We start from the raw sequence: 52,777 nt of genomic DNA, 5'->3' as shown, positions 1-52,777 counted from the left end.
ACACCTTCACGATTGCGGCGGCGGCGAACAACCCGCCTCCGGCGCCGTCGGGTTCGTTCAACGTGAACGAGCATTCGGCAGCGAACACCGTGGTGGCGACGCTGGCGGCGACGGACGTGGACGGCCAGACGATCATCTACACCTTCCAGGGGGGACTGAACGGCGGCACGACCAGCGCCGACGGCCGGTTCAAGATCGTCGGCAACACGATCCAGGTGGCCGACGGCAACATCGACGTGACGGCCAACGACACTAAGAGCTACGCCCTGCAGGCCTCTGACGGCTCGCTGACGGCGAACGGCAACGTGTCGATCACGGTCAACAACGTGAACACGGCGCCATCGACACCGGTGGTGAACGGCGGCACGGCGGTGACGATCAACGAGGGCGCGGCGTTCTCGGGCACGCTGAGCGCCACCGACGACGCGACGCCGGCGGCGAACCTGACCTACTCGTTCGACACGACGCAGGCGGGTGGCGGTAATGCGGGTGGCCTGTTCACGATTGTCAACAACCAGCTGCAGGTGGCGGCGAATGCGCTGAACTACGAGACCCAGCAGACCTACACGGTCTATGTCCGGGCCAATGACGGCAGCCTGACGGGTGCCACCCAGGCGATCACGGTCACGGTCGGCGACGTGAACGAGGCGGCGACGGATCTCACCTTTACCGGCCAGCAGACGGTGCAAGCGGGCGCGACGGGAGCCGGCGCCAACGTGGTCCTGGCCACGGCGGTGGATCCGGACACGCTGAATGCGGGGTTCCGCAACAACCTCTACAAGTTCGCCAACGGCACGCTGACGGACGGCAAGTTTACGATCGATGCCACGACGGGTCAGATCAAGACGAATGCGGCAATCACGGCGGCGGATGTGGGCACGAAGACGCTCAGTGTTGTGGCCTATGACGCCGGCAACGGAACGCTGACCTACACCGAGAACTACACCTTCACGATTGCGGCGGCGGCGAACAACCCGCCTCCGGCGCCGTCGGGTTCGTTCAACGTGAACGAGCATTCGGCAGCGAACACCGTGGTGGCGACGCTGGCGGCGACGGACGTGGACGGCCAGACGATCATCTACACCTTCCAGGGGGGACTGAACGGCGGCACGACCAGCGCCGACGGCCGGTTCAAGATCGTCGGCAACACGATCCAGGTGGCCGACGGCAACATCGACGTGACGGCCAACGACACTAAGAGCTACGCCCTGCAGGCCTCTGACGGCTCGCTGACGGCGAACGGCAACGTGTCGATCACGGTCAACAACGTGAACCAGCTTCCGGTGTCTGACGGCGTGATGGCGACGAACCACGGCACGAAGGATGCTCAGGGCAACATCCTGCTCAACGAGGATGCCGGGCTAGGCTCTATCGCGACGGTGTCTGCGCACGATACCGATGGCGGGGTGATCAGCTTTGCACTGGCGGACACCAAGAACGGGCTGTTCTCTATCGACAGCGCGACGGGTGTGATCAGCATCGCAGATGCCAGCAAGCTGCCAGTAACAACGGACACGCCTTTTAACCTAGTGGTCAACATCTCGGACGGCCAGGGCGGCACGACCGCTCAGGCGGTCAACGTGATCGTTAAGAACGTAGAACACGCTCCTGTCATCGACGGCCTCTCCAATGCGCAGGTCAATGAGGATGCTGGTCTCACTACCCAAGTCGGCGTCTTCTCTGCCCACGACCCGGAGGACGGGCAGGCAGGCCTCGTCTTCGAACTCAAGGACGCGCTAGGGAACGCGGCCGATGCCGGTGGTCTGTTTGCTGTCGATGCGACCGGCCATCTGACCGTCGCAAAGGCACTTCCAGACGGAGTCGGGGACCAGCCTTTCACTGTCACCCTGAAAGTCTCGGACAAGAATGGCGGTCCGGGCTCTCTGTCGACCTTCCAAACCTTCACCATCACCGTGAAGGACGTCGTGCAAGGCAATCACGCGCCTGATAATCTTAAGTTGAACGGCGGGACGTCGGTCGACATCAACGAGAACGCCGCTTTCACCGGCAACCTCTCGGCGCATGACAGCGATCCAGGCGATACCACCTTCACCTGGACCTTCGACAATACGGTTGCCGGCAATGCCAACAACCTGTTCGAGATCGTCGACGACGGCAACGGCAACAAGCAGCTCAAGCTGAAGGCCGGCATCGATTTCGAGACGCTCCCTGCAAACCAGAAGTTTGTCATGGTCTATATGAAGGCCGATGACGGCAAGCCGGGCGGTGTCAGCGCGACGCAGGCCTTCAAGATCAACATCGCCGATGTCAACGAGGGGCCGGACAACATCCGTCTCAATGCCGCCACGGCTGTCACCATTGCCGAGAACACACCTACGAATACGGAAGTGGGAACTCTGACGGCGCATGATCCGGAAGGGCAAGCCGTAACCTACTCGCTAAGCGACAGCGCGGGTGGGCGCTTCATGCTCGACGCGACCATGACAAAAATCCTGGTCGCTGATGGCACAAAGCTTGATTGGGAAGCTCTCCCGAATGGAGCCAAGTACTACGACATCAAAGTCGTTGCTACGGATACAAGCCCCGATCACAAATCGTCGGAGCAGACAATCCGCATCAACCTGAGCGACGTTGATGAAACGCCGACGACGAACCATGCGCCGTCTGGTCTGTCTTTTGCCGCAACGGGACTGACCAAGGAATATGCGGCCGCCGGCACGCTCGCCGGTACGCTCTCGGCGTCCGATGCGGATCACGATGCCTTGTCCTATACCCTGCTCGACAATGCCGGCGGCCGCTTCATGCTCTCCGGCACCCAGATCCTGGTCGCCGATGGCTTTAGGCTCGACTTCGAACAGGCGAAATCCCACAACGTCACCGTCCAGGTCACCGACGGCCATGGCGGCGTCGCCAACCAGACCTTTGCGATTGCCGTCAACGACGTCAATCCCGAGGTCACGGCGGGCACCGCCGGCAACGATGTGTTCAAGGGTGGCGCCAAGAACGACAGGCTCGGCGGTGGGGCCGGCAACGACAAGCTGTGGGGTGGCTTGGGTAACGATCAGCTCACCGGCGGCAAGGGCAAGGACACCTTCGTGTTCGACACCAAGCTGAACAAGTCCAAGAATAAGGACCTGATCAAGGACTACTCGGTCAAGGACGACACGATCTGGCTCGACAATGCGCTGTTCAAGGCGAACAAGACGCTTTATGCGGCGATCAAGAAGGGCACCGAGGCCAAGCCGGTGAAGATGGCGGCGAAGTTCTTCAGCCTCGACAAGGCCAAGGACAAGGACGACTTCTTCGTCTACGACAGCCACAAGCACGTGCTGTACTATGATGCCGACGGCTCGGGGTCGAAGGCCGGGGTGGCGATTGCCACGTTTACCAACAACAAGGCGCTCAAGGGCTTCTCCTACAAGGAAATGCTCTTCATCTAAACCGTGCTTGGATGAACGAAGGCCCCGGTGTGGAGCACACCGGGGCCTTTCTTGTTGTATGGCGTCGATTCGAGGGCGAAGCTCGCTTTTAGGTATATAGTCTCATGACATTCGTTCCTTGGGGTGAAGCGGTCCTGCGGGACTAGAGCCCGTCTTTCAGAGCGGCAGCGCCTCATCTTTGCTGTTGACCGGGGCCGTCTGTAAATTGGCTTGAAGGTGTCTCGGTTGATCTCGATAACGCCTCTCTCGACAGCGCCTCCAATCCAAGTCCCCACGGCCGAGGCTGAGCGCCAGACGCTGAACCTGTGATGCTCCACCGGGCGCATGCCGCAGCGTGAATGAGTCTTATTGCATGCTACCCTGATTTTGGTCAGTCTTCCCCAGGTCAGAGCCATTCCAGGGGAGAAGATGCTCAAGCCGGTCCAATGGGATGATTCCCGCGCCTCCGAGATCATCGCGATGCATGCGTCGCTCGATGGCGCCGCGTTGCCTGTCCTGCATGCCCTTCAGGATGAGTTCGGTTTTATACCGGATCAGGCGATTCCCCTGGTTGCTTCAGCCCTCAACCTCTCCAAGGCAGAAATCCATGGCATCGTAACTTTCTATCACGATTTCCGCCGCACGCCGCCCGGCCGACATGTCCTCAAATTGTGCCGGGCAGAGGCCTGCCAGTCCATGAACAGCTCAGGACTCGCGATCGACTTCCTTTCCAAGTTGGGAATCAGCTGGGGCGAGACGACCCGGGATGGAACTCTTACGGTAGAGGGTGTCTATTGCCTTGGGCTTTGTGCGTGCTCGCCCTCTGCTCTTTTCGACGGTGAGCCCATCGGGCGGCTCGACATGGCCAGGCTCGACGCCGTAGTCCAGCAGGCGAGGGATTCATGATGCGGGTCTTTCTCTCCCAGGATGCTGCCTCCTTGGCGCTAGGCGCCGGGCGGATCGGCCACATGCTGTCCGATGAAGCGACCCGACGTGGCATTGTTCTCGATCTTGTCCGGACGGGTTCGCGCGGATTGTTCTGGCTTGAACCACTGGTCGAGATCGAAACGCCTGAGGGGCGCATCGCCTATGGGCCATTGAGCCCTGCAGACATTCCAAGTCTCTTCGAGGCCGGCTTCCTGCAAGGGGCACCTCATGCGCGCCGGATTGGGCGAATGGAGGAGCATTCTTATCTTGCCCGTCAGCGCCGCCTGACCTTCGCACGATGCGGTATCGTCGATCCGCTGTCACTGCAGGATTATCGCGCTCATGATGGGTTCAAAGCACTTGAATGCGCTTTGAGACTTGCACCCGCCGCTGTCGTCGACGAGGTGAGGGAGTCGGGCCTGCGTGGGCGCGGTGGTGCCGGATTTCCGACGGCAATCAAGTGGGACACGGTCCTGCATCGCGACGCGGGTCAGAAATATGTCGTCTGTAATGCGGATGAGGGAGACAGCGGCACTTTCGCCGACCGTATGCTCATGGAAGGGGACCCCTTTTGCCTCATCGAAGGGATGCTGATTGCGGGCCTCGCCGTCGGCGCAACAAAGGGGTTCATTTATATCCGGTCCGAGTATCTGCACGCGTTCCGAGTGATGAGCCGCGCCATCGAGATTGCGACAGAGGCCGGATATCTCGGACCGTCCGTTCTGGGATCTGGGCGATCCTTCGAGCTGGAAACCCGGCTGGGAGCAGGCGCCTATATCTGCGGCGAGGAAACTTCGTTACTTGAGAGTCTTGAGGGAAAGCGCGGGGTCGTGCGGGCGAAGCCACCGGTGCCGGCCATCGAGGGTCTCTTCGGGAAGCCGACTGTCGTTAACAATGCCCTGTCCTTCGCGGTGATCCCCTGGATTCTCGCGCATGGAGCGAAGGCCTATGCGGATTATGGCATGGGCCGCTCCCGCGGGACGATGCCCGTCCAGCTCGCCGGCAATGTGAGACAGGGCGGGCTGATCGAGCTGGGATTTGGCGTCACGCTTCGCGAACTTGTTTACGATTTCGGCGGCGGTACAATGACAGGACGGTCGGTGAAGGCTGTCCAGGTTGGTGGTCCCCTGGGAGCGTATTTTCCGGAATCGATGCTGGACCTTCCCTTCGACTACGAAACATTGGCCGCGGCGAAAGGCATGCTGGGCCATGGCGGGATCGTGGTTTTCGACGATACCGTCGATCTTGCCCAGCAGGCTCGATTTGCCTTCGAATTCTGTGCCGCGGAGAGCTGCGGAAAGTGCACGCCGTGCCGGATCGGTGCGGTTCGTGGCGTGGAAGTGCTCGATCGCATCATCGCGGGAGTGGAGCGGGAAAGAAACTTCGCGCTTCTCGATGATTTGTGTCAGCTCATGACCGATGCGTCCCTCTGCGCCATGGGCGGTCTTACCCCGGTTCCCGTGCGAAGTGGCCTCGCACATTTCCCTGATGATTTCGACAAAGCACCGCCTTTGCGCGCGGCGGCTGAGTGAGGCGCATTGCGATGGCTCTGATTCAGGAAACGGATTACGGAACACCCATTCGCAAGTCCGATGCGATGGTCAGCCTCGTTATCGACGGGCAGGCGGTGACGGTGCCGGCCGGAACCTCGGTCATGGCGGCGGCCATGATGATGGGCACCAAGATTCCCAAACTCTGCGCAACCGACTCGCTTGAGCCCTTCGGTTCCTGTCGCCTCTGTCTCGTGGAGATAGAAGGGCGTCGTGGAACGCCGGCGTCCTGCACCACCCCCGTAGAGGCCGACATGGTCGTTCACACGCAGACGTCGCGCCTGGCCGATCTGCGGCGCGGCGTCATGGAGCTCTACATCTCCGATCATCCGCTCGACTGTCTCACCTGCTCGGCGAACGGCGACTGCGAACTACAGGATATGGCCGGCGACGTGGGCCTGCGCGAGATCCGCTACGGCTACAAAGGCGACAACCATCTCAAGGCGCCGATCGACACCTCGAATCCTTACTTCACCTTCGAGGACTCCAAATGCATCGTATGTTCGCGCTGTGTGCGGGCTTGCGAGGAAGTGCAGGGAACCTTCGCGCTAACAATCCAGGGACGAGGATTTGATTCCCGTGTCTCGCCTGGAGGGACGGATTTCTTCGGTTCCGAGTGCGTATCCTGCGGTGCCTGCGTCCAGGCCTGTCCTACGGCCACCTTGAACGAGAAGAGCGTGATCGAGCTCGGCAAGCCTGAGCATTCCGTGATCACCACATGTGCCTATTGCGGCGTCGGCTGTTCCTTCAAGGCGGAGATGAAGGGCAACACCGTCGTGCGCATGGTGCCCTACAAGGATGGCAAGGCCAACGAGGGGCATTCCTGCGTTAAGGGCCGCTTTGCGTGGGGCTACGCGACTCACAAGGAGCGCATCACGACGCCGATGATACGGGAGAAGATCACAGATCCTTGGCGGATCGTGTCGTGGGAGAAGGCGTTCGAGCATGCGGCAAGTGAATTCAAGCGCATCCAGACGCAGTATGGCCGTGATTCTATCGGCGGCATTACGTCCTCCCGCTGCACGAATGAGGAAACCTTCCTGGTTCAGAAGCTGGTTCGCGCCGGCTTCGGCAACAACAATGTGGATACTTGCGCCCGCGTCTGTCATTCGCCGACGGGATACGGCCTCAAGACGACCCTTGGCACTTCGGCCGGAACGCAGGATTTCGCCTCTGTAAGTCAGGCCGACGTGATCGTGGTGATCGGTGCTAATCCGACCGACGGCCATCCCGTTTTCGCCTCACGCATGAAACGCCGCCTTCGGGAGGAGGCACGCCTCATCGTGATCGATCCGCGGCGGATCGATCTCGTGAAGTCGCCGCATGTCCTCGCGGATTATCATCTGCAATTGCTTCCCGGCACGAACGTGGCCCTCATCAACGCGCTGGCTCATGTCGTGGTGACCGAGGGGCTCGTGAATGAGGCCTACATTCGTGAGCGCTGTGATCCGGCGGACTTCGAATCCTGGGCACGCTTCATTGCCGAAGATCGCCATTCGCCTGAGGCTGTCGAGCGCGTGACCGGCGTTCCGGCAGCTGACATGCGCGCCGCCGCACGGCTCTACGCTACGGGTGGCAATGCGGCAATCTATTATGGCCTGGGTGTCACCGAGCACAGTCAGGGGTCGACCATGGTCATGGGAATGGCCAATCTCGCCATGGCGACTGGAAACCTCGGGCGGGGCGGTGTTGGTATCAATCCCTTGCGCGGTCAGAACAATGTGCAAGGATCCTGTGACATGGGATCCTTCCCCCATGAGTTTTCCGGCTATCGGCATGTCTCCGACGATGCGACTCGGCATATGTTCGAGGCGCTCTGGAACGTGCCGCTCCGGAGCGATCCGGGACTTCGCATTCCGAACATGCTCGACGAAGCGGTCGAGGGGCGTTTCAAGGGTCTCTACATTCAGGGGGAAGATATTGCGCAATCCGACCCCGACACACAGCATGTGACCGCTGGACTTGAGTCGATGGAATGCATCGTCATTCAGGACATCTTCTTGAATGAGACTGCAAAATACGCCCATGTATTTCTTCCAGGCTCTTCGTTCCTGGAAAAGGATGGCACTTTCACCAATGCGGAGCGGCGGATCAATCGCGTCCGCAAAGTGATGCCGCCACTTGCCGGAATGGCAGACTGGGAGGTCACAATCGCCCTCTCGAACGCTCTCGGCTATCGGATGAACTATGCACATCCGAGCGAGATCATGGACGAGATCTCCAGGCTGACTCCCACGTTTGCCGGCGTGTCCTATGAAAAGCTCGACTTGCTCGGTTCCATTCAGTGGCCGTGCAACGAGGCTGCTCCGTTAGGCACTCCGACGATGCATGTGGACCGCTTCGTCCGCGGCAAGGGCAAGTTCATGCTGACCGAGTTCGTGCCGACGGAAGAACGCACCGGACCACTTTTCCCGCTGCTTTTGACGACGGGTCGTATCCTCACACAATACAATGTCGGGGCCCAGACACGCCGAACCGAAAACAGCCGCTGGCATGAGGAGGATGTTCTCGAGATCCATCCATTCGATGCGGAAAGCCGCGGGATCGTGGCCGGTGACATGGTGTTGTTGGAAAGCCGCTCCGGCGGCATTACTCTTCGAGCCCTCATCAGCGAACGCATGCAGCCGGGTGTCGTCTATACGACATTCCATCATGCCAAGACAGGCGCGAACGTCGTGACCACGGACTATTCCGACTGGGCGACCAATTGCCCCGAGTATAAAGTGACAGCCGTGCAGGTGCGACGCACCAACCGACTTTCCGACTGGCAGGAGATGTTCCTTGAAGAGGAGCAGCGCCTCAAGCGCATCGAGACCCCTCTCAATGCAGCCGAATAGGGCAGGGACTGCGCTTCCCACGGCTGTGGAGGCCGCAATTTCCATCGTCTCCTTCGAGAAAGAGGACGATATGGCTGCAACGCGGGCCATTCCTGCCGAGGAGCCCGTCAATATCGTTTATGCTGGAATCCCATTTGCCGTCATGATGGCAAGCCCGAGTGACTTGGAGGATTTCGCTGTCGGCTTCAGCCTTACCGAAGGTATCGTTGAGACGGTGTCTGACATCCGTTCAATCCGCGTGGAACGGGAGCCGCGCGGCGTCAAGCTCTTGGTCGATTTGTCCGCCGAGCGACTTCACATACACCTCGCGCGCAAGCGCGCCCTCGCCGGACGTACGGGATGCGGGGTATGTGGGATTGACGATCTCGATTCACTGCCGGTGGCGCGCCGAACGTTCGGGAACGACGGCCCGGTCATCCCGATCGCTTCAATACGATCTGCTCTCGATACTCTTGAGTTGCGCCAGCCTCTCAACGCGGCGACACACGCGGTCCATGCGGCAGCGTGGGCCGATCTCAACGGAAACCTTGTCGTGGTTCGCGAAGATGTCGGACGCCACAATGCACTGGACAAGCTGATTGGCGCCCTTTGTCGAGACACGATTGCCCCCGACAATGGTTTCTGCATCGTCACCAGTCGTTGTTCCTTTGAGCTGGTGGAAAAAGTGGCAGCTTTCGGAGGGAGGGCCATCGTCGCAATTTCTGCGCCGACGTCACTCGCCGTGGATCGCGCGCGCCTCCACGACATGACGCTCGTCGCTGTCGCTCGTCGTGACACCATGACGGTGTTTCACGGACGCGAGCGCATCGGCATACTGGACGCTTTGCCATGACCACCCAAAAGCTGGCCCGCATGGCCAACCAGATCGCGGACTTTTTCAGGTCCTATCCGGAGCAGCAGGCCATCACCGGGATCCGTGACCATATCGCGGCATTTTGGACACCGCATATGCGGGATGCTCTCTTAGCTGACTTAGAACGGGGCGAAGGAAAGCTGGATCTGCTCGTCACCAAAGCGCTGCAGACCTTTCGAACTGCAGAAAGTCCGATCGAAAAGCAAATTGCCGGCCCAGAACAGCTCGGACAATTGGAGAGTGATGCCGGATGACAGCCGAGAGCTGCCTTTAAAGCTTGTCCTTGCTGATAGGAGCTCGGGTTTCCATCTGCTTATAGATGGCTTCTGCAATCGTCAGCAGCGTTGCCCTGTCCGTACGGCCCGTGATCACGTAGGATAGATCCTTATCGATCCAGGAGAAAGCAGCGACATCACCTTTCGCCTCGAACCGGAAGGCCGTAGGCTCTTCGCCTCCGCCGGATCTGGCATAGAGCGTCAGGCGTTTTCCCTGCTCGTCCTCATACATGAAGAGCGCTGCCGGCGATGCTTCCGCAGGCAGCAGGCGCCCACCGATAAGATGAAAGCCCTGCGCATTCAGATTGGGGGCCAAGATGGGCTTCCCCAGCCTGCGCGAAAGCCATTGGACCAGATGAGCTTCCTGATTGGCCCCAACTTCGACGGGATGGGCGGTCTCGGTCACATACGTGAGATAGGCCGCGATCGCGTCCTGTGCGACCTGTTGCGGTTGCTGCGCAGGGGTGGTGCCGGACGTGATCCAGGCATGACCCGCGGCTCCGATGGCTGAGCCGACAAGAAGCCATGCCGCCGCGGCTGCCATGTTCTTCCAACCGCGAAGGGAGTGCGGCCGGCTGTCCGCCATGACATTGGCGATGCGGAGGCGGGCGGGGATGGGTTCGCTTGCCTTCGCGGCGAGGCGCCGGCGCAATGCGTCACGGTGCTGGACATACGCGGCAACCTGCTCCGCAGCGTCTTTCTGCGAGCTCAGATAGGCTTCAACGGCCGCTCGGCGCTCTGGAGGCAAATGACCGTCTACATAGGCGTGGAGATCATCCTCGCCGATTGGTCGCTCAGCAGTCATTTCACTCTCCTGAGCACTGTCGTGCGGCCCGTTTCCATATATCGCCTCATGCGCTCCCGGGCCCGGCTCAAACGCGACATGACAGTTCCGACGGGAATAGCCAATGTCTTGGCGGCTTCTTCGTAGGAAAGATCCTCGACGCCAATGAGAAGAATGACGGAGCGCTGCTCCTCCGAGAGGGAATCCAGGGCCGAAAGGACGTCCTGCAAGCCGACGTGATCCTCCTGTTCGGGTTGCGGTATGGTCAGCTCCGACAGAGCGTCCGTGCCGACGTGAATGCCTCGCCGCTTCTGCTGACGAATCCGATCCACAAAGAGGTTGTGCTGAATGGCGAAAAGCCAGGCCTTCAGGCCGCCGTCCCGTCGACGGGAATGCCATCGGCTGATGGCACGTTCAAGAGTGTCTTGGACGAGATCGTCAGCCGCTTCGGAGTCGCGCAGAAGAGCCCAGGCGTGACGCCTGAGGCTCGGAATCAGCGGCTCGAGAAGGGCAGCAATCTCATCCAAGATGGGATACCTCGTCCTATTCAGACGACTTGGCTCTATGGCGCCGCAATGTGCCAGATATTGTTGACACCGTCGCCGGTCGTTTCGCCGGGCTTGGTATCTTTTGCCCACGTGTAAAGCGGTTTACCCTTGTAGGCCCACTGCATGGAGCCATCGTCCCGCTTCACCGTGCTCCAGTCTCCCGAGGCCTTTGCACTGGCGTCGGCCATGAGCGGCGGCCAGTTCTGAGCGCAGGTCCCGTTGCAGTTGGACTTGCCTGCTGCGTCCTTGTCGAAGGTATAGAGTGTCATGCCTTTCGCGTCGACGAGAGCTTTTCCTTTCGGCGTCTCGGCGGTCTTGGCCGGCATGGCCGTTTGAGCGATTGCCATGCTCGCGCCGAGCAGAGCGCCAAGAACAATAGAGGTACGGAGTATCATTTTGACCACAGCATTTCTCCCCTGGGTTCATCACTGACCCGAGAGAAAGACGCTCAATGGCGCGGTTTATTCCACGTCTGATCGAACGCATCCTGAATTAAGTCGCAAAATCCAGGTCCCAACTCTGCGGGGCGTATTAGCCCATCGTAGTGGTCCGTCGGAGGCGACGAGCCCTTGTCGAAACCTCGGGCACGATACAAGATGGCCGGCATCATGCCCGTCAGAAGGGTATAAGCCGAATCCAACCGGCGGAGGGCGTAGGAGAAACTGCGCCACAGAGGAAACGAAGCCGCACTGCACGTCTCCTTGACGTGCAGTGTCCGAAGAGGAGGCGTCGGTGACGGCGACTGCTGACTCGCGCGAGGATACGTTCCCGAAGCTGATCGTCAGCAATGCCCGCATTCGGCCTCATCGGACGGCATTTCGGCATAAAGATCTGGGGATCTGGCAATCCTGGACATGGGCCGAGGTTCACCACATCGTCCGAGCCTACGCCGTAGGTCTTCTCGATCTGGGGCTGACACGCGGCGGCAGAATCGCCGTCATCGGACACAATCGGCCCCGTCTTTATTGGACGATCATGGCTGCCCAGTGGATCGGCGCGACACCGATCCCGGTCTATGCGGACTCCGTGGCCGATGAGATGGCCTATGTGCTGGCTCATGCCGAGGTCACTCACGCCGCGGTTCAGGACCAGGAACAGGTCGACAAGCTTCTTTCCGTAGCGTCCCGCCTGCCTCAACTCGAGCATATCCTCTATGATGAGGTCAGGGGCTTGCGAGACTACGACCATCATCGCCTCCATTCTATCGAGACCGTCATCCAAGGAGGATCGGAGCAGCTAAGGAGCCCGGCGAGACAGGCTGCGCTTCAGGCTGAACTGGAGAAAGGCAAGGGGTCCGATCTCGCCGTAATTCTCTATACCTCGGGCACGACTGGGCGCCCCAAGGGCGTCATGCTGACCTTCGAGAGCGTCATCGCTGCTGCGGAAATCGGCTGCAATTTCGATAAGCTGAACGAGACGGATGAGATCATTGCCTATCTGCCGATTGCCTGGGTGGGCGATCACATCTTCTCCTACGCTCAGGCGATCCTGTCCGGGCTATGCGTGAACTGTCCCGAGAGCCCTGAAACGATCGCCGATGACAGGCGTGAGGTCGGAGCAACCTACATCTTTGCCCCACCGCGCGTCTTCGAGAGCATGCTGACCCTCACCATGGTCCGCATGGAGGATGCCAGTGCTCTCAAGAAGCGCATGTTCACATTCTTCATCGACCATGCCACGAAAGTCGGCGAGAGGATCCTCAACGGCGACGTTCAGGTCGGATGGTGGGATCGTGCCATCTGGCATCTCGGAAACGTCTTGGTCTACGCTCCCCTGCGCAACAGATACGGCATGACCAGGCTGAAGGTGGGATATACGGCAGGAGAAGCCATTGGACCTGAAATCTTTCGGTTCTATCGGTCCATCGGCGTCAATCTGAAGCAGCTCTACGGTCAGACGGAAGCCTCTGTTTACATCACCATGCAACCAGACGGAGAGATCCATGCGGATACGGTGGGCAAGCCGGCTCCGCGCGTCGAGATCCGTATCGCCGAGAACGGCGAAGTTCTCTACCGTTCACCGGGAGTCTTTCTCGGCTATTATAAGGATGACGAGAAGACCGCCGAGACCAAGACCCCAGACGGATTCGTGCACTCCGGTGACGCCGGATTCTTTGATGCCGCCGGGCATCTCAAGATCATCGATCGCGCCAATGATGTCGGGCGATTGCAAGATGGTTCTTTGTTTCCGCCAAAGTACATCGAAAACAAGCTTAAGTTCTACCCGAACGTCAAAGAGGTGGTGTGTTTCGGCAGCGAACGGGACTATGTCGGCTGCTTCATCAATATCGATCTCGTGGCGGTCAGCAGCTGGGCCGAGCGGACGGGCGTGACCTATGCCTCCTATCAGGAGCTTGCCGGTCACCCACTCGTCTACGACATGATCGAAAGGCATGTCGATGAGGTCAACCGCTCCCTTGCAGGCGAACCGCGGATGGGGGGAGCGCAGATCAAGCGCTTTCTGATCCTTCACAAGGAGCTCGATGCCGACGACGGAGAGCTGACGCGGACTCAAAAAGTTCGACGTGGCTTCATCGCTGAGCGTTACGCGGACCTTATTCAGGCGCTGTATGACGGATCGCAGGAGAAGATGGTCACGACAGAGATCACATTCGAGGACGGGCGCAAAGGAACGATCTCCGCACGCGTCAAGATCCGCGACATGACTCTTCACTCTGTCGAGAGCGGCCCCGCATTGCGGGAGGCGGCGGAATGAGGCCTCCTCTACAGCCTAACAGGGACACAGACAACACGCTTCTCGCCGTCGAGAATGTCTCCCTGAGGTTCGGAGGCGTGAAGGCGCTCACCGGCGTGTCTTTCGATATCCGCAAAGGCGAGATCCGCGCGATCATCGGTCCGAACGGCGCCGGCAAGACGTCGATGCTCAACTGCATCAACGGATTCTACCACCCGACGGATGGCCGTATCATTTTCAAGGGAGAGATGCGTCGCAAAATGCGGCCACATGTGGCTGCCCGCGGTGGCATTGCGCGCACCTTCCAGAATGTGGCTCTCTTCAAGAGCATGTCCACGCTCGACAACATCATGGTGGGGCGCTCGCTCAAGATGAAGGCTGGGTTTTTTTGGCAGTTGCTCCGCTATGGCCCAGCTATCGAGGAGGAAGTTGCTCATCGCAAGGTCGTCGAGGACATTATCGACTTCCTGCAAATTCCGCATATCCGCCGAACTCCCGTGGGGAGACTTCCCTATGGTCTTCAGAAGCGTGTGGAGCTTGGTCGGGCGCTGGCTATGGAGCCGGATCTCCTGTTGCTCGATGAGCCGATGGCCGGCATGAACCTTGAGGAAAAGGAGGATATGGCCCGTTTCATCATCGAGGTGAATCAGCAATTCGGAACAACTGTCGCTTTGATCGAGCATGACATGAGTGTCGTCATGGATCTCTCCGACCGGGTCGTCGTGCTGGAATATGGCCGAAAGATCGCCGATGGAACGCCCGAGCAGGTCAAGAGTGACGCCCGGGTCATCGATGCCTATCTCGGTGTGGCGCATTGAGGAGAGCCGATGGACATCCTCTATAAAGCCTTCGTCGAGCCCTTCCTCTTCATGAGCGAAGCGCCGGATCTTCTTTTGCAGACACTTTGGGAGGGGCTTGTCTCCGGTGTTCTTTATGCACTGATCGCCCTCGGTTTTGTCCTGATCTTCAAAGCTTCCGGAGTCTTCAACTTCGCACAGGGGATCATGGTGGTCTTTGCCGCGTTGACCTTGGTCGGACTCTACGAGAAAGGCGTCCCGGCGCTGCTCGCGCTCCTGCTGACAGCGGGCGTCATGCTGCTACTTGCTATAGCAGTGGAGAGGATCGTTCTCCGTCCACTCGTAAACCAGCCCGACATCATCCTGTTCATGGCGACTTTCGGCCTGACCTATTTTCTGGTTGGCCTCGGCGAGCTAGTCTTCGGGGGATCGCCCAAGGAGATGATTGCCGACGCGCTTTATCTCCCACAGGGCACGACGGAACTGACGCTGTTGGGAGGGCCTGTTCGCTTCCAGCACCTCGACATCGCGGCCGCTGTCATCGCCTCGATCATCATTGCGGCTCTCGCCGTCTTTTTTTCGAGAACACGGATAGGCCGTGCGCTGCGCGCCGTCGCCGACAGTCACAAGGCCGCTCTCTCCGTCGGCATTTCCCTCAACCAGATCTGGGTCATCGTCTGGTTCGCCGCGGGAATTGTCGCGCTTGTTGCGGGGATCATGTGGGGTGCGCGCTCCGGCGTCTCGTTCTCTCTTCAGATTATCGCGCTCAAGGCTCTTCCGGTGCTCATCCTGGGTGGGTTTACATCGGTTCCAGGAGCCATCATCGGCGGGTTGATCGTTGGTGTGGGCGAGAAGGTCGGTGAATTCTATTGGGGACCGCTGGTCGGTGGCGGCATCGACACGTGGCTCGCCTACGTCATCGCGCTTCTATTCCTGCTCTACAGGCCGCAAGGGCTGTTCGGAGAACGCATCATAGAACGGATTTGAAGGGATACTACGTGCTCTATCGCGAAGCGGGACAGTTCAAGACGACCTATTTTTCCGACATGGCCGTATTTCGCCTGCGGGAGGATCGGACTGGGCTCGCCGTTGTCGTCGTCGCGGCCTATGGCCTCGCCTTCGTCGGCACGGATTTTCTGCTCCAGGCCGTCTTGATTCCGTTCCTGGTTTTCTCCCTCGCCGCAATCGGACTCAATATCCTGACCGGATATGCGGGGCAGCTTTCTCTTGGAACAGGCGCGTTCATGGGGGTCGGCGCCTATTCCTGTTACAAGCTCATGACGGCTTTTCCGGATGTGAATGTCATCATCTGGATACTGGTATCGGGCCTCTTCTCGGCAGCAGTCGGTGCATTGTTCGGATTGCCGTCATTGCGGATCAAAGGGTTCTATCTCGCGGTCGCGACCCTGGCGGCGCAGTTCTTTCTTCAATGGTGTTTTATTCGCGTGCCATGGCTCGTGAATTATAACGTCTCCGGAGCGCTGGATGCGCCTCTTCGCACGGTTTTCAGCATACCCGTCGTTGGAGCGACGGCAACGTCTCAGGCGCGCTATATCGTCGTTCTGACCCTCGTCATCGCTTTGACCTGGCTTGCTTCGAACCTGGTGCGTGGCCGCATCGGACGTATGTGGATCGCTGTGCGCGACATGGATCTGGCAGCCGAGCTCATAGGCATTCGCCCACTTCAGACGAAGCTTCTCGCCTTCGCTGTGTCGTCCTATTATTGCGGGGTTGCCGGAGCACTGATGGTCTTCCTCTGGTATGGCGGCGCGGAATACGATGTTTTTAACATCAACCAGTCCTTCTTCATCCTGTTCATGGTGATCATCGGCGGCCTCGGCAGTCTTATAGGGTCGTTCTTCGGTGCTGCGCTGATCTTCATCATGCCGATCCTGCTCGGCATTATCCTGCCGGCTCTTCTCGTGCCTTTCGGACTCTCGATAGGTGCAGAGACGATCGAACATCTACGTTTCATGATTGTGGGTGCACTCATCATTTTCTTCCTGATCGTCGAACCACACGGACTCGCGCGGCTTTGGCAGATCGGCAAACAGAAGCTTCTGGTCTGGCCTTTCCCCTACTGAATTGAATCGAAAGGCCGCCTGAGGAGACGTCGCTCGACAAGGTCCGGTCCAACCGGAAAACATGGGAGGAGTGCAGATGTCGTTTCGTAGTGTGACCTTGGGTTTGGCGGTTGCAACCCTCATGGGGGGAGCGACATTGCCTGCCACAGCCCAGGATTCCATTTATGTGCCTCTCTTTACTTACCGAACCGGCCCCTTTGCCGGGTCCGGCATGCACATCGCTGACGGGATGCATGATTATCTTGAAATGCTGAACCAGCGTGACGGCGGCATAGGTGGCGTCAAGCTCGTTATCGAAGAATGCGAGACTGGCTATGACACCAAGAAGGGTGTGGAATGCTATGAGGCCGTGAAGGGCAAGAATCCTGTCATCGTCAATCCGTGGTCAACCGGCATCACATTGCCTCTGATCCCACGTGCGGCCGTCGACAAGATCCCGATCCTGTCGATGGCTTACGGACTTTCCGCATCGGCGCGCGGTGACATCTTTCCATGGGTCTTCAATCCGCCGAGCACCTATTGGGACGGCATGTCGATGATCATTAAATATATCGGCGACAAGGAAGGCGGACTCGATAAGCTGAAGGGAAAGAAAATCGGCTTCCTGCATCTCGATGCGAGCTTTGGAAAGGAGCCGATTCCTCTGCTTGAAGAATTGTCCAAAGAACTCGGATTCGAAGTCAAACTTTATCCGGTTGCTGCACAGGACATGCAGAACCAGTCCTCGCAATGGCTGAGCGTGCGTCGCGACCGTCCTGATTACATGATCATGTGGGGATGGGGATCTATGAACGGTGGCGCAATCAAGGAAGCCGTTCGGTCCGGCTATCCGATGGACAAGTTCCTCTCCGTCTGGTGGCCAGGCGAGGACGATGCAAGAAGCGGTGGCGCAGGAGCAAAGGGCTTCAAGATGCTCAACTGGCATGGCGTCGGTACGACATACCCGGCTCTTCAGGACATCATGAAGAATGTGGTCGATAAGGGACTTTCGAAGGCATCCAAGGAAAAGGTCGGAGAGCTTCTTTACAATCGCGGCGTTTATAACTCGCTGCTGATTGCCGAAGCCATCGCCAATGCCCAGAAGCTGACGGGCAAGAAAGTCGTGACGGGTGAAGACGTACGGCGTGGTATGGAAACCATCAAGCTCGATCCCGCTCGCCTCAAGGCCCTCGGTCTGGAGGGCTTCGCGGACGAGATCGCTCTTTCGTGCGTCGATCACAATGGCCACCGCCCCGCCTTCATGCAGGAATGGGATGGTTCCAAATGGGTGAAGATTTCCGATCCCATCGCTCCGATGGGCGACCGTGTCCGGGCGCAGTTGGAGGCCGCAGCAAAAGATTATGCCGAGAAGAATGCTGGCTGGCCCAAGCGGGCCGAAGCTTGCGACAAGGCGAGCTGATTCGGACGTAAGGCGTAAATCTGCGGGCAGGGCGAGCCCTGTCCGCAAACACTGTCGGCATGGAGGTCCCGGTGGAGCAAACCACGCAGACGACAGGGATAAACGGTGTTGGGACAGAAGACCTCGTCCTCTCGGTCAACAACATCGAGGTGATCTATGATCATGTGATCCTTGTCCTCAAAGGTGTCTCGCTGAATGTGGAGCGTGGTGGGATAGTTGCGCTGCTCGGCGCTAATGGGGCTGGCAAGACGACTACTCTCAAGGCCATCTCAAATCTTCTTCATGCCGAGCGTGGAGAGGTGACAAAGGGAAGCATCACGTTCGAAGGACAGAGGGTTGATCAGCTATCGCCGAACGAACTCGTGCGTCGCGGCTGCATTCAAGTCCTTGAGGGGCGCCATTGCTTTGGTCACCTGACGATTGAAGAGAACCTCCTTACAGGTGCATTCACACGGCGAGACAGCAATGCTGCTATCTGGAGAGATGTTGAGGCCATCTACGAGTACTTTCCGCGCCTGAAGCAGCGGCGCAACGCCATGGCGGGTTACACGTCTGGTGGCGAACAGCAGATGTGTGCCATCGGTCGGGCGATGATGTCTCGACCGACGATGATCCTTTTGGATGAACCATCGATGGGCCTTGCGCCGCAGATCGTGGAAGAGATCTTCGAGATCGTACGGAAGCTCAATGAATCGGAGCGTGTGTCCTTTCTCCTCGCAGAGCAAAATACAAACATGGCACTGAAATATGCGACCTATGGCTACATTCTCGAAACGGGACGCGTCGTCATGGACGGCCCTGCCACGATGCTGCGTGAGAACGAAGACGTGAAAGAATTCTACCTGGGCGTCTCGGAAGGGAGCCGCAAATCTTTCCGGGAGGTAAAGAGCTATAAACGCCGCAAACGCTGGCTGTCCTGATCGCCCTTTCGCCGGAACTGTAAGCAGAGTGAACGACGTGTCTGAATTTTTCGATACGCTTGAAACCCGCGACCCCGCCGAGCGAGAAAGAGACATATTCTCTCGGCTGGCGGAGATCTTGAGGCGCGCGGTGCAGACGCCAACCTATGCGAAGTTGTTGCATGGCATTGAGCCCAATTCGATATCGAACCGAGAGGCGCTCGCGGCTCTACCGGTGCTGCGCAAGTCGAGCTTGCCGGTCCTGCAGAAGGAGATCACGCCATTCGGTGGTCTGACGCTGGGGCCGGCCTCTGCTTTCGGCCGTCTTTTCACGTCACCGGGTCCGATCTTCGAGCCCGAAGTCCTCGCTTCAGATCCATGGAGGGCCGCGCGTGGCCTGTACGCAGCCGGCTTCCGCAAGGGTGATGTGGTTCTCAACACGCTGAGCTATCACATGACGCCTGGCGGCTTCATCATGGATTCAGGCGCTAGGGCGCTCGGCTGTCCGGTCATTCCAGCTGGCCCTGGCAATGTGGAGCAGCAGTTCGAGCTGATCGAGGCCTATCGGCCGGTAGCCTACACTGGGACGCCAGATTTTCTCAAAATCCTGCTTGATGGCGCCGATGCGGCTGGCAGGGATCTGTCGTCGATCCGGCGCGCGCTTGTCTCCGGCGCTGCCTTCCCCAGATCTCTGCAGGAGGAATTCTCCCGTCGTGGAATTGATGCGCTCCAAGCCTATGCGACGGCCGATTTGGGTTTCATCGCCTACGAGACGTCGGCACATGACGGATTGGTCGTCAACGAGAACATTATCGTGGAGATTGTTCGGCCCGGAACGGGCGATCCCGTACCTGCAGGTGATGTGGGTGAGATTGTTGTAACGACTCTTGATCCGCAACGTCCCTGGATTCGTCTGGCCTTGGGGGATTTGACTGCCGCCCTGTCAGGGATGAGTCCCTGCGGGCGAACGAACATGCGAATCAAAGGATGGATGGGCCGCGCTGATCAGGCCACAAAGGTCAAAGGCATGTTCGTGCGCCCCGAGCAGATTGCCCAAATCGGCCGTCGTCATCCGCAACTCGGACGACTGCGTCTCGTAGTGACACGGGAAAACGAGATGGATGTCATGACGCTGAAGGCCGAAGCGATGCAGTCGGATGCGACGCTCGAAGCTGCGCTGGCAAATACGCTTCAGGATTTAACAAAGCTGAAAGGGCGTGTGCTGATCGCTCCGCCCGGTGCGCTTCCCAACGACGGGAAGGTGATTGCTGACGAGCGGAGCTACGATTGAGCTCCGCCGTCGTTTCAGGGGAAATGGCTCGCAGAGGGCCATTCCATTTGAGTTAGCGTCCGACTGCGTAAGCCTGCATCAACCGGGGCGTAGCGGCGCCATGAAGGAGGCCATCCTTGTCGCGGCTTGCGGCCACGAGACGGCCGACAGTCCAGGCGGGCATCTTCTCGATATCGTGTCCACGGGTGCGCAGTTCGTCGAGAACCTCAGCTCCGAACGTTTCCTCGGCTGCAAGATGCCCGGGCTTCTGCTCGCGCGGATAGAAGGACGACGGGAAATGAGCCGTATGAGCCATGGGCAGATCGATGGCTTCCTGCAGGTTGAGGCCATGATGGGCATGACGCAGGAAGAGCAGCAATTGCCATTGCTCCTGCTGGTCGCCACCCGGTGAACCGAACACCATGTAGGGTTCTCCGTCCTTCTCTGCGAGGGTTGGGGTTAGCGTGGTACGCGGCCGCTTCCCAGGCTCAAGGCTCGCTGGGAGACCGCTCTCGAGCCAGAACATCTGAGCGCGGGAGTTGAGCATGAAGCCGAGCTCAGGGATTACGGGCGAGGATTGCAGCCAACCGCCGGATGGCATTGCGGCGATCATGTTTCCGTGCCGATCCACGACATCGATGTGCACAGTATCGCCGCGACGTGCGGAGCGCATGGACGCCAGGGTGGGTTCACCGCCAGTAACCTTGCTGTCCGTGGTAGAGAGCTCGCGCAGGGCCTTCATGGCGCGCTCGACCTGGAACTCGAAGCCATCCACATGCCCCGGGCGGAGTTCACGTGAGGCGTGGTCGCCGATCAGTTTGCGTCTCTCATCCGCATAGGCGTCAGAGAGAAGCACGTCCATAGGAACTTTCACGAAATTCGGGTCGCCGTAATAGGCCTCGCGATCCGCGAAGGCGAGCTTCATAGCCTCGACAACCGTGTGAAGGAACGTAGCGCTCGTCGGGCCCATGGACTGAAGATCGAAGCCTTTGAGAAGGGATAGAGTCTGGAGGAAAACCGGTCCCTGGCCCCACGGTCTAATCTTGTTGACCCGATAATTGTGATAGTCATACGTCAGAGGAGTATCATAGCTCGCCGACCACGACGCCATATCGTCTGCGGTGATGACGCCACGGTGACGTGCTCCCGACTGGTCCATGATCTCATGATCACGTGCGAACCGATCGATCGCCTCGGCGACAAAACCTTTATAGAAGGCTTCCCGGGCCGCTTCGATTTCCGCCTCTCTGTTGCGCCCCTTCGCCTCGGCCTCGCGCAGAACGCGTCTCCAGGTTTCTGCCAATTGCGGATTGCGGAAGAGTTTGCGCGCCTCGGGGACATTCCCTCCCGGGAGATAAACGGCCGCCGAGGTCGGCCACTCTGTCTCGAAGAAGTTTTTCAGGCCCTTGATCGTGTCCGAAACACGCGGAAGCAAAGGGTGTCCGTTCTCAGCATAGTAGATCGCCGGCTCGAGCACATCGCGTAGGCGCAGGCTGCCATGATCGCGCAGAAGAATCATCCAAGCATCGAAGGCGCCCGGGATGACGGTTGCCAGCAGCCCGTTTCCGGGAATGAGCGAAAGCCCCTCGCGCTTGTAATGGTCGATGGTCGCGCCTTTCGGCGCCGTGCCCTGGCCGCACAGTACTTCGACCTTGCCGGTCCTGGCCGAATAGAAAACAGCCGGAACTTCGCCCGCCGGTCCGACAAGATGCGGCTCAACGACCTGGAGCACAAAGCCTGATGCGACGCAGGCGTCGAACGCATTGCCGTCCTTCTCGAGCATTGACATCCCTGCGGCAGAGGCGAGCCAATGAGTCGACGTGACGATGCCGAACGTGCCGAGGATTTCAGGCCGTGTAGTGAACATGTTATCGATCCAGAGTTAGAAGTTTAGTTTTCGCGAGGATCCAGAGCATCGCGCAGGCCGTCACCCAGAAGGTTGAAGCCGAGAACGATGAGGAAGATGGCGATCCCGGGGAAGAAGGACATCCATGGTGCTTGATCCATGAAGTTCTTGGCGGTGTTCAGCATCGATCCCCAGGAGGGATTCGGCGGCTGCTGTCCTAGGCCCAGAAACGACAGGCTTGCCTCTGCGATGATGGCACTCGCAATCGTCAGGGTCGCCTGGACAAGAATGGGGGGAACGACGTTCGGCAGGATATAGCGAACAATGATCCAGAAATCCGGAAGCCCGATGGCTCGTGCGCCCTCGACGTAATCTTCCGCCTTGATGGAAAGCACTTGGCCGCGGGTCAGACGGATGAAGATCGGCATGGCGGATAGACCAATCGCGATCATCGCATTGCTCAGGCTCGGGCCGAGGAACGCGGCAAGAGCGATAGCGAAGATCAGGAACGGAATCGCGAGCATCGCTTCCGTGGAACGTGAAATGACGGCATCGATCCAACCGCCGAAGTAGCCGGACACGAGGCCGAACGGGACGCCCAGGAACACGGCGATCGAGACGGAGATGACGCCGGCCGAAAGTGAAGCGCGAGCACCCCAGAGCATGCGCGAGAATACATCCCTCCCCAACTCATCCGTGCCGAACCAGAAGAGGGCAGATGGCGGTTTCCGGATCGTCGAGAAGCTTGGCTTGACCGGGTCGAAGGGCGCGAGGAGGGGAGCCGCAATCGCAATGAGGACGAAGAACAGGACGATTCCTGCACCAAGCAATGCACTGCGGTGCTTCAGAAATTTTGTGAGGATGCGGCTTCGCTTCTTGGGAAGAGCCATGTCCTCTGTAATTGCAAGTGTCATCGGGAGTGCCTCAGACGTGGATTGGCAAGAACGTAAAGGACGTCGGCCAGCAGATTCATGAGAATGAAACCAACAGCTGTGCAAAGGACAACGCCTTGCACGACGGCGTAGTCTCGATTGAAGACGGCATCCACCACGAGCTTACCAAAGCCCGGAATGGTGAAGATCTGCTCCGTCAATACCGCGCCCGCGAGCAGCTCGCCGAACAGCAGGGTCGACAGCGTGATGATCGGAACAAGGGCGTTGCGGAGAGCATGCTTCATAATAACGACATGGCTTAACAATCCCTTCGCGCGGGCCGTCCGGATGTAGTCTGAGCGCATGACACCGATCATCGCGCTTCGCGTATGGCGCATCAGGCTGGCAGCAAGCCCGGTTCCAAGAACGAAGGCCGGCATGAGCATGGTCTTGATGTTCAGCCACAGATCTTCCGTTGGAGGAACGAAACCCGATGCGGGAAGGAGCTTCCAGCGCACGGAGATGAGCATGATGAGGAGAATGCCGAGCCAGAAATTCGGAATCGACAACCCGGACAGGGCAACGACATTGGCGGCATAGTCGACCGATGTGCCTTTGCGGACAGCCGAGATGATCCCTGTCGGAATGCCAATCGCAAGCGCAATGATCATGGCGAAGATGGCAAGTTCGATCGTCACCGGAAGCTTGCTGAGGATCAGCGTCAGAACCGGGATGTCAGTCCGCAACGAAATTCCCAGGTTCCCTTGGAGAACCTGACTGAACCAGGCAAAGTACTGAACCGGTATGGGATCGTCGAGACGATACTTCTCCCGAAGGAACGCCAGGACCTGCGGATCACGCTCTTCTCCTGCGAGCGTTAGCACAGGGTCCCCCGGCAGAAGCTGCTGCAAGGTAAAGACCAGAACCGAGACGATCAGGATCGTCGGGATGGCAATCAGGATACGTTTGGCAATATAGCGGAGCATGTGGCTCTGGCGTCAGATGCATTGCGGGGAGCGTGCCCGGTGAACCCGGGCACGCGTATGACTTATGTTCAGGATGAGAACTTCATTCCCTTAAGACGGATCATGCCGTCTGGATAAGGTTGAAAGCCTTGAACTTTCTTTGCCAGAACGAACGGCCAGGGCTGGTAGTATGTATAGATGATCGGCAGTTCATCCTGAAGGATGGTCTGGGCGGCATCATACAATTCCTTGCGCTTGGCATCGTCGTTGGTGATCCGTGCCTCGTTCAGGAGACGGTCCACTTCCTGATTGCAGTAACGCCCGTCATTCAGGCCGCCCTTGCAGGTGACGAACGGGTGGATGTTGCCGTCCGGATCGACACGCCCGGACCAGCCGATGACGTTGACGTCGAAATTACCGGCCTGGGCTTCCTTCTGCATAGCAGCGAATTCAGTCGGACGGAGCGAGATATCGAAGCCAGCTTCAGCGGCCATGGCCTGAATGATCTCGGCCGTCTGCTGTGCGGTCGTGCCCGTACCAAAGGTCAGGTCGAACTTCACGCGCTCGACACCTGCCTCCTTCAGAAGTTTCTTTGCCTTCTCGACATCGCGCTTCTTGGCAGCGAACTTCTTGTCGTTATACGGGCTGGCTTGAGGGAAGGGTTGCCCGGCTGGCGGGAAGATTCCAGCGCCCACCACCTCGTTGATGACATCGCGGTCGATAGCATATTCGAGCGCCTGACGGATGCGCTTATCCTGACCCAGCGGCGACTTTGAGCGATCGCCATTATTGGTATTGATGGTCAGGCCCTGGTAGCCAATGCCGCTGACGGGTGCAAAAATCAGGGATGAATCCGCCTTCACTGAAGCAACATCGCTCGGGGCGAGGCGCTCGAGCATATCGAGGTTCCCCGCCTTGAGGTTAGCGAGCCGGACAGTCGTATCGGGAATCGGCTGAAAAATGACCTTCTCGAAGTTATAGTTCTTCGCGTCCCAGTAGTCCTTGAAGCGCTCAAGAACGATCCGGTCGTTCTGAACACGTTCGACGAACTTGTAGGGACCCGAACAGACGGGCTTCTGGCCGAAGTCCGCGGAGGCGAGAGCTTTCGGCGACATGAGCATGCCGGCGCGATCGGAAAGCTGCGACAGCAATGTCGCATCCGGCCGGGACAGCTTCAGAGCGACGGTCGTATCGTCCACGACTTCCACGCTCTCGACGGAGCTGATTTCGCTCTTGCGCAAGCTGTCCGGAAGCGTGCGGGCGCGGTCGATATTGGCCTTTACGGCAGCGGCGTTCAGAGGCTCGCCGTCATGAAATTTCACGCCGGACCGAAGCTTGAACGTGAGAGTCTTCGGATCCGTCCAGCTCCACTCGGTGGCAAGCTGCGGGACGAACTTCAGGTCGGGCGTGATGTCGATGAGCTTGTCGCACAAGGACGTGAAGACGATACGGCCGACGAAGGTTCGTGCACGATGCGGATCGAGGACGTCAGGGTCCTCGTTCAGGCCGATTCTAAGGGTCTGGGCAGCTGCTACGCCGCTCATTGCGAGCGTAGCAGCTGCTGCCAGCATGAAGGTAGATTTTTTCAATGGTCTCTCCTCTGGTTATTTGCGGCTCGGATTGGTGACTTGATCCTGCCGTTCACGCCAAGACGTATAGAGCGCCATGCGCTTGGCGAGTGCTGCGCTCTGGGGCGATGCTGATAGGGCGCTTGCTCCTGCATTTTGAATCTCGCGCCAGAAGTGACAGGCGACCTTTCGCCCATCGCCGGCTGTTTCAAGGCTCGGATGCTGTTCTTTGCAGATCGGGCGCGCATGGGGGCAGCGCGTATGGAAGCGACAGCCCGACGGAGGAGCTGTCGGACTCGGAACGTCACCCTGAAGCAGAGGCTTGGGGCTCCGATTTACAGGGCTTGGAACCGGAATGGCCGTGAGAAGAGCCTGCGTGTAGGGGTGAAGAGGATTGTCAAAGAGCTCATCGGTCGTGCTGAACTCGACGATTTCGCCGAGATACATGACCGCAACTCTGTCGCTCATGTGCCGAATGACGGCGAGATCATGGGCGATAATCACGAGCGTCAAGCCGAAACGCTCCTTCAAATCCTCAAGGAGATTGATGATCTGAGCCTGGATCGAGACATCGAGCGCGGATACTGGTTCATCTCCGATGATGAGCTTCGGTTCGCCGGCCAGGGCGCGAGCGACGCCAATGCGTTGGCGCTGACCACCGGAGAACTCGTGCGGATAGCGATCGACATGAGCGGGGAGCAGTCCAACGGTTCGCAGCAACTCGGCGATCCGCTCGCGTCGCTCCGATCCTTTGGCAAGGCCATGGAGCCAGATCGGTTCTCCGATGATGTCACCAACGGTCATTCGTGGATTGAGAGACGCAAACGGATCTTGGAAAATGATCTGCAGTTCCCGGCGAAGCTGACGCATTTCTTTCGGATCGAGCGAAAGGATCGAACGCCCCTCATATCGAATGTCTCCGGCTGTTGGCTCGATAAGGCGCAGGAGCAGGCGCCCCAGGGTCGATTTTCCGCAACCGGACTCACCAACGATGGCGAAGGTTTCTCCACGTCGGATCGACAGAGATACGCTGTCCACGGCATGAACAATGGTGGGTGAAGCCAGAAGCCCGCCTCCACCGAAGCGCTTTACGAGATCGATCCCTTCGAGGATCGGATCAGGAGCCACGGCAGTCATACGATGCCTCCCCGGTGAAGTTCGAGCGGGGCGTACCAGCAGCGAGCCCAGTGACCCGGTTCCAGCTCCGCAAGGGGAGGGGCATCATTCACACAGCGCTCGTCGGCGAAGGGGCAGCGGGGCATGAAGCGGCAGCCTTTGGGCATCATCTCGGCGGATGGAACAGTGCCTCGGATAGTTGCAAGGCGTCCCTGGCGACGACCAAGGGACGGCACCGATCCCATAAGGCCGATGGTGTAGGGATGTTGCGGATCTTCGAAAATTGCATCGACAGATCCGGCCTCGACGATGCGGCCCGCATACATCACCACAACCTCGTCGGCGACTTCGGCGACGACGCCAAGGTCATGGGTGATCAGGATCATCGCCATGCCGCTTTCATCCTGAAGGCGCCGAATGAGAGAGATGATCTGTGCCTGAATTGTGACGTCAAGCGCAGTTGTCGGCTCATCGGCAATGAGGAGTTGCGGCTCATTCGCGAGGGCCATCGCAATCATGATGCGTTGCCGCATGCCGCCCGACATCTCGTGCGGGTAGGCACGCATCCGTTTTTCAGGCGCCGGAATACGGACCCGGCGGAGCATTTCGAGAGCGCGCTCTTTCGCTTCGGCCTTTGAAATCCTTCTGTGACGGAGGATCCCCTCTATGATCTGGTCTCCCACCGTGAAGGCAGGATTGAGAGATGTCATCGGCTCCTGGAAGATCATCGCGGTTTGGTTGCCGCGCATGTCGGCCCGCTCCCTCTCCGATAAGCTGAAAAGGTCCCGGCCGCCGAAATTCGCCGTCCCCCCTACAATCCGCGCCGGTGGGGTTGGGAGCAGTCCCATGAGGGACAGTGCCGTCACGCTCTTTCCGCAGCCCGATTCCCCAACGATGCAGAGTGTTTTTCCCTTAGCCACCGAGAAGGATACGTTATCAACGACATTGATGCCGAGTGGAGCACCGTCGAAACGGATCGACAGGTTTTCGACCTGGAGCAGAGGGGATTGCCGCTGAGCTGCCATGTCTATCACGTCGGCTGCAGTTGCGGTCGCTACGCTATCGGTCATGCCGCGGGCCTTCCTTGATCGTCTGATGGTGCACCATCAAGAGGCTCGTTATCCTGGTGGGCCGTTGACGAGCGCGTCATGTAGCGAAGGAGGCTCTCTCGGACGGTCTCAAGGTGTTCTCGCATTGCGTATTCTGCCGTTTCGGCATCTCTTGCGGCGATGGCCGCGACGACGCGGCTATGCTGATTTACGTAGTTTCGCTGACCTGGCCGCGAGCGCGCCTGCTCGCGAAGTTTCCGCCAAGCAGAATCTTGCCGGATCCGGTTCATAATATCGAAGAACACGAAGAGTAGGCTATTTCCGGCCGCTTCTGCGATGGCCCGATGGAAAGCTCCATCCCATAACTCCCTGCTATCCATGTCGCCGTCGGCACTCGAGGCCGTCTTTTGAGCGAGATGGTGCAGGCGTTCGATGTCCCCGTTCGAAGCTCTCAGGGCGGCCATCCGAGCGAGCGCTGGCTCGATCTCGAGGCGAGCTTCCATAATCTCAAGAGGGTTTGTGCCGCTTGCAAAAGCATCCAGGTCAAGTTCGGCATGCGGGGGACGCGAGCCGATGAACGTTCCCTTGCCCTGCTGCCGCCAGATTCTGCCTTCCGCTTCAAGGACCTCGAGTGCGCGCCTCAAGGCCCGGCGCCCGACGCCCATTTGTTGGGACAGCGACCGTTCAGGAGGAAGTTGCGTTTCTGTGCTCTCTGCAAGGGCGTCGAGCAATCGGCGCAACTGCCGAAGGGCAAAATCAGAACTCTCCGCGAGCGGCTCAATCACGATATCACTGTTCCCTGGAACCAATTGTTATATTGGTGCGCACTCTTCTGGTGCTTTCTTGCTTGGATAGGATTCCAATTGAAAGAAAGCTAGCGCATCTACGAACCATTTTGCAATTGGTTTCGTAAGGGTTCATTTTGGTTCGCAGCGGATTCCGGCGGCCGGGCACAAAGGGACGAAATGTTCCCTCTTGCGTATCACTCATCACGCCAAGATAACGGAGGCTTGATCGCTGAGTGCAATTGATGAGTGAAATTCTTACTCTGTTCTCGGATCCGACTGTCTGGGCTGCCCTTGCTACCCTCGTGGTGATGGAGGTGGTGCTCGGGATCGACAATCTGATCTTCATTTCCATCCTGACCAATAAGTTGCCTGCGCACCAGCAGACGAAAGCGCGCAGAATTGGAATAGGTCTGGCCCTCATCTTGCGTCTCGGGCTTCTCGGAACGGTGGCGATCATCGCGCGGCTGACGAACCCGCTCTTCACAGCCCTGGGGCACAGTTTCTCTTGGCGGGACCTGATCCTCGTCGCAGGCGGCTTGTTTCTCGTATGGAAAGCCACGAAGGAAATTCATCACAATGTCGATCCCGATCACGGCCCTGATATGTTCGAGGGTAGCAAGGCGAGTTTGGGCTTTGCCTCGGCCGTCGGGCAGATTCTGGTTCTCGACCTCGTCTTCTCAATCGACAGCATCATCACCGCGGTTGGCATGACCGATCATATTCCGGTGATGGTGATTGCCGTCATTGTCGCCGTTTCCGTCATGCTTCTCGCTGCCGATCCTCTGGCACGGTTCATCCAGGCCAATCCGACGGTAGTCATGCTGGCTCTTGGGTTCCTTCTAATGATTGGTATGGCATTGATTGCAGAGGGTTTCGGAGCGCACGTTCCAAAAGGTTACATCTACACCGCCATGGCCTTCTCAGCCCTTGTGGAGGCGTTGAACATGCTGTCGCGGCGCGCCAAGAAAAAGCGATGAACTCGTTCCGAATGCGGGTGCAGACATTGATCCGCGTAATCAGGCCTTCAAGTTCTTGTCCGCTATCTGGCCTTCTAATCGCTGTGTCTGATCCGATCGCGGTCGCATCGTATTTTAGGGAAGCAAAAACGATCGCGGCAGAAGCTTCATCCGTTTCAGGCAGAGAGATAACGATATAGATAAACGTGCTTTCGCCATTGGACGGACTGAATGCCACCTTCACAAGGGCGACCGATGCGTGTTGCTGATGCTTCAACTATGGAAGGCAGGCTGAGGCTGAAAACCGGAATAGCTAGCAATACAAAGAAATGGAATCTTTGGTATCGAGCTGTCGATACTCGCACGGCGTCACGGCGGCGAAATGAGATCAGTCGGCGCAATAGATTCGATAGTTTTTTAATAAGGTCAGACGTACTGGCGCACGGTAGACTTATATTCTCTTTGAGAAAATGTGCCTAATATGCCGGATTTTCAAAGCGTGGCTATCCAATGTGGGTAAAAATCGTCTGCTGGGCCAGCTAATATTCTTCCAAAAGGAATTTTATAGTTCTGTAGATGAATTGAAGGACGATATTCAAATTACCCCCTAAGCGGTAAAATTACCTCCTTTGCCTTAATGATTAACAAGTTATGAATTGTATAATTTAGGAGAAAACTGCTGAAGGATGACCAGGTATGTCGCAGAATCTCTCGCCCGTAACAACGTTCCTTCTCTGCCGGAATGCCATGTTGCGCGAAGGTATCCGACACATTCTATCGAGTACGCACTATCGTGTGCACCCTGACAGTACAGTCGATGGCAAGGATTTTCTCTCTCAGACGAAGGAGGCTGATGTTCTCTTTGTCCTCGACGAGAACCTCTACCAAGATCGCACGCCGGCGATCGTTCGAGACTTAAAATCGCAGACGCATGCATCCCGCGTCGTTGTGCTTGCCGATAGCTTCGACCTGAATCGGATGGTCGCAGCGATGGATGCGGGCGCCGAAGGTTATTGTCTGGCGACAATCGGGTGCGAAACACTGATCCGATACCTCGACCTCGTCATGCTCGGAGAGAAGGTTTTCCCTGCCTCGATGGTCATCTCTGCCCTCTCGGAACACAAAGAGCCTACGACGGCACCCCGGTTCTACGGCTCGGTCGATGTTCAGAGAATGCAGGTGGTAGCAACGAGTTTGCCGACCAGGATGCTTTCGGCCAGAGAGGCGGAGATCCTTCATTGCCTGATGGAAGGTGCTCCTAACAAGACAATTGCTCGGAAGCTCGAAGTGGCCGAAGCAACCGTAAAGGTTCACGTGAAAGCTATTCTTCGTAAAATCCGGGTGACGAACCGCACGCAGGCGGCAATGTGGGCCGTAACGCATTTTGCGAACGGTGCACATGAGGACCACTCGTCTCTGTCGTCTTAGGTTTGTTCCAAGCCAGAATTGAAAGTGTGTTGCAATATCTGGCGATATACGAGTGCCCGAGCGAGAATGACTGCCGGAACCTCGCTCGGTTTCTTATAGAGAATGTATAGGCATCCCCGAAGCTTTGAAGCGATGCATGGGGCAATGCCTTATCCAGCTAAACAGAACAGACACTTTGGAAATTTTGTGCGCGTTCGGCGCTCAAAGTTTTTGAGATGTTGTTTCAGTGCGACCGATCTGGCTACTCTTCGTGAGGCTAAGCCCATGGTCTCCAAGCAAGATAAAAGCGAGTTCCTTAGTACGACGATCGAAAAAGATCGCGTCAAAGGCCATGTTAGAACGATGCTTCAGAAGCTCATAGATGTGAGAGCCGCGCAACGGGCGAGCAAAGGTAGCCAATCAATGAAGAATGCCATTGAGAGGAATCGAGAATAGAATTGTTCCGCTCTCGTTCGTTACTTCGAGAGTCCAGTTGCGCCAATCGTCTGCCATTTCACCGTCTTCTTCGAGCAGCTCTTCGATTGCTTTTAATGCCTGGACTCGAGCTTGGTCCAAATCCAAGACCTCGATGCCGTCGTGATCGAGAATTCTTGCGTGCCCGTCGACGAGATTAAAGTAGCACCGCATGATGACGGATATCGGCTCCATTTGCGTTTCTATGATCTTATTTTGAACCCAAGCGATTCCGGCCGACGGTATGAATTGGTCTAAAGCTGCTTGTCGCTGATGTCTAGTTTCCACTTCAATGAAGTGCTTCATCTTACTCGCAAGAGTATCGCGGCATGCGAATCAATGACCCTCACCCCCCAAAATTGGCTGAAACCACTCCCTGAAAACCTCGATCAGGTTTGCAGGATTGCAGGGTAAGGATGGTTTCAGGAAATAATTGCTTAAGGCGCTCTTTGCAAAAATGACCAATCTGCAGTTTCAAGGCCCGTTGCCTGCGACAACCCATTTGTGTGTCGGGAAGAGTTGGGTTAGGTTTCGCGTAAGGGAAATATAAATAAGTATCATGCTGAACTGTCCGGGGGCTTGGCCAGAGAAGCAGACTATGAGGAAGAACTATAGTTTCGATAGCCTATCCAACTTGGATAGCTTAGTGCCAAACGAGACTTTCTCGAAGAGCTCGGACCCTCAGGCACATGGCGATTTGGACCGCACGCTTAGGGCGGATACCGATCTCGTCCCGATGTTGCTTATCGAGCCCAATACTCTGCTGAGAGAGGGCTTGAAACGTATTCTGACGGATACGCGCTTCCAGGTCCTTCAATCCTGCTCAAGCTTCGAGGAAGCTCGGTCCCGACAGCTAGATCAGGCCGTCATGCTGATCGTCAGTGCAGGCAGCGATCACGAGAACGTTTTTCGGCAGATCAAACAATTCAAGGCGGAGCGGAACGCGGCAAAGGTTGTGGTCCTAGTGGATCACTATGATCTCAGGGAGGTTCTCTCGGCATTCCAGTCAGGCGTTGACGCCTATCTGGTCAAGTCCGTTTCCTGTGAAGTCCTGGTCAAGTCGTTGGATTTGGTGATGTTGGGGGAGGCGGTCTATCCTGCCGCCATTCTCAGCCTTGTGCATGCACCATCTGCAGAGACCGAGGAGGTTCAGGAGGACCCCGATGAGGCGCTGATGGAGGCCGGAAGCAAGCTGGGTAAGCGTGGGCTCTCGCTAAGAGAGACAGTCATCCTTCGCTGCCTGATGCAGGGCGACTCCAACAAGATCATCGCGCGGAAGTTTGACATCACAGAAGCAACTGTGAAGGTCCATGTGAAGGCAATTCTTCGCAAGATCCGAGCCAAAAACAGGACTCAAGCGGCCATATGGGCGGCCAGTCATTTGCGCTCGCATGACCATGTCGATGGGATAGAAAATAGTCATTGAGCCTTGTTCGCTTGAGCATCGCGAGGAAAGTGGTCTTGCGATGCTGGAGGATCGACCTCCCGTTTCGAGGATGACCGGTGTGTTCCTTCGCGACCGCCCGAACCCCTTCGACTCCGCCATTTCCCGCGCGGCGAAGGTTCGCTGTCTAGCAAGGCAGCCCTCTCTATTGCAACAGTATCGCTCTTCGTTCCCTGCGGTAGATTGAGATTATCTTCTGCAGGGATGCCGGTTCTCGCCGGCAGCTTCATCCAAGATGGGCAAAATCATTCCCGTCCTTCTGTCCGGAGGCACCGGAAGTCGACTTTGGCCTTTGTCGCGTCAGAACTATCCCAAGCAATTGCTGCGCCTCACCGGGCGGGAGACTCTCCTGCAGCAAGCGGCTGAGAGGGTGAGCGATCGTTCCGTCTTCGAGGCGCCGATCGTCGTTGCCAATGCGCAGCATCGCTTTACCATTGCGGAGCAATTGCGAGAGATCGGGATTTCCGATGCACGGATCGTTCTGGAGCCAGCAAGCCGCAACACGGCCCCTGCCTCCGCGGCGGCGGCGCTTGTTGCCATCCGACAACAGCCTGAAGCGATCCTGCTGATCACACCTACGGATCATGCCATCGAGAACATCGACGCGTTCAGAGCTGCGATAGCGAAAGGTATCGAGTGGGCGCGCAAAGGGCTCTTCGTCCTCTTCGCCATCCGGCCGTCCGCTCCCGAAACAGGATTCGGCTATATCCACCTCGGGCAATGCCTGGAGCCGGATGATGTTTGCGAGGTCCGGGGCTTTAGGGAAAAGCCCGATCTCGCGACAGCCGAGCAGTTTTTCAGAAGCGGCGCCTATGCGTGGAACAGCGGAATCTTTCTTCTGTCGGCGCAAAGACTACTCAACGAACTCGCGACATGGGAGCCGGCCTTACTCAATGCCTGCGAACACTCGGTTCGTGCGGCCAGCGCCGACCTCGATTTCCTGCGCTTGGAAAGCGAGGCCTTTTCCAGGGCGACGGATATCTCGCTCGATCACGCCGTTCTGGAAAGGACACACAACATGGCTGCGGTCCTCTCTCCGTTCTCCTGGCACGATATCGGCAGCTGGTCGGCAATCTGGGGGAGGGAGCATAAAGACGGCAGGGCCAATGTCGTGTCAGGACAGGTATTTTTGCAGGATACGGAGGGTAGTTATATCCGCTCCGAGGGGCCGTTGATTGCGACGATGGGGATCAGGAACCTGATTGTCGTTGCCACTTCCGATGCGATCCTCGTGGCTGAAAGAGATCATGCCCAGGATGTGAGAAAGCTCGTCGACGACATGAAAGGGCAGGGACTGGGGGCGGCGATCCAAACCGCGGAAGCATATCGTCCTTGGGGTAGCTATCGATGTCTCCATGGCGGAGAGGGATTCCTGGTCAAGCATATTCGGGTCAATCCCGGCGCAAGATTGTCACTGCAGAAGCATTATCACCGGTCCGAACATTGGGTTGTCGTAAGAGGGCAGGCTCTGGTCACGCGTGACCGAGAGCGCCTCTTGTTGCGCGAGAACGAATCGATCGATATCCCATGTGGATGCATCCATAGGCTGGAAAATTCGGGTAGCAGCTTTCTCGACCTGATCGAGGTGCAATCGGGAGCCCATCTCAGCGAGGACGACATCGTGCGGCTCGAAGATGACTATGCGCGTCTTTAGGGTGCAAAAGATATTTATGCCGCAGCCGATGTGTTTTTCAAATTATCTTCCAGAATCATTGCGGCGCCCTTTTCCGCAATCATCAAGGTCGGCGAGTTCGTGTTGCCACTCGTGATCATCGGCATGATGGATGCATCGATCACACGAAGACCTGAAACTCCCCGCACGCGAAGACGTTCGTCCGTCACCGCCATCGGATCGCTCTCGATCCCCATCTTGGCGGTTCCGACAGGATGGAAGATCGTCGTTCCAGTCTCGCGAGCTCCGTGCAGCAGTTCCGCGTCGGTTTCGAGCTCCGGACCCGGCTTGTACTCTTCAGGACGATATTCCTGAAGCGCCGGCATGGAGACGATGCGACGAACGAGACGCAGAGCATCGACCGCGACCTCCTGATCCTCCTGCGTCGTCAAGGAATTCAGCTTGATGACGGGCGCCTCGGATGGATCGGGGCCGCGCAGTCGGATGCTGCCTCTGCTTGTGGGTCGGAGATTGCAGACGCTTGCCGTGAAGGCCGGAAACGGATGAGGCTCTTCGCCGAACTTGTCGAGAGACAGGGGTTGAATGTGGAATTGCAGGTTGGGTGTCGCATAATGCGGCGAGGAGCGGGTGAAAGCTCCGAGCTGCGACGGAGCCATGGTCAAGGGACCGCGCCGGAACAGAGCATATTCGAGTGCCATGTGGCCCTTCTTGAGCAGTGACCGGTAATCCTCATTGAGCGTGCGGACGCCATGGACCTTATAGATAGGCCGCAGCTGTAGATGATCCTGCAGGTTTTCGCCAACCCCGGGCAGATGGTGCACGACATTGATCCCGTGCTTCTGGAGGAAATCTGCATTGCCGATGCCGGACAGCTGCAGTAATCTCGGGGTTGCAACTGCGCCTGCGGACATGACGACCTCTCGGCGTGCCCGAATCTGCCGCTTCACGCCGTTTTGGACGAACTCCATACCGATGGCACGGCGGCCCTCGAAGATGATGCATGTGGCCGAAGCAAAGGTCTCGACCTTCAGGTTTGGGCGCGAGAGGGCGGGCTTCAGGAAGCCGCGAGCAGCCGACCAGCGGCGGCCGTTCCGCTGATTCACCTGGAAGTAGGCAATGCCCTCATTGTCACCGGTGTTGAAGTCGGCCGTCCGAGGAATGCCAGCTTCGACAGCGGCCTCGACAAAGGCATCGAGTATGTCCCACCGGACGCGTGGAGCCTCGATGCGCCATTCGCCACCCGTTCCATGATGGTCGCTGTCGCCAAGATAGTGATCCTCGTGCCGCCGGAAGATCGGCTTCACGTCCTCCCAGCTCCAGCCATGCAAGCCCATCTGCCTCCAGTTGTCATAATCTTCGCGCTGGCCGCGCATGTAGATCATGGCATTGATGGCGGAGCAGCCTCCGAGAACCTTGCCACGAGGATAGCTCAGGACACGGCCATTGAGGCCGGCTTCGGCCTCGGTCTTGAACATCCAGTCGGATCGTGGATTTCCGATCGCGAAGAGATAGCCGACGGGGATGTGGAACCAGATCCAATTGTCCCTACCGCCAGCTTCCAACAGGCATACGGAGTTGCGAGGATCGGCGGAAAGCCTATTGGCGAGGACACAGCCAGCCGATCCGCCACCGACGATGATATAGTCATACATATCAATGCTCGACACCGTGCAGCCTCGCTGTTTCCAACCAATCCTTTCGATGTTGAAGGCAGGTGAACATCAAACCTGCTTACTTTGCCTGCGCTTCAAGAGTTCCATCACCTCACCGGCGATTCCACGTCTGAAGAGCAGCACGCAGACGACGAAGATGATGCCGATCAGCACGGTCACGGGGAAATCCGATGATGCAAGATAGTTTTGAAGGGCGATGACGAAAGCCGCACCCACGACGGGGCCGATCAGGGTGCCGATCCCTCCGAGCAACGTCATCAGGATGACTTCGCCGGACATCTGCCATTGCACGTCCGTAAGCGTCGCGAATTGGAAGACGATGGCTTTCGTTCCGCCGGCGAGCCCTGCCAGCGCAGCTGACATGACAAAGGCACCGAGCTTGTATCGATCGACACGGTAGCCGAGAGAAATGGCACGCCGCTCATTCTCGCGGATGGCCTTGAGAATGTTTCCAAAGGGAGAATTGACGATGCGCCAGACTGCGAAGAAACCGAACAGGAACACGGCCAGGGTCACGTAGTACATGGCGATCGGATCGTTCAGATCGATCAGCCCGAGAAGATGCCCGCGCGGGACACCCTGGATACCGTCTTCGCCATGCGTGAAAGGCACCTGAAGGCAGATGAAGGCAAACATCTGCCCCAGCGCGAGCGTGATCATCGCGAAGTAAATGCCCTGACGGCGAATAGCGAGAAAACCGACCAGCAGACCGAGTGCGGCCGCCCCCAGAACCCCGAGAAGAAGTCCCGCGAGCGGATCCCAGCCCCAGACCTTGACCGCATGAGCCGTAAAGTATGCGGCGCCGCCGAAGAAGGTCGCATGTCCAAAGGAAAGGAGGCCCACATAGCCGATGAGGAGATTGAAGGCGCATGCGAAGAGCGCGAAGCACAGCATGCTCATCAAGAGAACAGGATAGAAGACGAAGGGCGCGGCTAGAAGCCCCACCAGCGCAAGGGCGGCGAACGCCTTCATCGGAATTCCAACGCCGTCCTGTCTATCTAAAGCCGGTGATCCCACTTTCACAGACATCACGCCTCCCGTCCGAAGAGGCCCGCCGGTCTGACGAGCAAGACGATGGCCATCACGACGAAGATCACGATGCTCGAAGCCTCCGCATAGAAGACCTTGGTTAGCCCTTCCAGGACGCCGAGGACGTAACCCGTGATGATAGCGCCCAGAATGGATCCCATGCCGCCGACGACCACGACTGCAAAGACGATGATGATGAGGTTCGATCCCATCAGCGGACTGACCTGGTAGATCGGTGCAGCCAGCACGCCAGCCAGCGCCGCAAGGGCTGCTCCGAGACCATATGTGAGGGTGAGGAGCCTCGGCACGTTCACACCGAAGGCCTGTACCAGAGTGGCGTTCTCCGTTGCGGCCCGCAGATAGGATCCAAGCCGGGTCTTCTCGATGAGAAGCCAGGTTCCGAGACAGATCACGAGCGAGGCGATCACGACCCAGCCCCTGTAGATCGGCAAGAACATAAAACCGAGATTCACGGCGCCGGTGAGTTGCGCGGGCGGCGAATAGGGCTTGCCCGAAGTGCCGAACCAGTAGCGGAAGGCTCCTTCGAAGATCAGGGCCAGCCCGAAGGTCAGGAGGAGACCGTAAAGCGGATCAAGGCCATAAAGGCGGCTGAGCATCGTGCGCTCGATCGCCATGGCGACTGCGCCCACGATCAAGGGAGCCAGGACAAGGGACGGCCAGTAGTCGATGCCTGCATAGCTGAGAAGACCATAGGCTGCGAAGGCTCCCAGCATGTACTGGGCGCCGTGAGCAAAATTGATCACCCGTAACAGGCCGAAGATCACCGCAAGTCCCAGGCTCAATAAGGCATAGAAGGAGCCGTTGATGAGGCCGATCAGGATCTGGCCATAGAGGGCAGGAGCGGGAATGCCGAAAATCGTGCTCATTTCGTCCTCACACGCCCAGCACGCTGTGGAGCTCATCCATATGCGAATCGAGCTCGTTGCCGGGGAACGAATTCACCATGCGCCCGTCCTCCATGAGATAGAAGCGATCAGCCACTTTACGAGCGAAGCGGAAGTTCTGCTCGACGAGCAAGATGGTCATGCCGCGCTCCTTCAGCGCGACCAGGACGTCCCCGATGCGTTGCACGATGACCGGTGCAAGTCCTTCGGTCGGTTCGTCGAGAAGGATCAGGCTCGCGCCGGTTCGCAGAATACGAGCGATGGCGAGCATCTGCTGCTCGCCGCCGGAAAGCTTTGTCCCCTGACTGTGGCGACGTTCATAAAGATTGGGAAAGAGGTGATAGATCTCTTCGATGCTCATGCCGCCGTCTGCGACTTTCGGCGGCAGGGCAAGATTCTCTTCAACGCTGAGGCTCGCGAAGATCCCGCGCTCCTCCGGCACGTAGCCAAGGCCCGTCTGCGCTACGCGATGAAGAGGGAGCGCAAGCAGATCGCGTCCTCGCAGGCGGATCGCTCCTTCGCGGCGACGCAGAATGCCCATGATTGCGCGAAGAGTAGTGGTCTTTCCCGCTCCGTTCCGACCGAGGAGCGTCACCGTCTCGCCTTCACGAATGTCAAGATCGACCCCGTGGAGAACATGACTTTCTCCATACCAGGCATTCAGTGCCCGAACCTCGAGGAGAGCGTTACTCATGCTCCGTTCCCATATATGCCTCACGCACGCGCGGATCAGCGCTGACGGCGTCATAGCTACCGTCCGCCAGGATCTCGCCTCGCGCCAGAACCGTCACCCGATCGCAGAGGTCCGATACGACGTGTAGGTTATGCTCGACCATCAGCACGGTCCGGCCTTTGGAGATCTGACGGATCAAGTCCGAGATGCGGCCGATATCTTCGTGCCCCATGCCGGCCATCGGCTCGTCGAGGAGAAGCATGGTCGGATCGAGAGCGAGCGTCGTCGCAATCTCCAGTGCCCGCTTGCGTCCATACGGCAGCTCGACAGCCGGCAGATGGGCATAGGATGACAGATTGACCGCGTCGATCAGTTCCAGTGCGCGGTCATCCAGATGCGACAGAACCCGTGATGAGCGCCAGAACTGCGTCGCCAGTTGCGACGGTCGCTGCAGAGCTACGCGAACATTGTCGAGAACGGTCAGATGTGGAAAGACTGCAGAGATCTGAAAGGAACGAACGAGGCCGAGGCGAGCAACCTCGGCCGGCTTCAGCGTCGTGATGTCCTGTCCGCGAAATTCGATCCTGCCGCGGGTCGGTGTCAGGAACTTGGTCAGCATGTTGAAGACGGTGGTCTTCCCTGCGCCGTTGGGACCGATCAGAGCATGAATCGAGCCCTCTCGAACGGAGAGGTTCACGTTGTTCACGGCGACGAAGCCGCGAAACTCCATGGTGATTCCTTCGGCCGTCAGGATAGGCGTATCATTGACCATCATGCGGTCATTCATTTCTCGATACTGAACATGCAACTGCCGTGGCGTCCCGAAGATCTTCGAGACGCCACGATATCGAAAGTTCCGGAGAACGGCGGACGGTGCCAGCCCGTCTCCTTGCTGCACGAGAGCTTACTGCGTGAGCTGGCAGCCGCTCTCCGACACTTTCAGAAAGGCCTCGTCGCCGGGCACGGTGGCAAGCTGCTTATACATGTCCCACTCGCCCTTGCTCTCTTCCGGCTTCTTCACCTGGAAGAGATACATGTCGTAGACCATGCGGCCGTTGGGCAGGACCTTGCCTTTCTTGGCGAAAACGTCTTCGACCGGGAGCTCGTGAAGCGCTTTTGCCACCGGCTCGGTCGCATCCGTGCCCGCTTTCTGGATGGCTTTCAGGTATTGCAGAACCGCGGAGTAGGTTCCGACATGGATCATGTTCGGCATCCGGCCGGTGCGCTCCATGAAGCGCTTGGCGAAAGTGCGGTTCTCGTCGCTTTGATCCCAGTACCAGCCTTCCGTGAGCGTCAGGCCGTTTGCCGCCTTCAGACCGAGGCCATGTACCTCAGCCAAGGTGAACAGGAGAGCAGCCAGACGCGTGCCGCCTTGCGTGATGCCGAACTCAGACGCCTGTTTGATCGCGTTGGAGGTGTCGAGGCCCGCATTCGCAAGGCCGATGACGTTGGCGCCGGAACTCTGGGCCTGGAGGAGGAACGATGAGAAATCGTTGGCGCTCAATGGATGCCGAACGGACCCAAGGATTTGGCCGCCCTTGGCTTTCACGACCTTCGATGTCTCATCTTCCAAGGAATAACCGAAAGCGTAGTCTGCCGTCAGAAAGAACCACTTATTGCCGCCGTTCTGCACCAGCGCACCGCCCGTCCCGACGGCCAGGGCATGCGTATCATAGGCCCAATGGAAGCCGTAGGGTGAGCATTGCTTGCCGGTCAGATCGGTTGTCGCCGCACCCGTGACGATGTTGACCTTCTTCTTCTCCTTGGACAACCCCTGGACGGCCAGCGCCACGGACGATGTCGTCAGTTCCATGATGGCGTCCACCTTGTCGGTGTCGTACCATTGGCGCGCAATGCTGGAAGCGACGTCGGGCTTGTTTTGATGGTCGGCATTGACGATTTCGATTGGAGCGCCCAGCACCTTGCCGCCGAAATCCTGCACCGCCATCCGTGCAGCCTCAACCGAGGACTTGCCGCCGAAATCGGCATAGACGCCTGATTGATCGTTTAGGATACCGATCTTGACGACGTTGTCCGAGATCTGCTGCGCATGGGCGGAGTGCGCCAGTACGGTGCAGCTTAAGGCGAATAGGACTTTCTTGAGTACGCGCATGAACTTCCTTCCCTCTTCTTGTCCTGTCCGGCTGCGCCGGATCTGATTGTGCGTGCATGGTGGAACCACCCACGGCAGCGGTCAAGGAAGGTTAGGGACACTTTTCGGTCATGCAATGTGGCTGAGGTTCATCCTTAAGTCGCAGATATCTTCAATGTACGATGGGCGTTCCTGAAAATAATCTTATACCCTTGGGGCACCCTTCGCACGCAGGAGCAAGGCCGCGAGTTCAGCAAAGCCATCTCCCGAATGAGAGGGTGTAATGAAGGCCGGCTTGCTCTTCAGCCGATGGGCAAAGGCGCTGATATTGGCGACACCGACGCTTAGGGGAAATGCCGCGAACATCGGCTCGTCGTTGGGAGAATCCCCAGCATAGATCACACTCCTCTTGGCATCTTCCCAGTCGATCTTGAAGACATCTGCCAATAGCGTTTTCGCCATGCTCAGTTTGTCGTAGGCACCGAACCAGCCATTTACGTGAATGGAGCTGACCTTCGCCTGAGCTCCGGCGCGTTCGAAGACGGAAACGATCTTGTCTACCTCTCGCTCGGGCAGGGGAGGAACATCCTCGCAGAAATCGATGGCAAGGTCCGCAACCCGGTAAGCTTGATCGCTGGCAAGAGCGGCTCCAGGAATGGTCGCCAGAACCTCCTTCTCGATCTCGTCGAGGCGGGCACGATTCAGCTGGCGCTCCTCCGGGCTTGCCCAGAAATGATGGTGCATCTTCTTTCGGATGCGGTCATAGCGGAAGAAGAAGGCGCCGTTTTCCCCGACGATCGCATCGACCGGCCACATCCTGACGATGTGATCGCACCAGCCCGCCGGACGCCCCGTCACCGGGATGACCAGGAAGCCTGCCTTGTGAAGAGCCTCAAGAGCTCCGTAGGCCGCCGCAGTCAACATGCCTTCGGAGGTGATCGTGTCATCGATGTCGGAGAGGACCACGCGGACGGATCGGGCTTGCTCGAGAGAGAGCTCGGACAAAGGCCTCATGCCGCGTCTCCGAGACGGGCGGGGCGGACGGATCCGAACGAGCGCATATGGAAAATCCTTGGGAGGTCTCAGGAGTAGGCCGCAGCCTATGAGGCTGGACATTGTTGATCAAGACAAATTCTGTGGCATATTCCACAAAATCTGCCTGACTTACGGCATCAAGGTAAGGGATCGCTCGTCATGATGTTGCCTGATGGCAAGAAGACGGCTCGGCAACGACTCATCATTGCCGAGCTTGCCTTAAGCCCGACGGTGCGGACCTCAGCCCTGGCTCAGCAGCTGGGCGTTTCGACCGAAACGGTCCGCCGCGATATCGAGGAGCTCACGCGACAGGGCCTCGTCAGCCGAACCTATGGCGGGGCAACGGGGCGCCAGGTCGGCATGCAGCCAGAATTTGCCAATCGTGAAGAGGAGGCCGTTGCCGAGCGCGATGCGATTGCCTGGGCGGCCGTGGCGCTCGTGCGGCCGGGCGATGTCGTCATGATCGATTCCGGATCGACGACTGCTCGCTTTGCCCAGGCTCTGGCCGCACGCGAGGTGCCTGTGACCGTCATTACGAACGGGTTTGCCGTGGCGGGCGCCTTCAGGCGAAATGATCTCTTCCGGGTCATGGTTTGCCCTGGGCAGTTCATCGCCCGGGAGCAGGGCGTCTACGGCTCCGAGACCTGCAGCTTTCTCCAGAGGTTCTTTGCAGACATCGCCTTTATTGGTGCCAGCGGGCTGACCGATGAAGGACCTACCGAGGTGGAGACGGAGGCCTGTGCCGTCAAACGCACTATGCTTGCACGGGCGGAACGGCGCATCCTTCTGATCGATTTCTCGAAATTCCATCGCCGACATTTCGAGGTGGTTTGTCCGCTCTCGGTCCTTTCCGACATCGTTGCCGACCGTGTTCCCGAGGGGACGCTTGCCGAGCGTTTGTCCGAGAATGGTGTGACCTTCCATGCCGGGATTTCGGGCGAGACGGCTACGTCAACGCCCTGATGTCTTTCCGTTGACTGGGGAGCGGATTATGAACGATGACGCAAGGCGCGTTAACACTGCAGCAGAAGGACCGCTATCGTCGTGTCATACGCACTCCGTTCTTTCTTGTCTGACGCGGTTTTCGTAGCCGTGAGCTCGAGGTGACATATGCAAAGCAACGCCGATATTCTGCGGTCCTTGTTCGATGCGGCGCTGCAGGCCGCGCTGCCCGATGGAAAATTCGAAGGTCGACTTCCTGCACGACCGAAAGGGAGAACCATCGTGCTCGGTGCTGGCAAGGCGTCGGCGCGCATGGCTGCGGCCTTTGAGGACGCGTGGAGTAAGATTGGCGGAAGTTGCGAGGGGCTCGTCGTCACGCGCTATGGGCATGGCGCGAAAACGCGATCGATCGAGATCGTCGAAGCGGCTCATCCAGTTCCCGACCAAGCCGGTCTTGATGCTGCACGGCGCATTCTGTCGCTCGCAAAAGAGGCGGGACCCGACGATCTTGTCGTTTGCCTGATCTCCGGCGGTGCATCCGCTCTTCTATCATTGCCGGCGGAGGGTCTGAGCCTCGGCGACAAGCAGGAGATCAACCGTGCCCTTCTGCGCTCGGGCGCCCCTATCGGGGAGATGAATCAAGTCCGGAAGGCGCTTTCGGCCATCAAGGGGGGGCGTCTTGCGGCGGCCGTCAGGCCGGCACTACTTGTCACCTATCTCATTTCCGATGTACCGAGCGACGATCCAGGCAGCATCGGCTCCGGCCCGACCATTCCCGAACGCGTTGATCCGGATGCGGCGCTGTCCATTTTGCGTCGCTATGCGATCGATGTGCCCGAGCATGTCGCCAACGCGATCCGTGCCAATGCCGCTGCGGGAGATGTGCCCGGTGGCGTCGTTCACATGCTCGCGACACCAAAGATGGCTCTCGATGCAGCGGCGCAACGGGCGCGGGAACTGGGCCTGTCTCCACTCATCCTTGGCGACGCCATCGAAGGCGAAGCGCGAGAAGTCGGCCGCGTCATGGCGGGGATCACGCGCTCCGTGCTGCAGTACGGTGAGCCGATCAAAACACCGTGTGTCCTCCTTTCGGGAGGCGAAACTACTGTGACCGTGCGTGGAAAGGGACGAGGGGGGCGCAACGCTGAGTTTCTTCTCTCGTTGGCGATATCATTGAAGGATGTGGCTGGCGTTGCGGCGATCGCCTGCGATACGGATGGTATTGACGGATCTGAAGACAATGCCGGTGCTTGGTTCGATGGGGAACTCGCTGCAGCAGCGCGCCGAAAAGAGCTCGATCTTGACGCTTACCTCACCAGCAATGACGCATACACGGCTTTCTCAGCTCTGGATCGCCTGATCATTACGGGGCCGACGCTGACCAACGTGAACGACTTTCGCTGCATTCTCGTGCGGTCTTGATATGCGTCTCTATTGCTTCGTCGAGCGATGTCAGATCGAGCTTCCCGGATCGACGTCTTCATGCCGAGGGAGACGGAGCATGATCGTCGTCCCGTGTCCTTCCCGGCTGTCAATGCGAACGGAGCCTCCGTGGAGCTGAAGGATATGCCAAACCAAGCTCAATCCCAGTCCCGTCCCTGGCGCGTGTTTCGCGTTTCTGGCCCGGAAGAAGGGTTGCATCAAGAACGGTAGATCACGCTCGGGGACGCCTATGCCCTCGTCCTGGATGCTGATGCGTACCTCGTTTTCATCGGCTTCGCCGACGATGGTGACGGGACGATCCAATGGCGAGTACTTCATGGCGTTCGAGAGAACGATGATAAGGGCCTGCTCAAGAAGGATCGGGTCCGCAAGCAGGATCTCGGGCAGGTCGTCGACGGCGATTTGAAAGGTCCGACTCGGTTGCTGGTGGTGCTGCTCTTGGCAGATGCGACGAAGCATAGACTTGAGATTGAAGGGGCGCGGTGCTGGTGTGATCGCTCCGGCATTCGCCCGCGTATAGGACATGATGGTCTCGATCAATTCATGAAGACGGCGGCTCGCCCGCCAGATTTTTTCGCCGCGGTCGCGAACCTCCTGTGAGCTGAGACTTTCCGATCGCCTTATCAGACCTTGGGCAAGTGCTGAAATCGTCGAGAGGGGCGTCACCAACTGATGGGCGAGAAGAGCCATGCGATCCAGATGCTGAACGGGATCCTTGCCGTTCTGCTGGACAGACGCATTCGGTCGGTTCGAGGGGGTCCGATGATCCGGCAAGGAAGGACTCGTTCTGGGAATTTAAAGATATAACGTTATAATGCCAAGTTAGTTCAATCGCCTGACCAATTTCATGCCGTTCGAGGAAATTTCCTTGCCCAGCTTGTCTTTGAGTGTGCGCAGCATGACCGGCGGCGCGGGGCCTATTAGCGAAAATTGCGATGTTCTGTCGCCCTTCATATGAAGGGGGGCGCTGTGAGCATCAGCGTTCAGGCTCGCAGCGCCGCCCTTGCAAGCCTCTCACGATCCAGTTGAATCAGGTCCTCACCAGCAAGCGTGGGCAATGTTCCTGAAGCTGCTCCATGAAACCACTACGATGCGAATGCGTTCACCATCACGGTTTTCAAAACAGGAGTTCGGCAATGGACAAAGATCGCATTGAAGGCAGCATGAAAGGCGTCAAGGGCAGCATCAAGGAAGGTGTCGGCAAAGCAGTCGGCGACTCCAAGCTCGAAGCCGAAGGCAAGATGGATAAGGCTGAGGGAAAGATTCAGAACTCCGTCGGCGGCTTGAAGGACTCGCTGCGTAATAAGGAGTAATAGCGTTTTCAGGCACAGAGGCCCGGCTGATGGCCGGGCCTTTTTTATGATTCAGCCCTTCCGGATGCGGAAGATGAGCTGGTGTCCGTCGTGGGCCTGCTGCTCCAGGACGTCGCCCGTTTCTCGAATGAGATTGGGGATGTCAATCGTTGCGAGAAGATCGGTGCATACGACTTGAAGTTGATCTCCGGGCGAGAGACGAAGCAATGCCTTGCGGGTTCGAAGCACGGGCAGAGGGCACTTCAGACCGGAGAGGTCGAGCTTCTTCATGAGCGATGACTCACACCTGAACATTTACCGCCAGCATTTCCTGGAAGTGTGGGCTCGGCCTGTTGCTTCGCCAGAAGCAGTTCCGCCATTGCGTGTTCCTCTGGCGTATTGATGTTGAAGAAGGGGTCAAAGGGCGTGTCGGTCCAGCCGGCTTGTGCAAAGCCGTGTCGTTCTGCCAAGGACAGTACGCTTCGAGAACCCTGCGTTACGAGGACGTGTCGAAGATCCGATCTCAATCGCCGGGACCACAGTCCGATCGTCGGGTGCAGTCTGCCTGCGGACAGGGCTAGGACGAGATCGCGTCTCTCACGCCGTTGTGCTTCATGAAGACGGCCTACGAGGTCGCTCGGAACAAAGGGCGTATCGCTTGAGACGCTGACGATCCATTCTATATCCGGTCTGTGAACGGCGGCCCAGTCGAGGCCGGACAGAATACCGGAAAGCGGACCGAGAGACCCAGATGGCGGATCACAAACCACAGGCAGCCCGAAATCCTTGAAGCGAGCCGCATCTCCGTTGGCATTCAGAATGAGGCCATCGCATTGAGGGCCGAGGCGCCGAACGATACGATGAAGGAGCGGTTCGCCACCGAGCGCCAACAGTGCCTTGTCTACACCTCCCATGCGCGTTCCACGCCCGCCAGCAAGGACGACGCCGAGTGTAGGTGGAAAGGGCGACGCGTCGTGCACGTCGTCTACTCGATGACGATCCGTGGCGGAGGACGAACGCCGCTGTGGCCCATGAGAACATCCGCGACCTGACGGGCCATGGCCTTGTAAATGGCCGCATGAGGCCCATCAGGGTCGACAGCGACGACAGGACGGCCGGCATCCGACAATTCGCGGATCGACATCGTCAGCGGCACCTCGCCGAGGAAAGGTACGCCAAGGCGCTCTGCTTCCATCCGTGCACCGCCATGTCCGAAGATATGAGAGGACTGTCCGCAATGGGGACAGATGAATGTTGCCATGTTTTCGACGATGCCGAGGATCGGCACTTCCACTCGCTTGAACATGGATACGCCGCGTCGCGCATCGATCAGAGCAAGATCCTGCGGTGTCGATACGATGATGGCGCCGGCCAGAGGAGTTGCTTGAGCCATGGTCAGCTGAGCATCGCCGGTGCCCGGCGGCATATCCACGACCAGCACGTCCAGGTCGCCCCAGGCTACTTCCCGCAGCATCTGCGTGATGGCCGACATCACCATCGGGCCACGCCAGATCATGGCGGCTTCCTCATCGACGAGAAAGCCGATGGACATCACTTTTAGTCCATAGGCCTCCATCGGTTCGAGAATGCGGTTCTCGAGCAGCTTCGGCTTGCCATGAATGCCGAGGAGCTTGGGCATTGACGGGCCATAGATGTCGGCATCGAGGAGACCGACCTTCAGACCGATGGCTTTGAGCCCCAGTGCAAGGTTGCAGGCAGTGGTCGACTTGCCGACACCGCCCTTTCCGGAGGCGACGGCGATAATGTGCTTCACCCCTGGGATCTGCTGTCCCTTCGGCGCGGTGCCCGGCGGTGAGCGGCGTGGTGCTTGTGCTTGAGGCGTAGCAGCACCTGCCGATGCAGGGCGTTCAGCGGTCAGAGTAGCAAAGACGCCCTTTACTCCAGGCAAACGCTGAACGGCATTCTGCGCCGCTTGGCGCACCTGCTCCATAGCTGGCGCTTCTGAAGGCTCGACAAAGACGGAGAACATGACACGAGACGCACCGTCGACGACCACCTCGGACAATCGGCCGGACGCCACGAGGTTGACGCGGCCGCCGGCATCAACCGGCACAGCCTCAAGGGCCTTCAAGACATCTTCACGGGTAATCGCCACGGTCGAGCCTCCTTTGCCGAACCTTGTGAGCCGGTTCTATCCCTCATGTAAAGAGCCGACAGCCGTCCGTTAAGGCATCGTCTCTGCGGTTCCGCTGTCAGAACCAAAGCAGACCTTGTCCGTTGTCCCCCAAGCCTCGTTGGGCAGCCGATCCACGCCCGATGCCTGCCATGGCCGCACAATTGCGGGTCCATCGGCATTTGATTTGAGGATTTGAGACGAGCTTAGAGGATATGACGATGCATCAGCACGGCCACGGCGACCCCAATGCCAAGAAGCTTTATGACATGATACAGGACATGAAGATCGCCATGATGACGACTGTCGATGCCGACGGCACGCTCCATAGCCGACCCATGTACAGCCAGGAGACGGACGAGCACGGCGACCTCTGGTTTTTCACGAAGGTGCAATCCCCGAAGCTGACCGAGATCTCGCGGGACAACGAAGTCAACCTTGCCTATTCCGATCCTGAAAAACAGAATTACGTATCGGTTTCGGGTAAAGCAGAGATCGTGCGCGACAAGGCGACGGTCGACGACAAATGGTCAGAAGGTCTTCGCGCCTGGTTCCCGAATGGGAAGGACGATCCATCAATCGCTCTCGTGCGCGTTCACCCCGCGAGGGGAGAGTTCTGGGACAGTCCGTCGTCCACGCTCGTCCATCTCTACGGCTACGCCAAGGCGGCGGTCACCGGGCAGTCGCCGACCGATATCGGCGACCAGAAGAAGGTCGATCTGCGCTGATCGATGACTGCTTCGCAGAAGCGGCGGGGCTGCGTGCCCCGCCTCTCGCCGACATCGAGAACGTTCCTACGTACTACGCTTCCGTCCAGATCGGCGTGGCGCCACCCTGAAGGGCTCAAAAAACGTAGCCGACTTTCAGTTCGCCTTGCTCTTTCGCCGCCCGGCCTGCTTCGCTATTGTCCGCCTTCCTTCAGGCTGCAAGGAGCAGGCGATGGTGGACATCGCGACCAGGGTTTATAACCACACCTGGAAAATCGACCCGATCGTCCGGTCGGTGCTCGACACGGATTTCTATAAGCTTTTGATGGCGCAGACGATTTTTCGCCGCCATCGGGACGTGCAGGTGACGTTCGGGATTCAGAACCGCACCACCCGGATCAGGCTCGCCGAAATCATTGACATGGGCGAACTGCGCGAGCAGCTCGATCACGTGCGCTCCCTGTCGCTAACCCGGGGCGAATCCACATGGCTGCGCGGCAATACGTTCTATGGCAAGCGGCAGATGTTCTCGCCGGAGTTCATGGATTGGCTGGAAACCTTCCGTTTCCCGGAATACCTCCTGGAGAAGGAAGATGGGCAATATGTCCTCACCTTTCACGGCCCCTGGATCGAAACCACCATGTGGGAGATTCCGGCTCTTGCGATTCTCAACGAACTGCGCTCCCGCGGTGTGCTCAAAGGCATGGGCAAGTTCGAGCTTCAGGTTCTCTATGCCCGAGCCATGACGCGGGTCTGGGAGAAGATCCAGCAGCTCAAAGCCCTGCCTGATCTCTCGGTTACAGATTTCGGAACCCGCCGCCGTCATGGATTCCTGTGGCAGGATTGGTGCGTCCAGGCGATGATTGAAGGTCTGGGGCCGGCCTTTCTTGGAACGTCCAATTGCCTGATCGCCATGCGGCGAGAAGTCGAGGCCGTCGGTACCAACGCCCACGAACTGCCCATGGTCTATACCGCCCTGACGGATAACGATCAGGACATGGCCATGGCGCCCTATCGGGTCCTCGCCGACTGGCAGAGCGACTATGAGGGAAATCTGCGCATCATCCTGCCTGATACTTACGGGACGACGAATTTCCTCAGCAACGCCCCCAGTTGGGTCGCCGCCTGGACGGGCATCCGCGTCGATTCCAAAGATCCGATCGAAGGAGGGGAGGAGGCCATCGCCTGGTGGCTGGAGCGAGGTCAGAACCCGAAGGACAAACTCGCGATCTTCTCAGACGGTCTCGACGTGGATGTGATCAAGCGTATCCATCAGCACTTCTTAGGGCGCATGCGCATCGGTTACGGTTGGGGTACATTGCTCACGAACGATTTTCGTGGATTTGCGCCAGATGGCGCACTCGACCCCATATCCATCGTCTGCAAGGTCATTTCGGCGAACGGACGTCCGACCGTGAAACTGTCCGATAATCCGACCAAGGCTCTAGGCCCCAAGGCCGAGATTGAACGCTACAAACGTGTTTTCAATGTCGGCGTACAAAACGCCAAGCCGGTCCTGGTGTAAGCGATGAAGATCGATCTCAACTGCGATATGGGTGAAGGCTTCGGGCCGTGGCCCATGGGTGACGACGAAGCCATGTTGGATATCGTGTCGTCTGCAAACGTCGCCTGTGGCTTCCACGCAGGCGACCCCGGAACGATGTTCAGAACCGCTGCAACGGCTTTGCGCAAGGGCGTCGCGATCGGGGCGCATCCAGGGTTCAACGATCTGCAGGGCTTTGGCCGACGGGTTATCAAGGGCGATAGCCCGGCAGATATCGAGCGGATGATCGCATACCAGATCGGTGCATTGCAGGCCGTCGCGGCGCTGGCGGGGCATCGCGTCTCCTACGTGAAGGCGCACGGCTCGCTCAACAATATGGCCAACGAGGATGAAGATCTGGCGCTTGCCATCGCTCGTGCCATCAAGGGTGTCGACGCGAGCTTGGTGAATGTCTGCATGCCGGGCCTTCTCATGGAGAAAGCGTCCGAGCAGATCGGTGTTCCCGTCGCGCGGGAATTTTTCGCGGACAGAACCTATGAGGATAACGGAACCCTGACCAGCCGCAAGAAGCCGGGCTCGGTTCTGCACGATGCGGAGACCGCCGCCGAACGCGTGCTGCGCACTTTGGAGGATCGCGCGGTGATGAGCGTCTCTGGAAAGCGCATTCCGGTTACGATCGATACCATCTGTGTCCATGGCGACGAACCGAGCGCAGTCGCCATGGCGCGAACGATTCGCCAGAAACTCGAAGCCAGCGGCATTTCCGTCACATCCTTTACCGTCCTCTGATCCATGACTTTCAAAGATCATTTCTCGTCGAAGTCTGGTGATTACGCAGCTTATCGGCCAACTTATCCTTCAGCCCTCATCGATTATCTTGCGGGTCTGTGCCGTTCAACGGATGTTGCGCTAGATGTCGGGTGCGGCACCGGCCAACTCTCGGTGCTTCTCGCAAATCGGTTCAGATCGGTCATCGCGACGGATGCAAGTGCCAAGCAGATAGAAAGCGCCGTGCCACATGAGGGCGTGTCGTATCGTGTCGCTCCTGCCGAGAAGACTGGCTTAGAAGATCGATCCGTCGATCTCGTGACCGTCGCCCAGGCCGCGCATTGGTTTGATCTTCCCGCCTTCTATGAAGAGATGCGCCGCATTGGAAAACCGGGTAGCGTTCTGGCGCTCATCACCTATGGCGTGATCCAGGCGGATCCGGACATCGATCCTGTCATCCAGCACTTCTATAGGGATGTGATTGGGCCGTACTGGCCACCGGAACGCAGACATGTGGAAGAGGGCTATCGCGGTTTCGATTTCCCGTTTGCCGAGCTGACGCCACCGAGCATGGCGATCACCGTGCAATGGGGAGTGGAGGATCTCATCGGTTATGCGGATACATGGTCGGCTGTGAGAGCTGCCGAAAAGAGTCTGGGACAGCAGCCGATTGCAGAGTTCGCTCATGAACTGAGAAAGGCATGGGGGCCAACCGATCATCGTCGGACGATCCGGTTTCCGCTCTCGTTTCGAATCGGGAGGGTCTGAAGTCCTCAGGCTCGCATCGTCTTAGCCAGAAAGGGTTCCAGTGCTGAAAGGGTTTCCTCCGGAGCCTCCTCGGCGAGATAGTGCCCGCAATCGATGCCGCGCCCTTCGACGTGATGGGCCCAGTCCTTCCAGACAGCCAGGACATCGTACCAGCGTTCCAGGCCGTTCTTCAGACCCCAGAGCGCCTGAACAGGGCATGAGATCCGTCGTCTCGCCCTTTGATCTTCCTCGTCGAGGCGCATATCGATCGAGGCTCCTGCGCGATAATCCTCACACATGGCATGGATCGTATCGGGATTGGTGAAGCAGCGACGGTATTCGGCAAGCGCCTCTTCATGAAACATCGCACGCCCGCGACGGAGATAGAATGCCTCGGGGTCGGCAGCGATCAGGCGTTCGGGAAGATCGTAAGGTTGCGCTAGAAAAAACCAATGCCAATAGCCTATCGCGAAGGCCATATCGGTGCGCTGGAAATGTTCGGCGGTGGGAATGATGTCGAGCACCGATAGGGCTGCCACGCGCTTCGGATGGTCCAACGCCATGCGATACGCACATCGACCGCCGCGGTCATGACCGACGACGGCGAAGCGCTCGTGGCCGAGGATGTGCATCGCTTCGACGAGGTCGCGCGCCATCGCGCGCTTGGAGTAGGGCTCGTGATCTGGCGTCGTCGGCGGCTTCGAGCTGTCGCCGTAGCCGCGCAGATCCGCACAGATGACCGTGTAATGATCTGCCAAGCGCGGAGCTATCCGGTGCCACATCACATGAGTCTGCGGATGTCCGTGAAGGAGCAGGACTGCTGGGCCATGGCCTCCTTGACGGAGATTGATCACGGCCTCTGGAGTCGCGATCTGCCGTTGTGTAAAGCCTTCGAACATGCGCTGCCTTTTCCCGTTTAAGATACGACGCTCATGCGATCGACATCGACGAGGCCGAAATCCGTGATCTTGAGGTGAGGGATCACAGGAAGAGGCAGGAACGCGACCTGCAGGAATGGCTCCGGAAGTGTGACGCCGAGATCCTTCGCAGCATGCCTGAGAGGATAAAGCGCATCACGCACCGCTTCATAGGGAAGATCACTCATGAGGCCCGCAATCGGGAGAGCAAGTTCCGCCCGGACGACGCCGTCCGAGACGACGACGAAACCTCCCTCGATGTCACGCAGTCGATTGACTGCTGCTGCCATGTCACCATCATTCGCACCCACGACACAGATGTTATGGCTGTCGTGGCCGACGGATGAGGCAATGGCGCCGCGTTTCAGGCCGAAGCCGTTTACGAAGCCAACACCGATATTCCGATTAATGCCGTGTCGGGCCACGACCGCGACCTTGACGATGTCCTGCGTCAAATCGGCTTCGGCAAAGCCGTTCCGATGTGGGAGGATCGCCTTGTTG

48 protein-coding genes (1 of these 48 cut by a window edge) are annotated in these 52,777 nt (G+C 58.4%); 24 read left to right on the top strand and 24 right to left on the bottom strand.

All coding sequences use genetic code 11. From position 1 onward, the window contains the following. The 6 genes from K9B37_RS19205 to K9B37_RS19180 form a co-directional block, all read left to right on the top strand. Positions 1-3,401: cadherin domain-containing protein (locus tag K9B37_RS19205; RefSeq protein ID WP_224315137.1), on the top strand; the 3,401-nt coding region annotated here is incomplete at its 5' end. A gap of 408 nt (positions 3,402-3,809) precedes the next feature. Then, complete coding sequence (locus K9B37_RS19200; RefSeq protein WP_224315136.1) at positions 3,810-4,286, top strand: formate dehydrogenase subunit gamma; 477 nt, start codon at positions 3,810-3,812, stop codon at positions 4,284-4,286. Then, positions 4,283-5,839, top strand: a complete 1,557-nt coding sequence (locus K9B37_RS19195) for a formate dehydrogenase beta subunit (protein ID WP_224315135.1) — start codon at positions 4,283-4,285, stop codon at positions 5,837-5,839. The genes K9B37_RS19200 and K9B37_RS19195 overlap by 4 nt, the downstream gene beginning before the upstream one ends. Positions 5,840-5,850: 11 nt before the next feature. Continuing rightward, positions 5,851-8,694, top strand: coding sequence for a formate dehydrogenase subunit alpha (gene fdhF, locus K9B37_RS19190; protein WP_224315134.1), 2,844 nt, complete (start codon positions 5,851-5,853; stop codon positions 8,692-8,694). After that, positions 8,681-9,526, top strand: a complete 846-nt coding sequence (fdhD, locus tag K9B37_RS19185) for a formate dehydrogenase accessory sulfurtransferase FdhD (protein ID WP_224315133.1) — start codon at positions 8,681-8,683, stop codon at positions 9,524-9,526. The genes fdhF and fdhD overlap by 14 nt, the downstream gene beginning before the upstream one ends. Then, entirely contained in the window at positions 9,523-9,801 is a 279-nt protein-coding gene (locus K9B37_RS19180) for a formate dehydrogenase subunit delta (protein WP_224315132.1), read from the top strand. The genes fdhD and K9B37_RS19180 overlap by 4 nt, the downstream gene beginning before the upstream one ends. Positions 9,802-9,817: 16 nt before the next feature. On the opposite strand, the gene K9B37_RS19175 is transcribed toward K9B37_RS19180, so the two are convergent. Genes K9B37_RS19175 through K9B37_RS19165 form a run of 3 tightly spaced genes read right to left on the bottom strand, consistent with a single transcriptional unit; the run spans position 9,818 to position 11,501 of the window. Next, complete coding sequence (locus K9B37_RS19175; RefSeq protein WP_224315131.1) at positions 9,818-10,627, bottom strand: anti-sigma factor family protein; 810 nt, start codon at positions 10,625-10,627, stop codon at positions 9,818-9,820. Beyond that, complete coding sequence (locus tag K9B37_RS19170) at positions 10,624-11,133, bottom strand: sigma-70 family RNA polymerase sigma factor (RefSeq protein ID WP_224315130.1); 510 nt, start codon at positions 11,131-11,133, stop codon at positions 10,624-10,626. Before K9B37_RS19170 ends, K9B37_RS19175 begins: the two co-directional genes overlap by 4 nt. Before the next feature lie 35 nt (positions 11,134-11,168). Beyond that, positions 11,169-11,501 (bottom strand): COG4315 family predicted lipoprotein, encoded by a 333-nt coding sequence (locus K9B37_RS19165; protein WP_224315147.1) that lies wholly within the window; start codon positions 11,499-11,501, stop codon positions 11,169-11,171. 385 nt (positions 11,502-11,886) lie between these two features. Between K9B37_RS19165 and K9B37_RS19160 the strand changes: the two genes are divergently transcribed. From K9B37_RS19160 to K9B37_RS19130, 7 genes are all read left to right on the top strand, one after another. Continuing rightward, on the top strand, positions 11,887-13,869 hold the full coding sequence (locus K9B37_RS19160) for an AMP-dependent synthetase/ligase (RefSeq protein WP_224315129.1): 1,983 nt from the start codon (positions 11,887-11,889) through the stop codon (positions 13,867-13,869). Then, positions 13,866-14,666 carry an ABC transporter ATP-binding protein gene (locus tag K9B37_RS19155; RefSeq protein WP_224315128.1) on the top strand — a complete coding sequence of 267 codons (801 nt, stop codon included), beginning with the start codon at positions 13,866-13,868 and terminating at the stop codon, positions 14,664-14,666. Before K9B37_RS19160 ends, K9B37_RS19155 begins: the two co-directional genes overlap by 4 nt. A gap of 9 nt (positions 14,667-14,675) precedes the next feature. After that, positions 14,676-15,632: a branched-chain amino acid ABC transporter permease gene (locus K9B37_RS19150; protein ID WP_224315127.1), complete on the top strand. Its 957-nt coding sequence runs from the start codon at positions 14,676-14,678 to the stop codon at positions 15,630-15,632. Between the two features lie 11 nt (positions 15,633-15,643). Further along, positions 15,644-16,729 (top strand): branched-chain amino acid ABC transporter permease, encoded by a 1,086-nt coding sequence (locus K9B37_RS19145; protein ID WP_224315126.1) that lies wholly within the window; start codon positions 15,644-15,646, stop codon positions 16,727-16,729. Positions 16,730-16,805: 76 nt separating this feature from the next. Then, positions 16,806-18,128: an ABC transporter substrate-binding protein gene (locus K9B37_RS19140; protein WP_224315125.1), complete on the top strand. Its 1,323-nt coding sequence runs from the start codon at positions 16,806-16,808 to the stop codon at positions 18,126-18,128. 59 nt (positions 18,129-18,187) lie between these two features. Then, on the top strand, positions 18,188-19,048 hold the full coding sequence (locus tag K9B37_RS19135) for an ABC transporter ATP-binding protein (protein WP_439651758.1): 861 nt from the start codon (positions 18,188-18,190) through the stop codon (positions 19,046-19,048). 37 nt (positions 19,049-19,085) lie between these two features. After that, positions 19,086-20,318, top strand: coding sequence for a phenylacetate--CoA ligase family protein (locus K9B37_RS19130; RefSeq protein ID WP_224315123.1), 1,233 nt, complete (start codon positions 19,086-19,088; stop codon positions 20,316-20,318). Positions 20,319-20,370: 52 nt separating this feature from the next. Here K9B37_RS19130 and K9B37_RS19125 read toward each other — a convergent pair whose 3' ends face one another. The 7 genes from K9B37_RS19125 to K9B37_RS19095 all read right to left on the bottom strand — a co-directional run bounded on the left by K9B37_RS19125 (position 20,371) and on the right by K9B37_RS19095 (position 28,498). Next, positions 20,371-22,164, bottom strand: a complete 1,794-nt coding sequence (locus K9B37_RS19125) for a gamma-glutamyltransferase family protein (protein WP_224315122.1) — start codon at positions 22,162-22,164, stop codon at positions 20,371-20,373. Positions 22,165-22,187: 23 nt separating this feature from the next. After that, positions 22,188-23,033 carry an ABC transporter permease gene (locus tag K9B37_RS19120; protein ID WP_439651759.1) on the bottom strand — a complete coding sequence of 282 codons (846 nt, stop codon included), beginning with the start codon at positions 23,031-23,033 and terminating at the stop codon, positions 22,188-22,190. Between the two features lie 20 nt (positions 23,034-23,053). Then, positions 23,054-24,001, bottom strand: a complete 948-nt coding sequence (locus K9B37_RS19115; protein WP_224315120.1) for an ABC transporter permease — start codon at positions 23,999-24,001, stop codon at positions 23,054-23,056. A 68-nt stretch (positions 24,002-24,069) separates the two neighbouring features. Beyond that, positions 24,070-25,569 carry an ABC transporter substrate-binding protein gene (locus tag K9B37_RS19110; RefSeq protein WP_439651757.1) on the bottom strand — a complete coding sequence of 500 codons (1,500 nt, stop codon included), beginning with the start codon at positions 25,567-25,569 and terminating at the stop codon, positions 24,070-24,072. A gap of 15 nt (positions 25,570-25,584) precedes the next feature. After that, positions 25,585-26,685, bottom strand: coding sequence for an ABC transporter ATP-binding protein (locus K9B37_RS19105; protein ID WP_224315119.1), 1,101 nt, complete (start codon positions 26,683-26,685; stop codon positions 25,585-25,587). Then, positions 26,682-27,689, bottom strand: coding sequence for an ABC transporter ATP-binding protein (locus K9B37_RS19100; RefSeq protein WP_224315145.1), 1,008 nt, complete (start codon positions 27,687-27,689; stop codon positions 26,682-26,684). The genes K9B37_RS19105 and K9B37_RS19100 overlap by 4 nt, the downstream gene beginning before the upstream one ends. A gap of 41 nt (positions 27,690-27,730) precedes the next feature. Next, complete coding sequence (locus tag K9B37_RS19095; RefSeq protein WP_439651756.1) at positions 27,731-28,498, bottom strand: FadR/GntR family transcriptional regulator; 768 nt, start codon at positions 28,496-28,498, stop codon at positions 27,731-27,733. 245 nt (positions 28,499-28,743) lie between these two features. Between K9B37_RS19095 and K9B37_RS19090 the strand changes: the two genes are divergently transcribed. Further along, positions 28,744-29,478: a TerC family protein gene (locus K9B37_RS19090; protein ID WP_224315118.1), complete on the top strand. Its 735-nt coding sequence runs from the start codon at positions 28,744-28,746 to the stop codon at positions 29,476-29,478. A gap of 675 nt (positions 29,479-30,153) precedes the next feature. Next, a complete protein-coding gene (locus K9B37_RS19085; RefSeq protein WP_224315117.1) occupies positions 30,154-30,885 on the top strand; it encodes a LuxR C-terminal-related transcriptional regulator in 732 nt (243 codons plus the stop codon). A 399-nt stretch (positions 30,886-31,284) separates the two neighbouring features. Here K9B37_RS19085 and K9B37_RS19080 read toward each other — a convergent pair whose 3' ends face one another. After that, the gene (locus K9B37_RS19080) at positions 31,285-31,644 is read right to left on the bottom strand and encodes a DUF6894 family protein (protein ID WP_224315116.1); all 360 of its coding nucleotides are present in this window, start codon (positions 31,642-31,644) and stop codon (positions 31,285-31,287) included. Positions 31,645-31,936: 292 nt separating this feature from the next. Between K9B37_RS19080 and K9B37_RS19075 the strand changes: the two genes are divergently transcribed. Together K9B37_RS19075 and K9B37_RS19070 are read left to right on the top strand one after the other, a co-directional pair. Beyond that, positions 31,937-32,764 carry a LuxR C-terminal-related transcriptional regulator gene (locus K9B37_RS19075; protein WP_224315115.1) on the top strand — a complete coding sequence of 276 codons (828 nt, stop codon included), beginning with the start codon at positions 31,937-31,939 and terminating at the stop codon, positions 32,762-32,764. Between the two features lie 253 nt (positions 32,765-33,017). Continuing rightward, complete coding sequence (locus K9B37_RS19070) at positions 33,018-34,436, top strand: mannose-1-phosphate guanylyltransferase/mannose-6-phosphate isomerase (protein ID WP_224315114.1); 1,419 nt, start codon at positions 33,018-33,020, stop codon at positions 34,434-34,436. Positions 34,437-34,450: 14 nt separating this feature from the next. Here K9B37_RS19070 and K9B37_RS19065 read toward each other — a convergent pair whose 3' ends face one another. The 7 genes from K9B37_RS19065 to K9B37_RS19035 all read right to left on the bottom strand — a co-directional run bounded on the left by K9B37_RS19065 (position 34,451) and on the right by K9B37_RS19035 (position 41,801). Continuing rightward, complete coding sequence (locus K9B37_RS19065; protein WP_224315143.1) at positions 34,451-36,067, bottom strand: GMC family oxidoreductase; 1,617 nt, start codon at positions 36,065-36,067, stop codon at positions 34,451-34,453. A 69-nt stretch (positions 36,068-36,136) separates the two neighbouring features. After that, positions 36,137-37,060 (bottom strand): branched-chain amino acid ABC transporter permease, encoded by a 924-nt coding sequence (locus tag K9B37_RS19060; RefSeq protein ID WP_224315113.1) that lies wholly within the window; start codon positions 37,058-37,060, stop codon positions 36,137-36,139. A 56-nt stretch (positions 37,061-37,116) separates the two neighbouring features. Further along, positions 37,117-38,004, bottom strand: a complete 888-nt coding sequence (locus tag K9B37_RS19055; RefSeq protein ID WP_224315112.1) for a branched-chain amino acid ABC transporter permease — start codon at positions 38,002-38,004, stop codon at positions 37,117-37,119. A gap of 7 nt (positions 38,005-38,011) precedes the next feature. Further along, positions 38,012-38,716 (bottom strand): ABC transporter ATP-binding protein, encoded by a 705-nt coding sequence (locus K9B37_RS19050; RefSeq protein WP_224315111.1) that lies wholly within the window; start codon positions 38,714-38,716, stop codon positions 38,012-38,014. Beyond that, complete coding sequence (locus tag K9B37_RS19045; protein WP_224315142.1) at positions 38,709-39,467, bottom strand: ABC transporter ATP-binding protein; 759 nt, start codon at positions 39,465-39,467, stop codon at positions 38,709-38,711. Before K9B37_RS19045 ends, K9B37_RS19050 begins: the two co-directional genes overlap by 8 nt. Positions 39,468-39,599: 132 nt before the next feature. Further along, positions 39,600-40,808 (bottom strand): ABC transporter substrate-binding protein, encoded by a 1,209-nt coding sequence (locus tag K9B37_RS19040; protein ID WP_224315110.1) that lies wholly within the window; start codon positions 40,806-40,808, stop codon positions 39,600-39,602. 183 nt (positions 40,809-40,991) lie between these two features. Further along, entirely contained in the window at positions 40,992-41,801 is an 810-nt protein-coding gene (locus tag K9B37_RS19035; RefSeq protein WP_224315109.1) for an HAD family hydrolase, read from the bottom strand. Positions 41,802-41,981: 180 nt separating this feature from the next. On the opposite strand from K9B37_RS19035, the gene K9B37_RS19030 reads away from it, so the two are divergent. After that, complete coding sequence (locus tag K9B37_RS19030; protein ID WP_224315108.1) at positions 41,982-42,785, top strand: DeoR/GlpR family DNA-binding transcription regulator; 804 nt, start codon at positions 41,982-41,984, stop codon at positions 42,783-42,785. Positions 42,786-42,932: 147 nt separating this feature from the next. Then, complete coding sequence (locus K9B37_RS19025) at positions 42,933-44,186, top strand: glycerate kinase type-2 family protein (RefSeq protein ID WP_224315107.1); 1,254 nt, start codon at positions 42,933-42,935, stop codon at positions 44,184-44,186. Between the two features lie 30 nt (positions 44,187-44,216). On the opposite strand, the gene K9B37_RS19020 is transcribed toward K9B37_RS19025, so the two are convergent. After that, positions 44,217-44,981: a sensor histidine kinase gene (locus tag K9B37_RS19020; protein ID WP_224315106.1), complete on the bottom strand. Its 765-nt coding sequence runs from the start codon at positions 44,979-44,981 to the stop codon at positions 44,217-44,219. A gap of 362 nt (positions 44,982-45,343) precedes the next feature. Between K9B37_RS19020 and K9B37_RS19015 the strand changes: the two genes are divergently transcribed. Then, positions 45,344-45,520 (top strand): CsbD family protein, encoded by a 177-nt coding sequence (locus tag K9B37_RS19015; RefSeq protein WP_224315105.1) that lies wholly within the window; start codon positions 45,344-45,346, stop codon positions 45,518-45,520. 51 nt (positions 45,521-45,571) lie between these two features. Here K9B37_RS19015 and K9B37_RS19010 read toward each other — a convergent pair whose 3' ends face one another. The 3 genes from K9B37_RS19010 to K9B37_RS19000 are packed head-to-tail and all read right to left on the bottom strand — an operon-like array spanning position 45,572 to position 47,615. Next, positions 45,572-45,790: a sulfurtransferase TusA family protein gene (locus tag K9B37_RS19010; protein ID WP_224315104.1), complete on the bottom strand. Its 219-nt coding sequence runs from the start codon at positions 45,788-45,790 to the stop codon at positions 45,572-45,574. After that, positions 45,787-46,479, bottom strand: a complete 693-nt coding sequence (gene mobA / locus K9B37_RS19005) for a molybdenum cofactor guanylyltransferase MobA (protein WP_224315103.1) — start codon at positions 46,477-46,479, stop codon at positions 45,787-45,789. Before mobA ends, K9B37_RS19010 begins: the two co-directional genes overlap by 4 nt. Positions 46,480-46,484: 5 nt before the next feature. Further along, entirely contained in the window at positions 46,485-47,615 is a 1,131-nt protein-coding gene (locus K9B37_RS19000) for an Mrp/NBP35 family ATP-binding protein (RefSeq protein WP_224315102.1), read from the bottom strand. Between the two features lie 239 nt (positions 47,616-47,854). Here K9B37_RS19000 and K9B37_RS18995 point away from each other — a divergent pair, with 239 nt between their 5' ends. The 4 genes from K9B37_RS18995 (at position 47,855) to K9B37_RS18980 (ending at position 51,380) form a co-directional block, all read left to right on the top strand. Continuing rightward, positions 47,855-48,361: a pyridoxamine 5'-phosphate oxidase family protein gene (locus K9B37_RS18995; RefSeq protein ID WP_224315101.1), complete on the top strand. Its 507-nt coding sequence runs from the start codon at positions 47,855-47,857 to the stop codon at positions 48,359-48,361. A gap of 211 nt (positions 48,362-48,572) precedes the next feature. Further along, positions 48,573-49,865 carry a nicotinate phosphoribosyltransferase gene (gene pncB / locus K9B37_RS18990; protein WP_224315100.1) on the top strand — a complete coding sequence of 431 codons (1,293 nt, stop codon included), beginning with the start codon at positions 48,573-48,575 and terminating at the stop codon, positions 49,863-49,865. A 3-nt stretch (positions 49,866-49,868) separates the two neighbouring features. Further along, positions 49,869-50,633 carry a LamB/YcsF family protein gene (locus K9B37_RS18985; protein ID WP_224315099.1) on the top strand — a complete coding sequence of 255 codons (765 nt, stop codon included), beginning with the start codon at positions 49,869-49,871 and terminating at the stop codon, positions 50,631-50,633. A 3-nt stretch (positions 50,634-50,636) separates the two neighbouring features. Next, entirely contained in the window at positions 50,637-51,380 is a 744-nt protein-coding gene (locus K9B37_RS18980; RefSeq protein WP_224315098.1) for a class I SAM-dependent methyltransferase, read from the top strand. 5 nt (positions 51,381-51,385) lie between these two features. Here K9B37_RS18980 and K9B37_RS18975 read toward each other — a convergent pair whose 3' ends face one another. Both K9B37_RS18975 and ade read right to left on the bottom strand, forming a co-directional pair. Further along, entirely contained in the window at positions 51,386-52,258 is an 873-nt protein-coding gene (locus K9B37_RS18975; RefSeq protein WP_224315097.1) for an alpha/beta fold hydrolase, read from the bottom strand. 17 nt (positions 52,259-52,275) lie between these two features. Further along, positions 52,276-52,777 carry the end of an adenine deaminase gene (ade, locus tag K9B37_RS18970; RefSeq protein ID WP_224315096.1) on the bottom strand. 1,211 nt of this gene lie beyond the right edge of the window, so the window shows 502 of its 1,713 coding nt (coding positions 1,212-1,713); the start codon falls outside the window, past its right edge; it ends in the stop codon at positions 52,276-52,278.

The sequence above is a fragment of the Microvirga puerhi genome (assembly GCF_020089865.1).
Classification (GTDB): domain Bacteria; phylum Pseudomonadota; class Alphaproteobacteria; order Rhizobiales; family Beijerinckiaceae; genus Microvirga; species Microvirga puerhi.
The sequence above is the reverse complement of the archived record's forward strand: the minus strand, read 5'-3'. Positions and strand labels throughout refer to the sequence as shown.

Bases quoted from the DNA above. Each gene is read 5' to 3' on its own strand.
- K9B37_RS18975 (WP_224315097.1), bottom strand. From the start codon at position 52,258: ATGTTCGAAGGCTTTACACAACGGCAGATCGCGACTCCAGAGGCCGTG.
- K9B37_RS19025 (WP_224315107.1), top strand. From the start codon at position 42,933: ATGCAAAGCAACGCCGATATTCTGCGGTCCTTGTTCGATGCGGCGCTG.
- K9B37_RS19195 (WP_224315135.1), top strand. From the start codon at position 4,283: ATGATGCGGGTCTTTCTCTCCCAGGATGCTGCCTCCTTGGCGCTAGGC.
- K9B37_RS19030 (WP_224315108.1), top strand. From the start codon at position 41,982: ATGATGTTGCCTGATGGCAAGAAGACGGCTCGGCAACGACTCATCATT.
- K9B37_RS19165 (WP_224315147.1), bottom strand. From the start codon at position 11,501: ATGGCAATCGCTCAAACGGCCATGCCGGCCAAGACCGCCGAGACGCCG.
- K9B37_RS19075 (WP_224315115.1), top strand. From the start codon at position 31,937: ATGAGGAAGAACTATAGTTTCGATAGCCTATCCAACTTGGATAGCTTA.
- K9B37_RS19180 (WP_224315132.1), top strand. From the start codon at position 9,523: ATGACCACCCAAAAGCTGGCCCGCATGGCCAACCAGATCGCGGACTTT.
- pncB (WP_224315100.1), top strand. From the start codon at position 48,573: ATGGTGGACATCGCGACCAGGGTTTATAACCACACCTGGAAAATCGAC.
- K9B37_RS19085 (WP_224315117.1), top strand. From the start codon at position 30,154: ATGTCGCAGAATCTCTCGCCCGTAACAACGTTCCTTCTCTGCCGGAAT.
- fdhD (WP_224315133.1), top strand. From the start codon at position 8,681: ATGCAGCCGAATAGGGCAGGGACTGCGCTTCCCACGGCTGTGGAGGCC.
- K9B37_RS18980 (WP_224315098.1), top strand. From the start codon at position 50,637: ATGACTTTCAAAGATCATTTCTCGTCGAAGTCTGGTGATTACGCAGCT.
- K9B37_RS19065 (WP_224315143.1), bottom strand. From the start codon at position 36,067: ATGTATGACTATATCATCGTCGGTGGCGGATCGGCTGGCTGTGTCCTC.
- K9B37_RS19050 (WP_224315111.1), bottom strand. From the start codon at position 38,716: ATGAGTAACGCTCTCCTCGAGGTTCGGGCACTGAATGCCTGGTATGGA.
- K9B37_RS19105 (WP_224315119.1), bottom strand. From the start codon at position 26,685: ATGACTGCCGTGGCTCCTGATCCGATCCTCGAAGGGATCGATCTCGTA.
- K9B37_RS19200 (WP_224315136.1), top strand. From the start codon at position 3,810: ATGCTCAAGCCGGTCCAATGGGATGATTCCCGCGCCTCCGAGATCATC.
- K9B37_RS19055 (WP_224315112.1), bottom strand. From the start codon at position 38,004: ATGAGCACGATTTTCGGCATTCCCGCTCCTGCCCTCTATGGCCAGATC.
- K9B37_RS19060 (WP_224315113.1), bottom strand. From the start codon at position 37,060: ATGAAGGCGTTCGCCGCCCTTGCGCTGGTGGGGCTTCTAGCCGCGCCC.
- K9B37_RS19155 (WP_224315128.1), top strand. From the start codon at position 13,866: ATGAGGCCTCCTCTACAGCCTAACAGGGACACAGACAACACGCTTCTC.
- K9B37_RS19150 (WP_224315127.1), top strand. From the start codon at position 14,676: ATGGACATCCTCTATAAAGCCTTCGTCGAGCCCTTCCTCTTCATGAGC.
- K9B37_RS19175 (WP_224315131.1), bottom strand. From the start codon at position 10,627: ATGACTGCTGAGCGACCAATCGGCGAGGATGATCTCCACGCCTATGTA.
- K9B37_RS19125 (WP_224315122.1), bottom strand. From the start codon at position 22,164: ATGTTCACTACACGGCCTGAAATCCTCGGCACGTTCGGCATCGTCACG.
- K9B37_RS19010 (WP_224315104.1), bottom strand. From the start codon at position 45,790: ATGAAGAAGCTCGACCTCTCCGGTCTGAAGTGCCCTCTGCCCGTGCTT.
- K9B37_RS19070 (WP_224315114.1), top strand. From the start codon at position 33,018: ATGGGCAAAATCATTCCCGTCCTTCTGTCCGGAGGCACCGGAAGTCGA.
- K9B37_RS19045 (WP_224315142.1), bottom strand. From the start codon at position 39,467: ATGGTCAATGATACGCCTATCCTGACGGCCGAAGGAATCACCATGGAG.
- K9B37_RS19135 (WP_439651758.1), top strand. From the start codon at position 18,188: ATGGAGGTCCCGGTGGAGCAAACCACGCAGACGACAGGGATAAACGGT.
- K9B37_RS19015 (WP_224315105.1), top strand. From the start codon at position 45,344: ATGGACAAAGATCGCATTGAAGGCAGCATGAAAGGCGTCAAGGGCAGC.
- K9B37_RS18995 (WP_224315101.1), top strand. From the start codon at position 47,855: ATGCATCAGCACGGCCACGGCGACCCCAATGCCAAGAAGCTTTATGAC.
- K9B37_RS19100 (WP_224315145.1), bottom strand. From the start codon at position 27,689: ATGGCAGCTCAGCGGCAATCCCCTCTGCTCCAGGTCGAAAACCTGTCG.
- K9B37_RS19120 (WP_439651759.1), bottom strand. From the start codon at position 23,033: ATGGCTCTTCCCAAGAAGCGAAGCCGCATCCTCACAAAATTTCTGAAG.
- K9B37_RS18985 (WP_224315099.1), top strand. From the start codon at position 49,869: ATGAAGATCGATCTCAACTGCGATATGGGTGAAGGCTTCGGGCCGTGG.
- K9B37_RS19115 (WP_224315120.1), bottom strand. From the start codon at position 24,001: ATGCTCCGCTATATTGCCAAACGTATCCTGATTGCCATCCCGACGATC.
- K9B37_RS19090 (WP_224315118.1), top strand. From the start codon at position 28,744: ATGAGTGAAATTCTTACTCTGTTCTCGGATCCGACTGTCTGGGCTGCC.
- K9B37_RS19040 (WP_224315110.1), bottom strand. From the start codon at position 40,808: ATGCGCGTACTCAAGAAAGTCCTATTCGCCTTAAGCTGCACCGTACTG.
- K9B37_RS19140 (WP_224315125.1), top strand. From the start codon at position 16,806: ATGTCGTTTCGTAGTGTGACCTTGGGTTTGGCGGTTGCAACCCTCATG.
- K9B37_RS19080 (WP_224315116.1), bottom strand. From the start codon at position 31,644: ATGAAGCACTTCATTGAAGTGGAAACTAGACATCAGCGACAAGCAGCT.
- K9B37_RS19035 (WP_224315109.1), bottom strand. From the start codon at position 41,801: ATGAGGCCTTTGTCCGAGCTCTCTCTCGAGCAAGCCCGATCCGTCCGC.
- fdhF (WP_224315134.1), top strand. From the start codon at position 5,851: ATGGCTCTGATTCAGGAAACGGATTACGGAACACCCATTCGCAAGTCC.